64 protein-coding genes (1 of these 64 running past the window's edge) are annotated in these 57,671 nt (G+C 44.2%); 8 read left to right on the top strand and 56 right to left on the bottom strand.

The genetic code is table 11. The annotated features are described in order from the left end of the window. The 12 genes from AA84_RS0105075 to AA84_RS0105020 all read right to left on the bottom strand — a co-directional run. On the bottom strand, nucleotides 1–761 hold the 5' portion of the coding sequence (locus AA84_RS0105075) for an NAD(P)H-dependent glycerol-3-phosphate dehydrogenase (protein ID WP_028976309.1). It extends 292 nt beyond the left edge of the window; the window shows 761 of its 1,053 coding nt (coding positions 1–761); its start codon is at nucleotides 759–761; the stop codon falls past the left edge of the window. Between the two features lie 41 nt (nucleotides 762–802). Next, on the bottom strand, nucleotides 803–1,405 hold the full coding sequence (plsY, locus tag AA84_RS0105070) for a glycerol-3-phosphate 1-O-acyltransferase PlsY (RefSeq protein WP_028976308.1): 603 nt from the start codon (nucleotides 1,403–1,405) through the stop codon (nucleotides 803–805). Between the two features lie 17 nt (nucleotides 1,406–1,422). Beyond that, nucleotides 1,423–2,739: a ribosome biogenesis GTPase Der gene (gene der / locus AA84_RS0105065; protein WP_028976307.1), complete on the bottom strand. Its 1,317-nt coding sequence runs from the start codon at nucleotides 2,737–2,739 to the stop codon at nucleotides 1,423–1,425. Nucleotides 2,740–3,133: 394 nt separating this feature from the next. Next, a complete protein-coding gene (rpsA, locus tag AA84_RS0105060; RefSeq protein WP_028976306.1) occupies nucleotides 3,134–4,291 on the bottom strand; it encodes a 30S ribosomal protein S1 in 1,158 nt (385 codons plus the stop codon). A 73-nt stretch (nucleotides 4,292–4,364) separates the two neighbouring features. Next, nucleotides 4,365–4,961 (bottom strand): lysophospholipid acyltransferase family protein, encoded by a 597-nt coding sequence (locus AA84_RS0105055; RefSeq protein WP_028976305.1) that lies wholly within the window; start codon nucleotides 4,959–4,961, stop codon nucleotides 4,365–4,367. Next, nucleotides 4,958–5,635 (bottom strand): (d)CMP kinase, encoded by a 678-nt coding sequence (cmk, locus tag AA84_RS0105050; protein ID WP_028976304.1) that lies wholly within the window; start codon nucleotides 5,633–5,635, stop codon nucleotides 4,958–4,960. Before cmk ends, AA84_RS0105055 begins: the two co-directional genes overlap by 4 nt. Before the next feature lie 52 nt (nucleotides 5,636–5,687). Then, nucleotides 5,688–6,371 (bottom strand): flagellar brake protein, encoded by a 684-nt coding sequence (locus AA84_RS0105045; RefSeq protein WP_028976303.1) that lies wholly within the window; start codon nucleotides 6,369–6,371, stop codon nucleotides 5,688–5,690. 148 nt (nucleotides 6,372–6,519) lie between these two features. Continuing rightward, the gene (gene ypeB / locus AA84_RS0105040; protein WP_197021233.1) at nucleotides 6,520–7,848 is read right to left on the bottom strand and encodes a germination protein YpeB; all 1,329 of its coding nucleotides are present in this window, start codon (nucleotides 7,846–7,848) and stop codon (nucleotides 6,520–6,522) included. 12 nt (nucleotides 7,849–7,860) lie between these two features. After that, on the bottom strand, nucleotides 7,861–8,652 hold the full coding sequence (sleB, locus tag AA84_RS0105035) for a spore cortex-lytic enzyme (protein WP_051575338.1): 792 nt from the start codon (nucleotides 8,650–8,652) through the stop codon (nucleotides 7,861–7,863). 356 nt (nucleotides 8,653–9,008) lie between these two features. Further along, nucleotides 9,009–10,319 (bottom strand): Glu/Leu/Phe/Val family dehydrogenase, encoded by a 1,311-nt coding sequence (locus tag AA84_RS0105030; protein WP_414625733.1) that lies wholly within the window; start codon nucleotides 10,317–10,319, stop codon nucleotides 9,009–9,011. Nucleotides 10,320–10,572: 253 nt separating this feature from the next. After that, the gene (locus AA84_RS0105025) at nucleotides 10,573–11,196 is read right to left on the bottom strand and encodes a genetic competence negative regulator (RefSeq protein WP_028976299.1); all 624 of its coding nucleotides are present in this window, start codon (nucleotides 11,194–11,196) and stop codon (nucleotides 10,573–10,575) included. A gap of 209 nt (nucleotides 11,197–11,405) precedes the next feature. After that, complete coding sequence (locus AA84_RS0105020; RefSeq protein WP_028976298.1) at nucleotides 11,406–12,179, bottom strand: metallophosphoesterase; 774 nt, start codon at nucleotides 12,177–12,179, stop codon at nucleotides 11,406–11,408. 174 nt (nucleotides 12,180–12,353) lie between these two features. Between AA84_RS0105020 and AA84_RS0105015 the strand changes: the two genes are divergently transcribed. From AA84_RS0105015 to AA84_RS0105005, 3 genes are read left to right on the top strand one after another with little or no spacing between them, the layout of a single operon-like run. After that, nucleotides 12,354–12,575: a spore coat associated protein CotJA gene (locus AA84_RS0105015; protein ID WP_028976297.1), complete on the top strand. Its 222-nt coding sequence runs from the start codon at nucleotides 12,354–12,356 to the stop codon at nucleotides 12,573–12,575. Between the two features lie 4 nt (nucleotides 12,576–12,579). Next, nucleotides 12,580–12,849, top strand: coding sequence for a spore coat protein CotJB (locus AA84_RS0105010; RefSeq protein ID WP_028976296.1), 270 nt, complete (start codon nucleotides 12,580–12,582; stop codon nucleotides 12,847–12,849). 24 nt (nucleotides 12,850–12,873) lie between these two features. After that, nucleotides 12,874–13,440: a manganese catalase family protein gene (locus tag AA84_RS0105005; protein WP_028976295.1), complete on the top strand. Its 567-nt coding sequence runs from the start codon at nucleotides 12,874–12,876 to the stop codon at nucleotides 13,438–13,440. A gap of 54 nt (nucleotides 13,441–13,494) precedes the next feature. Here AA84_RS0105005 and AA84_RS0105000 read toward each other — a convergent pair whose 3' ends face one another. The 4 genes from AA84_RS0105000 to AA84_RS0104985 all read right to left on the bottom strand — a co-directional run bounded on the left by AA84_RS0105000 (nucleotide 13,495) and on the right by AA84_RS0104985 (nucleotide 17,190). Next, on the bottom strand, nucleotides 13,495–13,953 hold the full coding sequence (locus AA84_RS0105000; protein WP_028976294.1) for a DUF2663 family protein: 459 nt from the start codon (nucleotides 13,951–13,953) through the stop codon (nucleotides 13,495–13,497). Nucleotides 13,954–14,022: 69 nt separating this feature from the next. After that, nucleotides 14,023–14,640, bottom strand: coding sequence for a CPBP family intramembrane glutamic endopeptidase (locus AA84_RS18290; protein ID WP_128166742.1), 618 nt, complete (start codon nucleotides 14,638–14,640; stop codon nucleotides 14,023–14,025). Further along, nucleotides 14,586–16,121, bottom strand: a complete 1,536-nt coding sequence (locus AA84_RS0104990) for a RecQ family ATP-dependent DNA helicase (RefSeq protein WP_028976293.1) — start codon at nucleotides 16,119–16,121, stop codon at nucleotides 14,586–14,588. Before AA84_RS0104990 ends, AA84_RS18290 begins: the two co-directional genes overlap by 55 nt. Beyond that, nucleotides 16,111–17,190 (bottom strand): YpbB family protein, encoded by a 1,080-nt coding sequence (locus tag AA84_RS0104985; RefSeq protein ID WP_028976292.1) that lies wholly within the window; start codon nucleotides 17,188–17,190, stop codon nucleotides 16,111–16,113. The genes AA84_RS0104990 and AA84_RS0104985 overlap by 11 nt, the downstream gene beginning before the upstream one ends. Before the next feature lie 274 nt (nucleotides 17,191–17,464). On the opposite strand from AA84_RS0104985, the gene AA84_RS0104980 reads away from it, so the two are divergent. Continuing rightward, complete coding sequence (locus tag AA84_RS0104980; RefSeq protein ID WP_028976291.1) at nucleotides 17,465–17,722, top strand: ferredoxin; 258 nt, start codon at nucleotides 17,465–17,467, stop codon at nucleotides 17,720–17,722. Nucleotides 17,723–18,107: 385 nt separating this feature from the next. On the opposite strand, the gene AA84_RS0104975 is transcribed toward AA84_RS0104980, so the two are convergent. The 28 genes from AA84_RS0104975 to AA84_RS0104835 form a co-directional block, all read right to left on the bottom strand. Further along, a complete protein-coding gene (locus tag AA84_RS0104975) occupies nucleotides 18,108–19,898 on the bottom strand; it encodes an ATP-binding protein (RefSeq protein WP_028976290.1) in 1,791 nt (596 codons plus the stop codon). Beyond that, the gene (locus AA84_RS0104970) at nucleotides 19,895–20,617 is read right to left on the bottom strand and encodes a response regulator transcription factor (protein ID WP_028976289.1); all 723 of its coding nucleotides are present in this window, start codon (nucleotides 20,615–20,617) and stop codon (nucleotides 19,895–19,897) included. The genes AA84_RS0104975 and AA84_RS0104970 overlap by 4 nt, the downstream gene beginning before the upstream one ends. A 177-nt stretch (nucleotides 20,618–20,794) precedes the next feature. Beyond that, nucleotides 20,795–21,520 carry a pseudouridine synthase gene (locus tag AA84_RS0104965; protein ID WP_028976288.1) on the bottom strand — a complete coding sequence of 242 codons (726 nt, stop codon included), beginning with the start codon at nucleotides 21,518–21,520 and terminating at the stop codon, nucleotides 20,795–20,797. 123 nt (nucleotides 21,521–21,643) lie between these two features. Further along, on the bottom strand, nucleotides 21,644–22,174 hold the full coding sequence (locus AA84_RS0104960; protein ID WP_028976287.1) for a spore maturation protein: 531 nt from the start codon (nucleotides 22,172–22,174) through the stop codon (nucleotides 21,644–21,646). After that, complete coding sequence (locus tag AA84_RS0104955) at nucleotides 22,171–22,758, bottom strand: nucleoside recognition domain-containing protein (RefSeq protein ID WP_028976286.1); 588 nt, start codon at nucleotides 22,756–22,758, stop codon at nucleotides 22,171–22,173. The genes AA84_RS0104960 and AA84_RS0104955 overlap by 4 nt, the downstream gene beginning before the upstream one ends. Next, nucleotides 22,755–23,885, bottom strand: a complete 1,131-nt coding sequence (locus AA84_RS0104950) for a serine hydrolase (RefSeq protein WP_028976285.1) — start codon at nucleotides 23,883–23,885, stop codon at nucleotides 22,755–22,757. The genes AA84_RS0104955 and AA84_RS0104950 overlap by 4 nt, the downstream gene beginning before the upstream one ends. A 463-nt stretch (nucleotides 23,886–24,348) precedes the next feature. Further along, nucleotides 24,349–24,672 carry a hypothetical protein gene (locus AA84_RS0104945; RefSeq protein WP_028976284.1) on the bottom strand — a complete coding sequence of 108 codons (324 nt, stop codon included), beginning with the start codon at nucleotides 24,670–24,672 and terminating at the stop codon, nucleotides 24,349–24,351. An 88-nt stretch (nucleotides 24,673–24,760) separates the two neighbouring features. Then, a complete protein-coding gene (scpB, locus tag AA84_RS0104940) occupies nucleotides 24,761–25,363 on the bottom strand; it encodes an SMC-Scp complex subunit ScpB (RefSeq protein WP_037563011.1) in 603 nt (200 codons plus the stop codon). Next, a complete protein-coding gene (locus AA84_RS0104935; protein ID WP_028976282.1) occupies nucleotides 25,326–26,114 on the bottom strand; it encodes a segregation/condensation protein A in 789 nt (262 codons plus the stop codon). The genes scpB and AA84_RS0104935 overlap by 38 nt, the downstream gene beginning before the upstream one ends. 96 nt (nucleotides 26,115–26,210) lie before the next feature. Continuing rightward, nucleotides 26,211–26,588: a GNAT family N-acetyltransferase gene (locus AA84_RS0104930; RefSeq protein ID WP_028976281.1), complete on the bottom strand. Its 378-nt coding sequence runs from the start codon at nucleotides 26,586–26,588 to the stop codon at nucleotides 26,211–26,213. A 172-nt stretch (nucleotides 26,589–26,760) separates the two neighbouring features. After that, on the bottom strand, nucleotides 26,761–28,089 hold the full coding sequence (gene lysA, locus AA84_RS0104925) for a diaminopimelate decarboxylase (RefSeq protein ID WP_028976280.1): 1,329 nt from the start codon (nucleotides 28,087–28,089) through the stop codon (nucleotides 26,761–26,763). A 129-nt stretch (nucleotides 28,090–28,218) separates the two neighbouring features. Then, nucleotides 28,219–29,706, bottom strand: coding sequence for a spore germination protein (locus AA84_RS0104920; protein WP_037563009.1), 1,488 nt, complete (start codon nucleotides 29,704–29,706; stop codon nucleotides 28,219–28,221). Between the two features lie 28 nt (nucleotides 29,707–29,734). Beyond that, a complete protein-coding gene (gene spoVAE, locus AA84_RS0104915; RefSeq protein WP_028976278.1) occupies nucleotides 29,735–30,085 on the bottom strand; it encodes a stage V sporulation protein AE in 351 nt (116 codons plus the stop codon). A 2-nt stretch (nucleotides 30,086–30,087) separates the two neighbouring features. Beyond that, the gene (gene spoVAD / locus AA84_RS0104910; RefSeq protein WP_028976277.1) at nucleotides 30,088–31,101 is read right to left on the bottom strand and encodes a stage V sporulation protein AD; all 1,014 of its coding nucleotides are present in this window, start codon (nucleotides 31,099–31,101) and stop codon (nucleotides 30,088–30,090) included. Between the two features lie 14 nt (nucleotides 31,102–31,115). Then, a complete protein-coding gene (gene spoVAC / locus AA84_RS0104905; protein WP_028976276.1) occupies nucleotides 31,116–31,565 on the bottom strand; it encodes a stage V sporulation protein AC in 450 nt (149 codons plus the stop codon). 138 nt (nucleotides 31,566–31,703) lie between these two features. Next, on the bottom strand, nucleotides 31,704–32,462 hold the full coding sequence (gene sigF, locus AA84_RS0104900) for an RNA polymerase sporulation sigma factor SigF (protein WP_028976275.1): 759 nt from the start codon (nucleotides 32,460–32,462) through the stop codon (nucleotides 31,704–31,706). A 12-nt stretch (nucleotides 32,463–32,474) separates the two neighbouring features. Further along, entirely contained in the window at nucleotides 32,475–32,915 is a 441-nt protein-coding gene (gene spoIIAB, locus AA84_RS0104895) for an anti-sigma F factor (protein ID WP_010027230.1), read from the bottom strand. Continuing rightward, nucleotides 32,916–33,266: an anti-sigma F factor antagonist gene (gene spoIIAA, locus AA84_RS0104890; protein ID WP_010027231.1), complete on the bottom strand. Its 351-nt coding sequence runs from the start codon at nucleotides 33,264–33,266 to the stop codon at nucleotides 32,916–32,918. Between the two features lie 163 nt (nucleotides 33,267–33,429). Then, nucleotides 33,430–34,605 (bottom strand): D-alanyl-D-alanine carboxypeptidase family protein, encoded by a 1,176-nt coding sequence (locus AA84_RS0104880; protein WP_028976274.1) that lies wholly within the window; start codon nucleotides 34,603–34,605, stop codon nucleotides 33,430–33,432. 446 nt (nucleotides 34,606–35,051) lie between these two features. Continuing rightward, the gene (locus AA84_RS0104875; protein WP_028976273.1) at nucleotides 35,052–35,861 is read right to left on the bottom strand and encodes a purine-nucleoside phosphorylase; all 810 of its coding nucleotides are present in this window, start codon (nucleotides 35,859–35,861) and stop codon (nucleotides 35,052–35,054) included. Nucleotides 35,862–35,890: 29 nt separating this feature from the next. Continuing rightward, on the bottom strand, nucleotides 35,891–36,790 hold the full coding sequence (locus tag AA84_RS0104870) for a tyrosine-type recombinase/integrase (RefSeq protein WP_028976272.1): 900 nt from the start codon (nucleotides 36,788–36,790) through the stop codon (nucleotides 35,891–35,893). Nucleotides 36,791–36,795: 5 nt separating this feature from the next. Continuing rightward, on the bottom strand, nucleotides 36,796–37,062 hold the full coding sequence (locus tag AA84_RS17115) for a DUF4227 family protein (RefSeq protein ID WP_037563004.1): 267 nt from the start codon (nucleotides 37,060–37,062) through the stop codon (nucleotides 36,796–36,798). 170 nt (nucleotides 37,063–37,232) lie between these two features. Next, complete coding sequence (gene fur / locus AA84_RS0104860; protein ID WP_028976271.1) at nucleotides 37,233–37,733, bottom strand: ferric iron uptake transcriptional regulator; 501 nt, start codon at nucleotides 37,731–37,733, stop codon at nucleotides 37,233–37,235. A gap of 226 nt (nucleotides 37,734–37,959) precedes the next feature. Then, nucleotides 37,960–38,592 (bottom strand): stage II sporulation protein M, encoded by a 633-nt coding sequence (spoIIM, locus tag AA84_RS0104855; RefSeq protein ID WP_028976270.1) that lies wholly within the window; start codon nucleotides 38,590–38,592, stop codon nucleotides 37,960–37,962. A gap of 101 nt (nucleotides 38,593–38,693) precedes the next feature. Continuing rightward, nucleotides 38,694–39,242, bottom strand: coding sequence for an NUDIX hydrolase (locus AA84_RS0104850; protein WP_028976269.1), 549 nt, complete (start codon nucleotides 39,240–39,242; stop codon nucleotides 38,694–38,696). Between the two features lie 251 nt (nucleotides 39,243–39,493). Further along, a complete protein-coding gene (locus tag AA84_RS0104845) occupies nucleotides 39,494–40,096 on the bottom strand; it encodes a DNA-3-methyladenine glycosylase I (protein WP_028976268.1) in 603 nt (200 codons plus the stop codon). A 16-nt stretch (nucleotides 40,097–40,112) separates the two neighbouring features. After that, nucleotides 40,113–40,655, bottom strand: a complete 543-nt coding sequence (locus AA84_RS0104840) for a cysteine hydrolase family protein (protein WP_028976267.1) — start codon at nucleotides 40,653–40,655, stop codon at nucleotides 40,113–40,115. 267 nt (nucleotides 40,656–40,922) lie between these two features. Beyond that, nucleotides 40,923–41,855, bottom strand: a complete 933-nt coding sequence (locus AA84_RS0104835) for a cation diffusion facilitator family transporter (protein WP_223362498.1) — start codon at nucleotides 41,853–41,855, stop codon at nucleotides 40,923–40,925. Between the two features lie 184 nt (nucleotides 41,856–42,039). Between AA84_RS0104835 and gloA2 the strand changes: the two genes are divergently transcribed. Continuing rightward, nucleotides 42,040–42,429, top strand: coding sequence for an SMU1112c/YaeR family gloxylase I-like metalloprotein (gene gloA2 / locus AA84_RS0104830; protein ID WP_010024835.1), 390 nt, complete (start codon nucleotides 42,040–42,042; stop codon nucleotides 42,427–42,429). A 72-nt stretch (nucleotides 42,430–42,501) separates the two neighbouring features. Next, nucleotides 42,502–43,212: a purine-nucleoside phosphorylase gene (gene deoD / locus AA84_RS0104825; protein WP_028976265.1), complete on the top strand. Its 711-nt coding sequence runs from the start codon at nucleotides 42,502–42,504 to the stop codon at nucleotides 43,210–43,212. Between the two features lie 57 nt (nucleotides 43,213–43,269). On the opposite strand, the gene AA84_RS0104820 is transcribed toward deoD, so the two are convergent. The 6 genes from AA84_RS0104820 to AA84_RS0104795 form a co-directional block, all read right to left on the bottom strand. Further along, a complete protein-coding gene (locus tag AA84_RS0104820) occupies nucleotides 43,270–43,731 on the bottom strand; it encodes an NUDIX hydrolase (RefSeq protein ID WP_028976264.1) in 462 nt (153 codons plus the stop codon). A 71-nt stretch (nucleotides 43,732–43,802) separates the two neighbouring features. Continuing rightward, entirely contained in the window at nucleotides 43,803–44,879 is a 1,077-nt protein-coding gene (locus AA84_RS0104815; RefSeq protein WP_028976263.1) for an AI-2E family transporter, read from the bottom strand. Between the two features lie 307 nt (nucleotides 44,880–45,186). Then, entirely contained in the window at nucleotides 45,187–46,431 is a 1,245-nt protein-coding gene (locus AA84_RS0104810) for a dihydrolipoamide acetyltransferase family protein (protein ID WP_028976262.1), read from the bottom strand. An 81-nt stretch (nucleotides 46,432–46,512) separates the two neighbouring features. Continuing rightward, nucleotides 46,513–47,547: an alpha-ketoacid dehydrogenase subunit beta gene (locus AA84_RS0104805; RefSeq protein ID WP_028976261.1), complete on the bottom strand. Its 1,035-nt coding sequence runs from the start codon at nucleotides 47,545–47,547 to the stop codon at nucleotides 46,513–46,515. Between the two features lie 30 nt (nucleotides 47,548–47,577). Continuing rightward, complete coding sequence (locus tag AA84_RS0104800) at nucleotides 47,578–48,567, bottom strand: thiamine pyrophosphate-dependent dehydrogenase E1 component subunit alpha (RefSeq protein ID WP_028976260.1); 990 nt, start codon at nucleotides 48,565–48,567, stop codon at nucleotides 47,578–47,580. A 119-nt stretch (nucleotides 48,568–48,686) separates the two neighbouring features. Next, a complete protein-coding gene (locus AA84_RS0104795; protein ID WP_028976259.1) occupies nucleotides 48,687–49,472 on the bottom strand; it encodes an SDR family NAD(P)-dependent oxidoreductase in 786 nt (261 codons plus the stop codon). 276 nt (nucleotides 49,473–49,748) lie between these two features. Between AA84_RS0104795 and AA84_RS0104790 the strand changes: the two genes are divergently transcribed. Beyond that, nucleotides 49,749–51,011: an ammonium transporter gene (locus AA84_RS0104790; protein ID WP_028976258.1), complete on the top strand. Its 1,263-nt coding sequence runs from the start codon at nucleotides 49,749–49,751 to the stop codon at nucleotides 51,009–51,011. 128 nt (nucleotides 51,012–51,139) lie between these two features. On the opposite strand, the gene rnz is transcribed toward AA84_RS0104790, so the two are convergent. The 3 genes from rnz to AA84_RS0104775 are packed head-to-tail and all read right to left on the bottom strand — an operon-like array spanning nucleotide 51,140 to nucleotide 54,476. Next, entirely contained in the window at nucleotides 51,140–52,075 is a 936-nt protein-coding gene (gene rnz, locus AA84_RS0104785) for a ribonuclease Z (RefSeq protein WP_028976257.1), read from the bottom strand. 41 nt (nucleotides 52,076–52,116) lie between these two features. Next, on the bottom strand, nucleotides 52,117–53,328 hold the full coding sequence (locus AA84_RS17110) for a DNA polymerase IV (RefSeq protein ID WP_037563001.1): 1,212 nt from the start codon (nucleotides 53,326–53,328) through the stop codon (nucleotides 52,117–52,119). Nucleotides 53,329–53,354: 26 nt separating this feature from the next. Next, on the bottom strand, nucleotides 53,355–54,476 hold the full coding sequence (locus AA84_RS0104775; RefSeq protein WP_028976256.1) for a M20/M25/M40 family metallo-hydrolase: 1,122 nt from the start codon (nucleotides 54,474–54,476) through the stop codon (nucleotides 53,355–53,357). 173 nt (nucleotides 54,477–54,649) lie between these two features. On the opposite strand from AA84_RS0104775, the gene prli42 reads away from it, so the two are divergent. Then, nucleotides 54,650–54,748: a stressosome-associated protein Prli42 gene (prli42, locus tag AA84_RS18810; protein WP_152080501.1), complete on the top strand. Its 99-nt coding sequence runs from the start codon at nucleotides 54,650–54,652 to the stop codon at nucleotides 54,746–54,748. Between the two features lie 3 nt (nucleotides 54,749–54,751). Here prli42 and AA84_RS0104765 read toward each other — a convergent pair whose 3' ends face one another. The 3 genes from AA84_RS0104765 to AA84_RS17105 form a co-directional block, all read right to left on the bottom strand. Continuing rightward, nucleotides 54,752–55,822, bottom strand: a complete 1,071-nt coding sequence (locus AA84_RS0104765) for a sensor histidine kinase (RefSeq protein ID WP_051575333.1) — start codon at nucleotides 55,820–55,822, stop codon at nucleotides 54,752–54,754. After that, the gene (locus AA84_RS0104760) at nucleotides 55,819–56,493 is read right to left on the bottom strand and encodes a response regulator transcription factor (RefSeq protein ID WP_010026391.1); all 675 of its coding nucleotides are present in this window, start codon (nucleotides 56,491–56,493) and stop codon (nucleotides 55,819–55,821) included. The genes AA84_RS0104765 and AA84_RS0104760 overlap by 4 nt, the downstream gene beginning before the upstream one ends. A gap of 104 nt (nucleotides 56,494–56,597) precedes the next feature. Continuing rightward, nucleotides 56,598–57,527, bottom strand: a complete 930-nt coding sequence (locus AA84_RS17105; protein ID WP_037562999.1) for a DMT family transporter — start codon at nucleotides 57,525–57,527, stop codon at nucleotides 56,598–56,600. Nucleotides 57,528–57,671 lie beyond the last annotated feature (144 nt).

The raw sequence follows: 57,671 nt of genomic DNA, 5'->3' as shown, positions 1-57,671 counted from the left end.
CTCGTACAAGTGACGATCAAATCACCCATTCCGGTTAAACCGATAAACGTCAATGGATAGGCGCCCAGTTTGGTTCCTAAACGGGAAATTTCCGCCAAACCCCGTGTAATTAGGGCTGCTTTGGCGTTATCCCCATAGCCGAGACCGTCAAGCATACCCGCACCCAGTGCTATAATATTTTTTAATGCACCGCCAATCTCAACACCAATCATGTCTTCGTTTGTGTACACTCGGAAATAATGGTTAAAAAATAAATCCTGTGCTGTTTTTGCTGCTTGGGAATTTGGTGAAGCAACGGCAACGGTTGTCGGGTGTCTAAGTGAGACCTCTTCGGCATGGCTGGGCCCGGAAAGTACAACAACCCCTGAGCGCAAGGATTCAGGAATCTCTTCCATGATCACTTCAGACATACGTTTGAATGAGCCCGGTTCAATTCCTTTAACGCCATGAATAAATAAGAGCGGGTGATTCAGTTTCGTACGAATTTGTTTAAGAACGTCGCGCATCGCTTTTGCAGGAACAACAAGCAACAATGCAGATGCATCTTTTAGTGCTTCATCTAAACGGTCGGTACCTTTGATCAAGTTGGATAGAACAACACCCGGGAGATACTTCTCGTTTGTATGCTGATTTTGAATTTCTTCCGCCTGCAGTTTCCTGTGGCTCCATAGTGAGACATTATATCCATTATCGCTAAGCACCATGGACAGCGCGGTACCCCAGCTGCCTGCACCAATTACAGCTATTTTCTTATCCATCATTTTTCCTCCTCGCTTCAGCAGTTAGATTGAACAAGAAATCGTTATGCCTGTACTTTCTTGTGTCCGAGCTTATTTTCTTTGCCATGGATCAATCGATTAATATTTGCGCGATGCTGATAGAATGCAAGAATGGTGATGAGAAAAGCCACGACCAGAACACCTGCTGAATAATTATGAAAGATCCAGCCTAAGACCGGGACCGCCAAGAGAAAAAATAAGGAACCAAGCGATACAAACCGTGTTGCAAAAATAATCAGGAGCGTGATCACTCCGGCAATCAGTGCGTAAAGCGGCATAATCATAAAGAATACACCAATGGTTGTAGCAACGCCTTTGCCGCCCTTAAAACCATAATAGATTGGAAAATCATGGCCGATTATTGAAGCCAATCCCGAAAGTGCAACGGCCCATTCTGGAAGTCCAAACGCTTGAGCAATCAAAATGCTGATCACGCCTTTCAAAACGTCCAGAAGCAAAACGCCGACAGCAGGACCAGTGCCAAGAACCCGCAAAGTATTCGTAGCTCCTGCATTCCCACTTCCGGTTTTTCGAATGTCGATCTTTTTTATTTTTTTCGTGATAAGATAACTAAAGCTTATTGATCCAATCAGGTATGAAATAATTGTTGATAGCGCAATCCACATGATTTAATGATCCCCTCTTATTTCTCATTTTTCTTGCGGGACAAGAGTTTAATTGGTGTGCCGATAAAACCGAACGTTTCACGAAATCGGTTCTCAATATGTCGTAAATAAGAGAAATGCAGCAGTTCCGGATCGTTGACAAACAGCACAAAGGTAGGCGGCCGAACGGCAACCTCCGTTACATAATAAATTTTGAGTCGTCTTCCCTTGTCGGATGGCGGCGGTGTCATTGCAACAGTATCCATGATGCAATCATTAAGCAAGCTTGTCTGAATACGCAAGCTGTGATTTTCTGCAACCTGTTGAATGACCGGCAAAATTTGATCCACTCGGCTGCCGGTAAGCGCGGAAAGAAAAACAATCGGTGCATAATCAATAAATTGAAATTGTTCACGAATCTTCTTTTCAAACTGATGCATTGTTTTGCCATCTTTTTTTACTGCATCCCATTTATTAACGACAATGATAATTGCTCGACCAGCATCATGCGCATATCCGGCAATTTTCTTATCCTGTTCAATAATGCCTTCCTCACCGTTAATTAACACAAGCACGACGTCGGCTTCTTCAATCGACCGCTGCGCACGAAGGACACTGTACTTCTCTGTCTTTTCGTAGACCCGTCCGCGGCGGCGAATCCCCGCTGTATCAATGATCACGTAGCCTTGCCCGTCTCTAGTGAACGGTGTGTCTATCGCATCACGGGTTGTCCCTGCAAGATCGCTGACGATGACTCGCTGTTTGCCCAAAATGGTGTTTACAAGAGAGGACTTCCCGACATTTGGGCGGCCGATTAGTGCGAATCGGATCGCGCCGTCATCATCTGATGCCTGTTCTGCGGCAGGAAATTTAGTAACTGCTGCATCAAGCAAATCGCCGATTCCTTGACCGTGAGCGCAAGAAATAGCGTAAGGGTCGCCAAGCCCCAGTGAATAGAACTCATACATCTGATTTCTTTGTTTATAATGATCCAGCTTATTTACGCCAAGAACAACAGGCTTACTTGAACGCCTCAGCAGCTGCGCAACCGCTTCATCCGCATCGGTCAGTCCCGTTTTTCCATCAACAATAAATAAAATGACATCAGATTCATCTACAGCAATTTCTGCTTGTGCACGCATCTGTTGCAGCAAGGGCTCATCGCCAAGCTCAATTCCGCCGGTGTCAATCACATGGAATTCGTGCGTCAGCCATGTACCGTTTCCGTACAACCGGTCCCGAGTTACTCCGGGTTTGTCCTCGACGATGGCCAGACGCCCGCCGACAATCCGATTAAATAGAGTCGATTTACCAACGTTTGGACGTCCAACGATGGCGATCGTGGGTTTAGACATAATCTTCCTCCTAGAAAGCAGTTGCGAATCACTCATCCTGTGAACCCCTACTTATCGGGCTGCTTTGGTTCACGTTTATGAAACATTGAGCCTAATTCGTGTTCTCTTTTTTTGATAGGTTTCCTTACTTAAATTAATACAGAAACAACTTTTGATTTTAACACATTTAAACGGAAAACTCTTTTATCATTTTAATCACAATAAAGGAACCTTTCCTTTTGCAGGAGAGGTTCTTCATCAAGACTCCTTGGTCATACTATATCCTTTGATCGGTCATTTAAACCGCTTTAATTCTGGTTCACATCCACTAAGATACAGAAAAAGCGAAAAAACGAAGGAAACAGGTACATGCTCCCAACAATTTCCGCTTGTTTGCTGCAATCATAGAGCTTGTTTATTTTAGCTTCTTTAATTGGTCGCCAATCATGTCGCCAAGAGAGAATCCTGTCGATGCTTCTTCGATTTCAGGATTTTCTTCCGGTTGCACTTCTTGTTTTGCTTCCTGTTGAGGTTCTTCAAGCGCCTTAATGCTTAACGATACCCGTTGTTCATCAAAATTCACATCAAGAACCTTGACCTTGATTTTCTGATTTTCGGTGAGTACCTCTTCCGGAGTTCCAATATGTTCGTGAGAAATCTCAGAAATATGAACAAGCCCTTCAACACCTGGCAGCAATTCAACAAATGCCCCAAATGGAACCAGCCTCTTTACCGTGCCTTCAAGCACGTCGCCAACGTTGATTTTTGATTTTGCAGTTTCCCATGGACCAGGCTGTGTTGCTTTAATCGACAGAGAAATTCGTTCATTTTCCGGATCTACAGCCAGCACTTTAACCTTCACATGGTCGCCTTCAGCGACTACTTCTGAAGGGATTTCGACATGATAATGGGCGAGCTGAGAGATATGAACAAGACCGTCAACGCCGCCAATATCAACGAATGCGCCAAAATCAGTCAAACGTTGAACAGTTCCCTCAAGAACAGACCCTTCCTGGATTGATTCGAGAGTTGCTGTTTTCTTTTTATCGGCTGCTTCGTCAAGGACGGCACGATGTGACAGAATGACTTTCCGTTTTTCACGGTCAAGTTCAACAATTTTCACATCAAGTGGTTTGCCCTTATAGTCGCTGAAATCTTCAACAAAATGACGTTCAACAAGTGACGCAGGAATAAAGCCGCGTACGCCCAAGTCGACAACTAATCCGCCTTTTACAACATCCGCAATTTCAACTGAGAATGTTGTTTTGTTATTGAATTTGTCTTCAAGGTCGTCCCATGCCAAATCTGCATCTACTTCACGCTTCGATAAGACGAGTTCATCGTCTTCAAGTTTTGTCACTTTGACGCTGATTTCATCGCCTTCTTTGAGCAAATCAGCAACCTTTTCAACATGGAGACTGGAAAGCTCGCTGATCGGAAGAATGCCGTCCACTTTATATCCAACATCAACTAGTGCATGTTTTTCTTCCACTTTTGTTACTTTGCCGTTTACAACTGTTCCAACATTCAAGGCATCGAATTGTGCCATATCATGATTCACTTCTTCAACCATTCTCCGGGACCTCCTTTAATTAACCAAACGAGAAAATATCCTAGTTCTAACTTCTTACAATTAACCGGTTTTGTCAAGCCGTAGAACCTGTATGAGTAGCAATCAATTGTTCGATATGCTTCATAATAATTGCGGTTACTTCGGAAGCTTTCAGTTTCCGATCTTTTAATTCTTTCATGTTTAATGGTTTGCCAAACACAACTTTCATTTTTCCGCGAAATTTAAAATTCCCGATAATGGCGCAGGGAACGACAAGCGCATTCGTTTTCAAGGCGAAAAAACCAGCGCCTGAGTAGGCATGCTGCATCTTCGTATGTTTCAAATTCCGATGCCCTTCAGGAAAAATCAACAACGCATGTCCTTCGCGAAGCAGCTTCATCGCTAAACGGATCGCCCCGCGGTCGCCTGTCCCTCTTCGAATCGGGAAGGCATTCAAGCGGTGAAGCACCGCTCCGAATAAAGGGATTTTGAACAGTTCCTCTTTAGCAACAAAGCTTAGTGGCCGTGAAAGCGATGTGCCGACTAAAGGCGGATCAAAATTAGAAAGATGATTACAACAAATCAGTGTACTGCCTTGATCCGGTACGTTCTCCTGTCCAATCACTTGGATTTTAAATCTGAAACGAAAGAACAGCGCAACTAATGGCTTCCCAATTGAATAAAGGTTCAAGATAGCTGTTTCTCCTTTACATAATGCAGAATCTGTGACACAACGTCTTCAATACTCATTGACGTTGTATCGACTGCGATTGCATCTTCTGCTTTAACCAGCGGAGAGATTTCTCGTTCCATATCTTTTTTGTCCCGCAGTGCAATCGCCGCCTTTAACGATTCCATCGATGGATGCCTGCCTTTAAGTTCCTCTTCTCGATACCTGCGAACGGCCCGCTCATCAACGGAAGCAATTAAGAAAATCTTGACCTGAGCATTGGGAAGCACATGTGTACCGATATCCCGTCCATCCATGACCACACTGCAGGATTCAGCAAGTTTTCTCTGGCGTGCAACCATTTCCGTCCGTACTTCTTCATAAGAAGATACAAGTGAAACCTGTTTGGTAACATCAGGATAGCGAATGCGTTCGGTAACATCTTCGCCATCAACATAGACTTTTTGCCCCGACTCGTCATGTACGAGTTGAATCTCTGTTCGGTCAAGCAATTGCTTTAACTGATGACCATCGTTTAAATTCGCATTTTCGCTTAGCGCTTTAAAAGTCAGTGATCGATACATTGCGCCTGTATCGATATAAACAAACCCCAATTTTTTGGCAGCAATCTTTGCAACGGTGCTTTTTCCTGCCGCTGCCGGTCCATCGATTGCCACTTGAAATAAATTCTCCATGTTCCTTGCTTGCTCCCATCCGTCTTGTCTCTTACATAGTCCTGTCACCATATCACGATCTGCGCATTTCCAGATCCATTTGTTTCTTCCTTGCTTCCAGTTGCTTTTCAAAGCAATAGCGAATGATCGGCTGCCTTTCTTTTTCCGAATCAGGGAGAAATTGAATGCTCGCCCTTTGTCCATTCGTCCTCTTATCTGTGAAAATACGTGTCACTTGTGCACGAAGTACAAGGTAATGATAGCTTCCGGATGCCGTTGGCAAAGAAAGCCATGCATGAATCATCATGTCTTCATGAAGCCCGTCGCATTTATCCGGCAGCAGAACCAACGCGCCGCCGCCGCCAAGATCACTTGTCAATGATGTAAAAGGACTGAACATACCTTCCGTCGAGTGAATCGCTATGTCGACGTTGCAAGCAACGCGAACATAGTCTCTCCGCTGAATGCTTTGCATTTGATTCTCTCCGCCAAAGCTTATTGCCAGCAACGGTACTTTACCCGCTGATCGGTGCAGCAGAGTTGTTGGGAAACGGAACACATGATCGTCAACTAAATAAACAGCCATGAAGTTCGTTCCGTTTAACAGCAAAGGCGTCCGACCTGTCTTCTCATCTATAGGATAATCGATAAGAAGCAGTTGATCCCGAATTTCTGCAAGTTTGCATCGGTAGCGCTTGATTTCGTTCTGGTTATTTCGGTGTTCTAATATGAGTGTGCTGCCGACCTTCATTTGCATCGTTGTTTCCCCCAACGCTTAATCAAACACGAGTTGCTTGATTTGCCAAGTCATGCCAATGGTTCACATCTAGCACCTATTATACATTAGATGGCTAAGTTCAGCCAAGTCATTGAGCAATACTCATCTGCGCATGATGCATGGTCAATCATTCTTTAAGCAATTCGACCTTTTCTTGATTGCCATTCGCCGCATTCAGCAATACACGATATGTGTCATTGCCCCGTGTTGCAAAGAACTCGTAACACAATACGTTCTTAAGCATTGCATTCTGGAAAACGGCAAGATCAGTTTCCTGTACTTTCAAATTCTGGTTCAATTGTTTTCGTGCTTCCGCTTCAGACAGTCCCGGTTTCAACGGCACATTGTCGCATTTATTAAACAGATAATCCGTTTGATCAAATGCAAGGATTTCACCATTATCGAGTGCCACTTTGATCCGAATTGATGCCGGGTACACACGAATGTTGTTTTTCCGCAGAACATAGGTGAGTACAGCAACATGATTATACTTGTTCCGTTTTGTCAGCTCCATATTTTTAAACGCGTGCTGGTTTAAATAGTTTCCTGATCGCTGAGACGCTTCATAAAGCGAAAGCGTTTCCTTCCTAACCGGGCGCTCAAAAAGATACCAGATCACATGCCCACCTTTTTTGGTCACCGATGCACTCAGCGAACGTTTTTTTGCTTTCATGCTGATCTCATAGGCGGGCACATTCGAACCTTTTCCCGCTTTAGCCACTTTAACAACTTGAGCATTCGAAAGTCCGGTCCATTTTTTTAAGTGGGAAACCGCCTGACTGCCGGAGACCTCTGTCCCTTTTATCGGATTTAGGTTTTTCTTCTGTAACACCACATTTTTGGGATTTTCAGGACTGAAGCTGTTTGTATATTCAGTCGCTTGGTTATCAATCCGTTTCATCCCGTCAATGACTTGATTATCTTGATTCTGGTTTTTATCTTGAAGCACATACTCAACGTCCATCCAACGCAAATGCTCTTTCATCACTTTTGCCTGGACATCCCTTAATCCGTCACGAATCGTTCGTGACTCGGAATAGAGTTGTTGAAGATTCTTATATTCTTTGTCACTTAACTTTCGATCGTTGGTCGATTTTACACCGGTGTTATAGGTGAATTCGCCGACATGTGACAAGAATTCATTGGTGCGATTAAAGGGCATCAAGGTGAGCGGAAGTTCATTCGCTGCCGCATGAGCAAGCGCACTTAAGCGCCACGTTTCAACGAGTTGCGGACGCATCGTATCGCGCGTTTGCATTGCGAGTGCTGTTCCTAATGATTCTTCCAATGAATCGACATAGTAGTTCAGTTCATGAAAAGCTTGTTGATAATGATTCTCTGCATGGATCATCACGTTCTTTTTCATTTGCCGTTCCTGAAAACCCCAAACAGCTAAACCGATAATGAGCATGACGCATGCTGCTGACAATATGATAATCCAATACCGGCGTCTCAATAAAATTACCTCCTATTTACAAAAAATGTGTTTTCCAATTTTTCCAATTTGCGGTCTTGTCCAAATCCAAGCTGAGGTTGCCGTGTCCGGATTAAAGTAATAGATCGCACCGTTTGAAGGATCCCAACCGTTAATCGCATCCATGACTGCTTTTTTTGCCGATTCATTCGGTGTCAGCCATATTTGACCATCTGAAACGGCTGTGAATGCACCCGGCTGAAAAATTACGTCAGAGATATTGTTTGGAAATCGGGGATCTGCGACACGATTGACGATGACTGCTCCGACAGCCACTTGACCTATATAAGGTTCCCCCCTTGATTCCCCATAGACCGCGTTAGCCATCAAGTTAATGTCTGATTTTGAATAGCCTTGCGGCAAATTATCAATCGTATATTTTCCCTGGTTTTGTTTTCCTGTAGTTGCAGACCCGCTTGGCGATTGAGCTTTCTTTTGAACTTGCTGACTGAGCGGAATCCCCCCATAGTAGGTAAATGTATTGCCTGCATTGAGATTGCTTATCACAAAATTACGATCGTATTGGGAAGCTTTCACCAGTTTCTGTTTTGTCTGAGCGCCTCCCATTCCATCGATCTTTAAACCAAATTGAGATTGAAAATTTCGAAGCGCCCAATAGGTTCCGTATCCGAAAGCACCATCAATTTTTCCCTTATAGAAACTGATATATTGAAGACGCGCCTGCAGTTCAATAACATCATCACCCGTATCTCCCCGCATAATGACACGATCTGAAAATGCCGCTGCCTCATTCGTGTGAACAAACAGCAGTACAGATGCGAGCATCGCAGCATAAAAAACTCGAATCAGTCGTTTTTTCAATGATTTGATCCTCCCCGAGTGTATCGAACACTCCTTGATTATTCTTCTGATTTCCAGCAACTCAGAAATCACATTTATGGTTCCAACTATGAGCCAAATTATGTATTTCATAAAAAGAGAAACGGTCGCAAAAGTGCTCGAATCACCTGCATGCGTTACTGCCTGCTTCAGCAAATGTTTCGTGTAATGAAACAAAAAAAGAGATCGTCTCATCGTTATAGGATGTTGAGACAACCTCTTCAATTCATTTATTCAGTTTATCGACGGTCATTTTTATTATTTAATGAAGCATGACATGAAAAATGTGTGGCAGAGATAAACTATAACCAGCCGCGTGTTCGTGCAGATTCAGCAATTTTATATACTCCGGCAAGAAATGCAGCCGAACGCATGGATATGCTGCGCTCCTCAGCAATATGATGAATGCGTTCAAAAGCATCGGCTAAGATCTGTCGAACACGCATTTCACCTTCTTGTTTACTCCAAATAAGCCCCTGTCTGTTCTGTGCCCATTCAATGTATGAAGCAGTCATATCTCCCGAACTGGTTAAAATTTCCGGAAGAAACAAAATGCCATTTTGGGTCATCCATTCCGCAGCATCATCAGAAACCGCATCTTCGGCCGCTTCGACGACGAGCGAGCTGTTAATCTTTTGTGACGCCCTGCCCGTAATCTGATTGGCTACTGCTGCCAAGACCATAATATCACAGGGTTTCCCCAGAAGTTGCTGACTGGTCAGCGAATGTTCATGCAGCTTCGTGATTGTTCCAAAGCTGTCTCTGCAGGCAATCAAATGCGTTAAATCAAGACCATCAGGATCATATACGGCGCCATAAGCATCGGATAAACCGGTAATCGTAACCCCTGAATCAGCGAGTGATTGAGCGACATAACCTCCGAGTTCACCAAATCCTTGAATAATCGCTGTAGCGCGACTGAGATTTATACCCTTTTTACGTGCCGCTTCTGAAATAAATAAGACGATACCACGTCCAGAAGCATGTTCCCGACTTTTCAAACCACCAAGTACAATCGGTTTGCCGGTAATAAATCCGGCCGACTGGTCGGGACACATTTTACTATACTCATCCATCATCCAAGCCATCACTTGGGAATTTGTAAAAATATCAGGCGCAGGAATGTCAAGATATGGGCCAATTACAGAACGAATGGCCTGTATGTAGCCGCGGCTCAGCAATTCAAGCTCTCGAACGGAGAGCTCTCTTGGCTCACAGAGTACGCCGCCTTTTGCTCCGCCAAACGGTATATTAAGTAAACCGTTTTTTAAACTGTTCATTAAAGACAGTCCATGCAATAAAGGTTCCGAAACTTCCGTATGAAACAAAACGCCACCTTTTGTAGGCCCAACTGAGAAGCTGTGCTGCACGCGGTAACCGGTGAACACACGAACTTGTCCATTATCCATTTTAACTGGAATTCTGACGGTAAGGGTTCTTTGAGGCGCTTTGAGCAGCTCAAAAACTTCTTCAGAATAGCCTAGTTCAGCGAGTGCTTCTTGGATCATTCCGTGTACTGAAGCAAGAAAGCAAACCTGCTTTTTTGTAAAGTCTTGTTGAAATACCGACACCAAAATCTTCCTTTCTGCGCCGGCAGCAATGAATGGCTGCATAAAGCTTATTCATGCGAATTTCACTCATGAAGCAGCCTGCTTGCGCATAAAGTCTACTATAATTATAATACCTGACACAAACAGATGGAGCGAATGAACCATTCGCTTTCTGCCCATTGCTTGTGCAAAATAAAGTAAGAAAAACGATTCCGCCGCTGACCTCCGCTTTGATTCTTGGCCAAGGCACGGATCTATTGGCTTAAGGACGGGAAAAAATCATAAACTTTCTTTATCTGCCATGAAAAACTCCGCATTACTTCGTATGCGGAGTCTTAACAAAATAGCGGTATAGATCGGCAACTGCCTGATCCTTCATCAGGCATTTCCCGTACTCTTCCAGTCGAAAGATTGTAATGGTTGATGTATTGCCGTACTCCGCAAGAATTGCAACCAACGTATCAACGTCAAACGAATCATCTAAATGGTGTTCATCGAAGTGCAGATAATATTTATGCTCAAATAGAAATAGGCTTCCTGTACGAATACCTGAATCATATAGTGTCTTCGCTAGTGCAATGACATCATCCAGCTGCTCAAACTGATAAAGAACATCTTGGCTTTCATCCATCGTTACCTGCATTTGGATAAAGTCGTCGTCATCACTGAAATCATCATCTGTTTGATCATGACTACTCTTCATCCCTTTAGACACAATCACAACCATTCCCTGTGCCGGAAGGGAAAATATTTCAACATCGATCGGTCCCGATGCTTCAAAGCCCAGCTCATCACCTGCTTCAAGCATCATGTCCCGAAAGAGTTTCTCAACGCTTGGCAAGTCGTGCCACATATCTTCTTTTGTAATGCCTCGTTCTTTAAGGTCGTCAAAAGTCAGGAAAATCTTAATCCTGTTTGCATTTAAACGTTCCAATCGCATCGCAAATGTCCCCCTTGCCGTCCAGCCTGATCTCAATTGCGCATCACTGTAGACCTTTACTGTATGTATATGATCTCAGCATATTTCGGTGTCTCCTGTCTGAAATACAGGCCGAACACGACGCAAACTGCTGCGCTCCGAAAGTGTGCACGATGAACTTGAGTGTAGTATACAACGCCAGACTGAAAATGTACAAGCATTTCTTCTCTTCAAAGTCGATTGCGTTGCAGCGTGAGCAGTAATACATCAGGCTTCGCTCCAAGTCTTAGCGGAATTTTAGTCGTCCCGTAACCGCTGCTAATGATTAGTGTCCCAAACGGCAGTTTTTTTACACCTGCCTTCTCCTTTAAAGTGAACCCGAAAAAATTTATTTGCCCGCTGTGTGTATGCCCTGAAATAACATAATCAATCTTCATTTTCCCGTTCAATTCATGCTTAATATCCGGATTATGACTGAACAGTACGGTTGGTGCATTGCTTCGACGGCTGTTGAGCACCTGTTCAAGATCAGGTTGACCGGCAAGCAAGTCATCAATCCCGCAAAAGTTGAGCGAATACCCCTGCTCATCAATGATGTAGGTTGCATTTTCGATTACGGTGACGGCGTATTGATCCAGCAGCGTCTTTATTTGTTGTGTCTTTGCTTCACGATCATGGTTCCCCCAAACAAAAAATACTGGTGCGCAAGAAGTCAACAGACGAAGGTTAGCTTCGACTCGTTTAAGCGGAACTCCTTTTTCCGTCAGGTCGCCTCCGATTACCACATAGTCCATGGATTTCTTTAATGCATTCAGCCAAGATTCAGAGATGCGGCGCCGATGAATGTCGGAGATAAAAAACAGATGCTTGCCAATAAAAGGATCCGGCAAATCAGCAAATTCCAGATCGAGCGTTAAAACGCGATTTAAGTGTCCCTCAAGAAACATCCAACCTAATAAAAGTACGGCAGCCCCAATCAGTAAAGCCGCTAAAAAAGTAACCATCATTTCTCACTCCATCCGCGTACGATTAAACCGGTATTTTATTTATTCGCATCAGAAAGCAGATCTGTGTCAGGGCGAATAGAAAAGATAAATGAAATCCGGTCTATGTACGAGCCGTTCACGCATATACAATGATGTCGAAGTAATTTCAAGGTTTAGAAGGGAGGTAATAACGTGGCATCCTCACGAAAATGGTATGCACCGTACATCAGTCCGCATGATCCCTGTCCTCCTTTAACCCCCGTCTCTTATGAAACCCCGGTGCAGCTCTATCTTGGCTTTCAACCAAAAGGGATGGAACAATTTTCTCCCTTTGACGCGCTTGCACACGGCACGTTATGGCCAGGACTCTATACACCGTATACCAATCCATACAAAACAAAGGAAAGGGGCTGAGGATGTGGCTGATTCAACACCAGTACCGGAGAGTTATTATCCCGATCTTAAAGCACTTCAAGCCATCGATTTCACACTCGTGGAACTTAATTTGTATTTAGACACACATCCTAATGATTTGGAAGCACTGAAACAATTCAATTCGGCGGCCAAGAAAAGTGCTGAACTCCGCGAAAACTTTGAGGCGCGTTATGGTCCGCTGCAGAATTTTGGACATAGTCTCTCCGCTTATCCATGGAAATGGAAAGACACGCCTTGGCCATGGCAAGTGTGAAAACGTCCTAAGGAGGCGGAATTTGTGTGGTATTATGAGAAGAAATTGCAGTATCCGGTTCGTGTCGGCATCTGCAACCCTGGCGTTGCCAAGTTTCTTATCGAGCAATACGGTGGAACAGACGGCGAATTGGCCGCCGCACTGCGCTATCTGAATCAACGGTACACGATACCGAGCCGTGTTATTGGTTTGTTGAACGATATCGGTACAGAAGAATTTGCCCATTTGGAAATGATTGCCACAATGGTCTACAAACTGACAAAGGATGCGACACCGGAACAACTAAAAGAAGCGGGTCTCGGCGATCACTACGTCGATCATGGGAAATCGGTTTATTATCATAATGCAGCCGGTCAAAAATATGATCTCGGCGTTCAGTCAAAAGGCGACCCAATCGCTGACTTGTATGAAGATATTGCTGCAGAAGAAAAAGCGCGATCGACGTATCAATGGATTATTAATATAACTGATGATCCGTTGATTAACGACTCTCTGGGTTACCTGCGTGAGCGTGAAATCGTTCATTCGCAACGTTTCCGAGAGGCAGTAGAAATACTTAAAGAAGAGCAAAGCAAAAAAAGGATCTTCTGATCATTGAACAATTCGATCAAACAGGCTGCTTTCCAACTTTGGTTCGGCAGCCTTTTATTTATAGAAAAGATTAATATCAAACTCTTTCTTTAAGAAAGTCAGTACATGAAAGCGAATCGTATCGTTTTGTACATCAGCCTCCTCAGACGTCCACAATTCGTCTGTACGTTCAATGATTTCATCTTTAAGGTCGTCGTAGTCATCATCCGCATCTTCTCTTTCACTGTGCGTGTAACTAAAAACGAGTAAAAGAAGCAAAGACAAGAACAGAAAACTTGCGCTAAATGGCTGAGTAACGCGCATATAAAAGTCATGAATTGAACGAATGGCGCGATCATTTAATAAAAATGCATAGACAACTACGATACCGGCACAAAGCATAAGGCTAAATCCGGCGGCAGCTTCTCTGCGCGCCCACCGTTCTTTGGCCTTCTTTCTTTTGATCATTTCAGTTAGTATCGTGAATAAAACGCCGGATATCTGACCATTATCTCGATATTCTTTTAGAGACATCGCCCCATCACCTCATTTCAATACTATGAAGGATGTGGTGAAAATAGGACGCGTTCATGTTCGATCTCTTTATGTACTCCTGTTGTTGTTCATTTTCTCAAGCAATACCGGCAAGCTGTTGATAAAAAAATGTGCGAGGATTGGGGCAATCAATCCACCGGATACTTCGCGAAGTCCGCCCAAAATGAAACTAGCGCCAATAATAAAGACTAATAAAACCGGTCGTTTAAGGTAACGAAAATGAATCAATGCAAAAATTGTATTGGCTGCCCAAAATCCGATGAGCGATTGCAAGATTCCGCGAAATAACGTTTCTTCAATCCATGCAACACCCAGCATGACGACGATCAGTTCCGGCAGTCGAAATGCTTGTATAAGCTGTTTATTTATCCCTCCGTCATTAATCCAGTGATTGGGCAGCCACTGCTCAGCTGCAGCTTGTAGCAGAACAAAGAGCAGTCCAGTACCCGCGCCTTGAAGCATATGAATGATGTGAAAGTGATACCATTTGCTTAGAGAGCTTGTGCCATCGAGCACGAGAATTAACACTGCCGAAATGAGAATCAACGTGCCTTGCGATGCAAAGAGCGCTTTTCTTATTTCTGGATTTCCCAGTGTACGATTTGATTTATTCAAAGTGGCGATCGCTCGCTTTCTTGAAACAGCGCCGCTAATTTCTGCTTCCAATCCATTAACCGCAACGGTTCTGTGCGTTTCTTCTTTGGTATCTTTTGCATCAGCTCACTAAGAGGGATCCTGCAACGGTCACAACAATAGGCCGGTTTTTCTTGCAACTTTTCATGGTATACCTGTAAATAAAACCTTCGCCTGCAGGAAGAGGTCTCCAAATAGTTTTTCATAATCGAGAGATCATTGACCTGTACGGCCACACGTTCTTTAATCCGCATACGGCACGGGTCAAGCAGCGAAGAATAGGTTTGCTGCATCGGCTTTTCGGAAGCGTGTTCAAACAGAAAACGTGCGGCTGTTTCTGAAACCCCCTCCTCCATCAGAACATTCATGAATTCATTTTTATCCGCAAGGGATCGAGTGCCTTGATCCAGCTGAAGGAGTACGCGGCGGAGCGTTTCATCGCTCGGAAAGTTTCCGTCAATAAACCCCTCCGGCAATTGTTCATCACTTTTTGTGTAAAAGAGAACAGCAAGCCCTTGCTTGCCGTCGCGCGATGCACGGCCAATTTCCTGCAAGTAGGCATTCATGGAGGATGGAAAATGAAAATGAACGATTAAGCGAATGTCCGGCTTATTTATCCCCATTCCAAATGCATTCGTGCAGCACAGGAGATCAATCTGATTATCGAGAAACTGATTTTGTATTTTTCGTCGGTCAATGGAAGCCATTCCACCGTGATAGAAAGCTGTTCGAAGCCCTAGTTTCTGCTTCGCCTGTTCTGCCAGACGTTCTGTCCAGTCACGACTGGCACAATAAATAATGCCCGGATAGGGCGCCTTTTCCAGCAAATGAAAGAGCCGTTCTGTTTTTTCCTCCTGATTTGCAGTCTTCTGGACGATTATTGCAATATTCTTTCGGTCAACACTCATGATTATTTGAGCGGGATGAGTTAAATTGAGCGAGCGAACCACATCATGTCTGACGTGTTCATCTGCTGTTGCGGTAACTGCGAGACAAGGGGGCTGACCGAGTTGTGCTCTAATGTCGGCCAAATGCATATAATCCGGACGAAAGTCATGCCCCCACTGAGAGACGCAGTGCGCCTCATCGACAACAAACAAAGCAATTGTTATTTTTGACAGTGCTTTCATTACCGCTGGAGCGCGCAGCATCTCTGGCGAAAGATACAAGAATCGCAGCGAACGCAGATTCCGAAGCACGCGTGACCGTTCAAGCGGATGCATCAATCCATTCAAAGTGCGGACATTTTTTTCCCCCGTTAATCGTAACGCATGCACTTGATCTTCCATTAGCGACAAAAGTGGCGAGATGATCAGCACGGTTCCCTGTAAAAGATAACCGGGAATCTGATAGCAAAGCGATTTTCCGCTTCCGGTCGGCATCATTGCAAAAACATCTTTTCCATTCAGTACATTGAGAATAATTTCCTCCTGGCCGGGACGAAACTGTTCATGACCGAATTGCTTCTTCAGGATTGTTTGCGCTTGCTTTAAAAACCGTTGGTTACTGTTCATTGGTACGCACCACTTTTCTTCCTGATACTGCATTTTTGGCTAATGCTAAGCGGATTTGAAAATACGACACATGCTCGCCGAGATGATTTTTGATCGGTTTCAATTGACGCGTTTTTAGAAGACCGGCCACGTTCATAATTCGCTGCTCACACGCTGCGGAAAGATAATCGGGCAACCAGTGATTAACCTTCTTCAAGGTCAATTCAACGAGATGATCTTCGATTGTACTCACTGCCAAATGACGTTCATTTGCGATGTCGTGCAGCGTTAATCCGGTTTGAAGCAGCTTTCGCGTTGTTTCAGCGGTTTTTGAAAGGCTGCTTTGTCTGCCGATAAGCAGTCGTGAAAGGAAAGGAAACTGATCGGGGGATTCTACGAACAGGTGCATCATACGCCTCAACGCCGATTTAAAAAGTATACTGCATTCTAGCGTATCTTTCCCACTCACTTCTGCCATTTGGTCCAGTGTAAGACCAGACGCCTTCCATCCACTCAAAAGCGCAGACAAACTGTTTGCTTCGCCATCGGGCATTGTTAAAAAAAGCTGATATAATTCATTAAAAACAATACGACCGAGCTGATCGCGCGTTGGCAGACCGGATAGAATAAGCTTGCGTACATGCTCGCTGATTTCCGGCTGGCGGACAACAGGTAAGAAGGTTGACTGGCCTTGGCACAATGCAGATACCGTCTGCACAAGCAATTGTAGTTTCAGCCAAAAGCGACCTTCTTCATTGATTTGATCGATAATTTGTAGCCCATCAGGAATCAACCTGCTTTTCGGAAAAACATCGAGCTGCTTTACGCCATTTTCCGTAAGCACAAATCGCGTGCAATTAGCATCGATAGACCTAATCAACTGTGCGCGCTGCAGATGTCCGATCCGTGTATCAAAGTAGCTGCGACTCAGTTCAGAACATGAATGAAAGAAAGGTGCAACATGAAATAAATAGCTGTCCTGAACACTCTGTGAAGACTTTTTCCCTTTTAGCAGGTGGTAGATTCCTGAACATGTGCGTTCACCGCAGAACTTTTGGATTAAATAGAGCAAGAGCACATCCTGATACAATTAGCATCCCCCTCTCATACACAGTTAAGGAAACAATCGTTCTGTGGATCGTCCAGCCGCATGAGCGAGCGGCCGTACGTCCCTACGGTTTGATGACCTTCATGCTCATCGATTACGTTCTGTATCCTGCTCCTTTTATTTTACCTTTTTTATGCGCTGATTTCGACAAATAGTCACGGTTGTGTCCATAACTCTATTGAAAAGATTAAGCCGCTTCTTTAAAATAAAAGTCAATGAACCGAATTAATCGACGAGTGACAGAAAGGAAATGACTATGGCTGAGAAATTTACAATTGTAGATAAAGAAACATGTATTGCGTGCGGTGCATGTGCAGCATCAGCACCTGATTTATATGATTACGATGAGGAAGGCATTGCTTTTTCAATGCTTGATCTCAATAAGGGAGACACCGCCGTTCCTGATGAGCTGATCGACGACTTGGTTGATGCCTATGAAGGCTGCCCAACCGAATCGATCTGTGTTTCAGATCAGCCGTTTCACGGCAAGCCAAATCATACGGTTGGCATCTGACCAGAAATAAAAGAGGTAACGTGAAGCTGAGGGCGTCCCAAAAGTCAATTGACTTTTGAGACACCCTCAGCTTTTTTCATTCACTGGTGACGTTGCTCTGCTCCACTTGTTCAGAATATCCCAATCTCTCTTAGGGTCAAACCGTGATAAAGTTAACGCCCCTGTACTCTGCTATGATTCTCTGCAGCTTTTATGACTAAAGAACTACCCGCTTGAGAGAGCGCGAGTGTTTCTAGTCTTATAAAATAGGCTTGCAGAGCAAACATGCTTTAAAGGAACGCATAAAAGACGCGCAACTGCGATTTTTCATCTTTAAACGCTGTCAAAAGAAAGTGTACCGATCGATAAATCCAAAACCGTGAAATAAGAGACAAGCTTTGTCGATTTATGATTGAACAGGCAACGTCTTTTTTAAGGTAAATTGAAAGGTTGTTCCTTCGCCCTTAATACTGTTAACCGTAATCTCGCCGCCATGCGCTTCGACGATATGTTTCGCAATGGCCAGGCCAAGACCCGTACCCGTTTTGCCGCGTGTTCTTGCCTTGTCTGCTTTATAAAAACGTTCAAAAACAAACGGAATATCCTCTTTGGCAATCCCGACGCCTGAGTCGGTAATCCATACATGAAGACGATCCATCTCAATCCGCGCTTTGACGGTGACTGCTCCGCCTTCTCGTGTATGTCGGATCGCATTATCAATCAAATTGGTCATGACCTGTTCCACACGATCCGGATCCATAAAGAACTTGGTTTTATCGATACCCTCTAGGTCCGATTGAATCCTAATTTTTGTATCAGCAGCTAATTTACTGAATTTTGTAATGTTATGTTTAAAAAAGTCGTCTAGTGCAACCTCGCGACGATCCAATTGAAAGTGGCCGGCCTCTAGTTTAGCGAGATCTAATAGTTCATTGACAAGACGCCCCATTCGTTTTGATTCATCAACAATAATTTGCGCCATGTCCTTTTTGTCTTGAACACTCTCTGCAATATCATCAATGATTGCTTCACTATAGCCCTGCATCATCGCAATCGGCGTTCTTAACTCATGACTAACATTCGCGACAAAGCTGCGAATCATCTGATCGTTATGGCGCTCCTCTGTCATATCGCGCAGCACAGCCACAGACCCGCGCACTTTTTCCTGATCATACAACGGACGCAAGATTACGACCCAGATCCGTCCCTGCACCTCGAGTTCGAGTGTCTGCTGCTCATTTTTTTCAGCGCCTTTATGAAACAGCCTTTTCAACGGATCCGGCGTCTCTGCATGCGATCGAATACTTTTGTGCTCATAGTTCCATGAGTAGATAAAGTGCGCAGCAGGCGGATTGGCGGCAACAATCTGAGCTTTTGTATCCATAAGAAGTACGCCGTCGGCCATGTTCTGAAGAATACCGGCGAGCTGCTCCTTTTCCTGACGTAAAGCATTCATATTTTCCTTCAATTTTTCGCGCATATGATTAAAAGCTACCGCTAAATCGCCAACTTCATCACGCGTTACGACCGGGACTTTAATATCAAAGTTGCCAAGAGCAACTTGACGTGCAGCTTTCCTCATTTTTCTCAGCGGGGAACCGATTCGCGTTGATAAAAAGAATGCGAAAAACGTTGTTAATAAAATTGAAAAGCCCGCTGCAATAAAAATAAGCTTCTTTGACTGATCAATCGCATTTTGCGCAATCTGTATGGACTGCACCATATAAACCGCGCCGTATGTTCCCGATTCATTGCGCACCGGAACGCCTACAACAAGCAGTCGTTTGCTTGAATGCCTCTCAGATACCTGGAACATCCCGATTTTTTTGACCGGTTTTCGCCCGGTAAGTGCTTGTTTTAACGTTGCATCCTGTTCGAAGAATGCGCGATGCAATCCGAAAGTAACGGATTTAGAGGCGCTGCGCCACTCCTGATCCCGCAAAATCAGAACATACCCCGCATTATATACGTCCGCCAAATCATTTACTGTTCTCAAGGTCTCATTCATTGTTCGTCCTTGAGGATGTACAACTAATTCAGCGGATTTCCAGCCAATTTTCTCCATTTGCTGTTCCGCTTGCTGAATATTATTATTCTGAAAAAATTGAAGCAGAAACAACGTAAGAAACAACAAAACAATCGTAACAATAGCAATGATGGTTGCCCATAGCTTGCCAATCATACTCCGCCAAATCATGTTGCAGAGTCTGCTTCAATCTTATAGCCGACGCCCCAAACGGTAACAATCATCTCTGCTGCTTCTTCCGAAACCTTGTTAAGTTTTTCGCGCAGTCGTTTGACATGTGTATCCACAGTTCGCAAATCACCGAAGAATTCATAGTTCCATACGTCCTTCAAAAGCTGTTCTCTTGAGAAAACTTTATCCGGATTTTGCGCTAAGTAATAGAGCAGTTCATATTCTTTTGGCGTCAGGCTAACCTCATGCTGATCAACTTTGACACGGTGCGCATCATGATCAATAGTCAGATGCGGAAAGACAATAACATTTTTTGTTGTTGTTTCCGTTTCTAAAAACTTCGTTTTAGAAGAACGCCGCAACAATGCCTTAACGCGAAGAACAACTTCGCGTGGACTAAACGGCTTAACGATGTAGTCATCCGTACCGACTTCAAAACCTTGGACACGATTTGCTTCTTCACCTTTCGCTGTCAGCATGATTACAGGCGTTGCCTTTGACTCACGAAGTTTCTCACAAACGGTCTCGCCATCCATTCCTGGAAGCATCAAATCAAGCAAGATTAAATCATAATCTTTCTCCAATGCCATTTGTAAAGCAATCGAACCGTCTTCAGCCTCATCAATCCTATATTGCTCACGTTCCAAATACATTTTCAACAGCTTACGTATTCTTTCTTCATCATCAACAACCAAAATAGATGCCGTTTTCTCTTTCATCCAGATCCTCCCTTTTCCAAGCAGCGCCTCTATCTCTCTGTATTCGATTTTTTTAGCTTTAACGCGATCCCTGATTTTCCAGCATGGTTAAGCAAAAAATCTGTCATACATCGACATTTCCTGCAATTGTGTCAAACCTATGTCTTATTTTAAACAATTTCTTTAAAAAATACAGTATTATTTCTGAGTGTCGGTTTCACGCGCGAGTGTTTTGACCTCAGAAACGGTCAGTTCACGAGCCTCGCCCGGATGCAATCCTTTCAAGTCGAGAAATCCGTAGCGTTCTCTTTTCAGTTTGCACACATGTAAATGAAGTGCTGAGAACATCCTTCTGATTTGACGATTTCTGCCTTCATGAATCGTTAGCTGGACAGAAGCTGTTCGTTTTTCTTGGTTCGAGGAAAGCAGCCTCACGCGTGCCTTTGCTGTCATTCCATCCTCCAAACGAATGCCATTAGCCAGTTGGCTCAGTTGCTCGGCTGTTGGGGCCGGACGAACTTCAGCTATGTATGTTTTATTAAATTTGTAACTGGGGTGCATTAACCGATTCGCAAGTGCCCCGTCATTGGTCAAGAGCAGTGCCCCCGACGTGTCGTAGTCGAGCCGGCCGACCGGGAAGATGCGTTCCGGAACTTGCTTAAAGAAATCAACAACCGTTCGACGTCCACGATCATCTTTCACACTTGAAATCACACCAACCGGTTTATAAAAAAGGTAGTACACAAGTTTTTCTTTATCAAGCGGGACACCGTCAACAGTTACTCGATCAGTTGCAGAGACCTTTGAGCCTAACGTATCCGTCACTTTACCGTTAACCGCTACTTTGCCATCAAGGATTAATTGTTCCGCTTTGCGTCTCGAAGCAATGCCGGCACGCGCGATCACTTTTTGTAAACGTTCCATTCTTCCACCTCAACAGATATCATAACGCGGCAACTCTGTTTTCTCAAGTTTCATTTTTTATTCATGGTTTTGACACACTCCGCTCACTTTCGTTCTTCATCGTAGATAGCGCATGCAAATGGGTCACCCAAAAGCCCAAGTAACGATGCAAACGGCACTGATTACACCGACAAGATCAGCAAGCAGTCCAACCTTTAATGCGTCCCCGATTCGATGGATCCCTACGGCACCAAAGTAGACCGTAACAACATAGAAAGTCGTATCGGTGCTGCCTTGCATGACGGAGGCAAGGCGTCCAACAAAGGAATCGGGACCGTAAGTCTTGACCAGATCAGTCATCAATCCGAGAGCGCCGGTTCCGGATAATGGACGCATTAAAGCAAGCGGCAGCACTTGAGACGGCATGCCGATTGCCGACATCAGCGGACGAATGAAGTGGATTAGCGCATCCATTGCGCCAGACGCGCGAAAGACACTGATCGCAACCAGCATGCCGACCAAAAAGGGCATCACAGAGATGGCCAGTGAAAATCCCTCTTTTCCGCCTTCAACAAATGCATCATAAGAAGGTACTTTTTTGAGCGTCCCATAAAGCAAAACAACAGCGATCAGACATGGAACCAGCCATGTTGAGAATGTTGTAATCAGACTCATTTTTTTCGCCTCCTGCGATGATAGAAGTAACGGTCAATAAGAAGTGCTGCAGCAGTTGTACAAAGTGTTGCCAGCAAGGTTGGACCGACAATGTCCGTCGGTGAATGGGCACCGCTCTGCATCCTGATTGCAATGACCGTCGTCGGTACCAGCGTCAGTCCTGAAGTATTCAGGGCAAGCAATGTGATCATTGATCGGCTCGGCGTTGCTTTGCCTCCGCTAAGTTTTTTCAATTCTTCCATCGCTTTAATACCCATTGGGGTTGCCGCATTACCCAATCCGAACATATTGGCGATTGTATTCGATAAAATATAGCCCATTGCCGGATGATCCGGAGGAACCTCAGGAAAGATTCTTTTCATCACCGGTTTAAACAGATTGCTTAGTTTGTCCAGCAAGCCGGATTTCTCTGCAATTTTCATCAAGCCCAGCCAAAAGATGAGAATGCTGACAAGTCCAAAACAAATCTGCACGGCGTCACTCGCTGAAGAGAACAATACCTTGTTGACGTCATCCATCGTACCGTTTACCGCAGCGTAACCCATGCCGATTAAAAAAAGCGCAACCCAAATTAAATTAATCATCGGTTTGTCCCCGTCAAGATCGATTGAAACAAGCCGCTAAAACGTGACCAAAAATGAGTTTCTTTTTTCTTTGCCTGCTTATAGTAAATTGGAAGCGATGCGAGCTCTGTCCGTCCCAGAAATAAGCTTAACCGGCCGGCAGGCGAATCTGGCTCCCAATTTTTCACATTTCTCGGTTTAATGAGTACGAGCCGTTTTTGAATCTTTCTTTTTTCATCATTGGTAAGCGGCAGCACCAGAGAGCGCTCCGCATAGATATGATGCTTATAAAATTTATGAACCTTTGCCCTTATTTTGCCTTTTTTAACCACTTCAATCGGTGTAAAACGATCAAATGCCCAGTCAAACATTGTTTGATGATCCTTCCAGTCATCGCCGTCATTGAGCGTTACAGCAACGAGATTCAGATCATTCTTCGAGGCAGTTGAAATAAGCGTTCGGTGTGCTACTTTAGTAAATCCGGTTTTTCCGCCAGTCGCGTATTTATATAAAGACAACATTTTATTTTTATTCTTCCAAACGCGCGCTGCTTCTTTATTGGTTTCAGGTACCCGGTGCAGTTTTGTTCCCGTCACTTCGCGAAACGTTGCATTCCCCATCGCGTAACGCATCATCAACGCCATATCATAAGCCGTTGAGTAATGCTTCGGATGCTCAAGTCCATTAGGATTGGTAAAGTGTGAATCGGTCATACCAAGTTCGCGTGCTTTTTCGTTCATCAACAGTACAAAACCGTGCTCACTGCCGGCCACTGCTTCAGCGATTGCCCGTGAAGCATCATTTCCCGAACGCAGCATCAACCCGTATACGAGATCTCGAAGCTTCATTCTTTCGCCCACTTTTAAGTAAATCGACGATCCTTCGGTGCGCAACGCTTCCTGACTGGTAGTAAAAGTTCTGTTCATTTTACCTGACTCAATCGCTAGAATGGCAGTCATGACCTTCGTAATGCTGGCAATGGGCAATTTCTCCTTACTATTTTGTTGAAATAATACGCGTCCGGACGACTGATCCATCAGTACAGCGGATTGCGCAGAAACATGCATTGCCGAAGCCTTTGAAGTTCGTGGAAAAATTGAAAAAACTATGCTGAAACACAGAAAAAACAGGAACGCTCTTTTTAGCATGACTCCCACAGATTCCATCCCCTGTCCTAATCTTTAGCAGACACGTTTAGGGTAAAGTATATCCGGGATCATCATTTTCATAGGAGCTGATAAGATGATTCACGACATGTGAGGTACTTGTACCCGGACTGTTTGGACACCCTTTATAAGAACGGTATGCGAGGACAAGCAGAATATGAATGGATTTCCAAAAGAAATACCGGGCAAAATACGCCCGGTCCTTAATTTCCAACCATGTGTGATGGACTCGTGTCTTATCCGTGCTGAATCACCGCTCCGGTTGCTCGCTTGACGCGGGCGCACCGCGAGCCTCCTCAGACAAACAGAAATCTGCGGGGTCTCGTTGGCACGCATCAACTAAGCGCGATCCCGCAGGCGCCAGAGTACCTCCGGTTTGATTCTCGATCAAGACATTCGTCTATTGGTTTGAAGACGGGGCAAAATCCTACACTTTCTTATCCTGTCAGAAATAGAAATGAGCGATTTGAAACAGAATGATCCAAAAGACGAAAAAGACTGTTTGAACGATGATCCAATAAAGTTGAAATCGCTTTGACCCAAAGGATGCACTCATAAGGAGTATGATTGGGATTAGGACAAAAACAGCAAAAAAAGCCAGTAAAATCAAAAAAAGAAACACTTTGGTGAGGAAAGCGCCATGCACCATCAATACGGTAAGCAGTGCCGGTATCGCGATAAAAAGGGGCATACTTAGACCGAAAGCAATCACCTGCTGACGATATTCTTCAGCAAAATTTTTCCAGTAGTTTTTTAGCTGTTCAAACACGGAAATCTCCTCCTGTTAGCTGCTGCTGCAGCTTATACGACAAGGTGCTGTACTTGGCTCAAGTTTGAATCAGTGAAAACAAGAATGATTACAGGTCTTTTACGGTTTCTTTGTACTGGTCATAGAATAGATCATAGGTATCAACTTGTTCATTCTGTTGCTTCATCATTTCGGCAAGCGGAGGAAGTTCACTTAAGTCATGGAGTCCAAAATAGTCGAGAAATAAAGGGGTAACACCATATAAGATTGCTCGACCGCTTCCTTCAGCGCGTCCAACTTCTTTAATGAGTCCCTTCACAACGAGCGTTTGAAGTGCTCGTTCAGACTTTACGCCACGAATTTCTTCTATATCGATACGCGAAACCGGTTGCTTGTATGCAATAATAGCTACCGTCTCCAAAGCTGCCTGAGACAGCGGCGCTGTTTTTGGAATAGCTGCAAATTGTTTCGCATAGTCTTTCATGAACGGTTTGGTTGTCAGACGGTAGCCATTAGGAAGATCCGTAATCATTAATCCGCTTGATTCATTTGTTTGATAATTTTCTTTCATCCGCTCTACAATGTCACTAATTTCATCTCTCGTACATTCTGGAAGCACCCTATGTATTTGTTCGACTTGTACGCCGTCTTCTCCTGTTATATAGAGTAGTCCCTCAATAATCGAATGAATTTTCTCCCGTTTCAAAATCATCTGCTCCTTCTCCAAGATTGATCATGATATCATCAAAATTTTCATTCTGCATGCAGTGAATCGCATTCAGTTTCATTAGTTCCAGCAGGGCAAGAAACGTCACAATGAGATGTGTCCGATCCGGATAGGAGAAAAGTGACTGAAAAGATAAGGGATGCTTGGCGGACACTAACTTGTTCATCACCAAATTCATCTGCTGTCCAATCGGTAAAACTTGACGATCAATTTTTGTATTTAATGGTTTTTCCAATTTATTCTTTAACATAAGCCGCCTGAATGCATGCAACATGTCATGAACCGTTGCTCTTCCGGAAACTGGAATAGACGTCAGATCATTGTTCTCGTACGCAGTCAAATCCGACGGCGGTTTTGAGTAAAGCTGCATTCGACCCTGCTCATTTTCCTTTAGCGCTTCAGCCGCTTCTTTATATTGACGGTAATCAAGCAGCTGCTGCATCAATGCTTCACGCGTCATCTCTGGATCTTCATAGCTGTCATCATCATTCACGGATTGAAGCTCTGTTTTTGGTAAGAGCATTTTGCTCTTCATCGCAATAAGTGTTGCTGCCATAAGCAGATATTCGCTGGCAATATTCAATTCAAGCTTTTGCATATGGTGAATAAAATCTAAATATTGGTCGGTGATTTCAGCAACCGGTATATCATAAATATCAATTTCCAGTTTTTTTATCAGATGCAGAAGTAAATCAAGAGGACCTTCAAAAGCATCGATTTTCACTTTGTATTCCAAGCTTTATCCCCCTGATTTCATCTTTTTTTCCAGCATTTCCTGATCTTAAGTGATGAATCGTTTGATCCTACGGACGAGCAAAAAAAAGAAACCATATCAGGAATTGGTTTCTTTTTCCTCACCTTCTTGAAAACATTTGTTGAAGTAGGACTTAATGGCTTGAGACGGAGCCAGATGAACATGCTCGCCAATAAACTGCCTCAATGCCAAAATCATCTGCTTGCCGACCCCTTCCGCTCGGTAGGAAGGATTGACACTAATATGCTCGATTACCGCTTCGTGCTCCGAAGTCAAGTGAACCCCGACCACACCCAGTATATCTTCATCATCTTTCCATAAAAACAGCTGCCAGCTTTCGTCCTCTTCGTACTTTTGTACGGTTTGCAAAAGCAGCTTTATCTCTTTTTCAGACGGGATAAAAGACAGCAGACCCATGGCTATCTTCTCGTAACTCTTTTTATAGCGAATCAGCATGTTGAACCCCTCATAACTATGAGATAACATAATCTTTTCATTGCTAAGAAACCAAGCACACGATTTATATTATACCCAAAACAATCAGGCTGTGCATCTTTTCACCTGATGTAACGATAAAATGGACGTTTGAACCTTCCGAGTTTAACTCGTGATAAAGCGCATCTGTTCATTAAATATTTGGAGAAAGGTTCTTTAACGGTACATCGTAACGAATCAAATCTTCGTAGCTTTCACGTCTGACTACGAGTGCTGCTTCACCGTTTTCAACAAACACAACGGCAGGATTAGCAATGCGATTGTAGTGACTGGCCATTGAATAGCCATATGCGCCTGTTGAAAACACGGCAAGTAAGTCACCGGTGCTGCAAGTTTCAGGAAGCATGAGTTCTTTAATTAGAATATCGCCGGACTCACAACACTTTCCGGCAATCGCAACCTTGTTTGTTTTCGGTTCAAGCGCCCGATTTGCGCAAATCGCTTGATACTCTGCTTGATAAAGCGACGGACGAATATTATCGGCCATCCCGCCGTCAACAGACAAATAATTGCGTATACCCGGGATCGTTTTCGCAGCCCCGACGGTATACAGCGATGTTCCTGCTTCTCCGACAATCGAACGTCCCGGTTCAATCCAAAGTGCAGGCAGTGGTAATCGATAACGCGCACACTCCTCTTCTGCTGTTTCAACAATGGCATCAATGTAGGAAGTAATGGGCAGCGGACGATCCTTTTCTGTGTAGCAAATTCCGAAGCCGCCACCGACATTTAGCACGTTAAGTGCAAAACCCAATTCTCGTGTCCACTTATTCACGTGCTTGAGCATGACACGAATGGCACCAGTGAAGCCATCCGTTTCGAAAATCTGAGAACCGATATGGGCATGGATACCGATTAATTGAAGATGTGCTGCTTGCAGCGCTTGCTGCACAGCCTGCTGCGCCATTCCATTGGCCAAGTTGAATCCAAATTTCGAATCGTCTTGGCCGGTCATGATAAATTCATGAGTATGCGCCTCAATGCCCGGCGTCACACGAAGCAAAATAGCTATTTGTTGATCGCGCTCGGCGCACATGCGTTCAAGTAGCTCCAGCTCATCGCGATTATCGACAATAACGGCTCCGATTCGTGCATCCAAGGCCATCGCAAGTTCTGACTCAGACTTATTGTTCCCATGAAAATGAATCCGTTTAGGATCCATTCCTGCTTTGAGAGCCGTAAACAATTCGCCTCCGGAGACAACGTCAAGCGACAAGCCCTGTTCATTCACCAATTGGATCATAGCAAGAGTGGAAAAAGCCTTGCTTGCATAAGCAATTTGCCAGGTAATCCCTTCGTGTTTATCAAACGCCTTTTTAAATTGATTAATTTTGTCTTTAATTAACGCTGTATCATAAACATACAGCGGCGTACCAAACTCTCTTGCCAAATCTTTCGTATCAATACCGCCAATGTAAAGGTGGCCGTCGCGATTAATTTCCTGTGTGCCGAACACGGCAATCCTCCCCATTCTAGACAAAGCGTCCGCTACCGTATGTAAAAAGCGCACCCTTTTCCCCGCCTGATCTCTTGAAAAATACGTACAAAATTTTAGTGATAGTTTATCATGATTAACTGCTCAAGACAAGGTTTACTTCGTCTTGCTTTTCGCAGGCTGGCGGTATTTATCCACAGGACGTACAATGCTCGGACGGATAACCGAAGTTGGCAAAGCACGGCGAATGACGATATTAAAGAGACCGGTTGGATTAAACGGGATGAACGGCCACAGATATGGGGTATTCATATTGCGAACCTGCGCCAAGTAAATGATGAATAAGGTTGAAGCAAACATAAATCCAGGGACATGAAATAAACCAACCGCCAAGATTAATAGGATTCTTACCATTTTGTTTGCTAACTGAAGCTCGTAACTTGGGGTCGCAAAACCGCCGATGGAGGCTGCCGACGTATACAAAATGACTTCGGGAACAAATATCCCTGCTTCAATTGCAATCTGCCCAATCAAAACCGCTGCAATAAGTCCGAGTGCTGTCGACAGTGCAGTAGGCGTGTGAATCGCGGCAAGTCGAAGCGTTTCAATCCCCACTTCTGCAATCAGAATCTGAAGGATCAAGGGAATATTATAATCCTTATCATTCGGCCCAATGAAATTAAGAAAATCCGGCAACAGATGATTCGTTACAAGAAGCAGCCATAATGGCACAAGAAAAATGGAAGCAAGAATCGCCATAAAACGAAACCAGCGCAGCAGCGCTCCTGAAGCGGTGACTTGTCGGTATTCCTCCGCGTGCTGAACATGGTGAAAAAGCGTTGTCGGCAAAATCATGACACTTGGCGATGTATCCGAAACAAGGACGACATGCCCTTCAAGAAGATGAGCAGCCGCGACATCCGGTCGTCCCGTATAGCGGACAAGCGGGAAAGGGTTCCATCCCTGCTTTAAGATAAATTCTTCAATAGCATTATCAGCCATCGGGATTCCATCAACATCAATCGCTTTTAATTCTTTGCGAATTGTTTTGATTAATCCTGGATTGGCCACATCCTTCAAGAAACAAATGCAGACATCCGTTTTTGAACGGACACCGATCTGTGAAATTTCACAACGAAAGCGAGGATCACGGATACGCCTTCGAATTAGACCTGAATTTTCAATAATATTTTCTGTAAATCCATCCTTAGAACCGCGCACAACTTTTTCTACATCCGGTTCTTGCGGCGTTCGTCCTGGATAGTGCCGAAGATCAATGCACAAGCCTGTTGATTCGCCATCAATAAAAATAACGATGCGCCCTGTCAGCATTTTATCGATCGAGTCATTAAGTGTTGTGACTTCTTCAACCTGCTGATGTACTAAATGCTGTTTGATCTCTTCAAATACATTTACATTTTTCTCATTTTTATTCGGAAAACGCATGAATTCCCGCATCATAACGACAAGGATGCTCGAGTCCACCAGACTGTTGGTATAGTATATTCGGCAATCTCTGCCAAGTATCCTGATTTCACGCATCCCTACATCAAAATTATGGGGACCGATGTCAAGAATCTGCTGCATTTGATCCGCATTATCTGTGATTGCTTTGCTTATTGGTTTGGCTGCTTGTTTTTCCATTCTCCTGAATCCTCCATCCAGCACAGACTCATCCCTTCGGTTTAAAAATCAGAGCAACAATAAATCCGAAGAGAATTGCAGAAGTAATCCCTGCTGAAGTCAATTTAAAAATGCCCATTGCAATACCTAGATAACCGTGCTCATGGCCTTCCGCCATCGCGCCGTGAAGCAAAGAATGACCGAAACTTGTTATTGGAACGGTCGCACCGGCCCCAGCGAACTCAATAAGATGATCGTAGATACCAAAGACATCCAAAGCCGCACCTAAAACCACAAAGCTGGCAACAACATGTGCAGGCGTCAATTTGAACACATCCATAAGCAATTGTCCGACAACACAAATTCCCCCACCGACGAGAAAAGCATAGATAAAGATCATTTTTAACCCTCCTTAGCTGATTCCAAAAGCACGGCATGTGCGATACACGGGATGGTATCTTTCTCCTTCGGGGTCGAACTATTAAGCAGCGCCCCGGTCGCGACCACTAAAACGCGCTTCAATGAACCCTCCGCCAATCTGTTGAATAAATAACCATAGGTCACGACTGCGGAACAGGCGCAGCCGCTTCCTCCTGCACTTACCGGTTGATCAGACGTATAAATCATCGTTCCACAATCCTGGTGAACGGAACTGATATCTAGACCCTTTTCTAAAAGAATCTCATCTAAAATCGGCGAACCAACAGCTGATAGGTCACCGGTAACAACGAGATCATAATCGTCAGGTGTTCTGCCTGTATCCTGAAAATGGGTCCATATTGTATCCGCTGCAGCAGGAGCCATCGCCGTTCCCAAATTAGCCGCATCATTAATTCCCCAGTCGATGACTCTTCCAATCGTTGCTTCCTTAACTTTCACTTTTCCAGGTTCTTTGGTTAGCAGCGCAGCGCCCGCTCCCGTCACTGTAAACGTTTGGGTCAGTTTTGTCGGGCCACCGTATTCCGTTGGATAGCGAAATTGCCTTTCGGCGGTTGCATTATGGCTGCTGACGGCACAGAGCACGTTGTCCGCAAAGCCACTGTCAACCAGCATTGCTCCGGTTGCCAATGTTTCCATTGAGGTTGAACAGGCACCAAACATGCCGAGAAACGGAATTCGGCTCTCTCGGGCAATGAAATTTGACGTCACGGTTTGATCCATTAAGTCGCCTGCGAGAAAAAGATCGATGTCTCCCTCTGCTTTTCCGGCTTTTGCCAAACAAAACGAGATCGATCGTCGGAGTAAAGCACGTTCGGCTTCTGTCCACGATTTTTGGCCGCAATTAAGATGTTCATAACATTTATCAAAACTTGCGGATAATGGCCCCCTCGCTTCTAGAGGCCCTACGACCGTACCCGTCGCTCCCAAATAAATCGGTTGATCGAATCGCCAAGTTTGCTTTCTAACTTTACTCAAGCGCTCACGCCTCCTCAGAATAAATGTTCAATAAACAGACGAATTATGCCTAATACTGCTGCAGACACAACCCCGAACACAATGACTTCACCGGCCAGTTGAAACAAGTTCGTTGCTATTCCAAGAACGATACCCTCATTTTTATGTTCCAGCGCACTGCTTGTAATCGAATTTGCAAATCCAGTCACCGGAACAATGGTTCCCGCTCCAGCAAAATTAGCAATCTTGTCGTATATACCAAAGCCAGTCAGCAGTGCTGAAGCCAGAATCAGCGTGGCTACCGTAGGATTTCCTGCAGCTTGTTTTGAAAAATGAAAGACATGCATATAAAATGTTTGCACACCTTGACCAATCAAACAGATGAAGCCGCCAACCAAAAATGCTTTGAAACAATTCATAAAGTAAGGCACCTTCGGCTGATACGCTTTGACGTTTTCTTTATAATTTTTGGGATCATTAAGCATAAGCAGATACTCCCTTCCGAATCGTACTGATTCTTAGTATCTGCCAAGTGGTTTAAATTATGCTCAAGTGTGAGAATTCGTGGATTGGAGAAGTTAAACGGCGTGGCAAAGTGAAAAACGAAAAAAGCCGGATAACCGTTATTCGGCCATCTGGCTTTTGATTTCTTCGAGTATTTTTTTTTCAAGACGTGAGACTTGAACCTGCGAGATACCAAGTCGCTGCGCAACCTCTGTTTGTGTCTGATCTTTAAAATAACGAAGATACACGATCAGTTTCTCACGCTCATTCAATTGTTCGACAGCTTCCCGGACGATCATTTGATCAAACCATTTTCCGCTCTCCGTGTCTGAAATCTGATCCAGAATGGTAATTGGATCTCCATCGTTTTCGAAAACCGTTTCATGGATTGATGACGGAGCACGGATTGCTTCTTGAGAAAGCACCACATCTTCGGGAGACAGTTCCAATGCCTCAGCTAATTCGCTAATTGTTGGATTTCTCCCGAATCGTTTCGATAACTCGTCCTTCTTTTTTCGCACCTTGATTCCGGTTTCCTTTAAAGACCGGCTGACTTTAACGGCCCCATCATCACGAATAAAACGCTGAATTTCTCCGATGATCATCGGTACCGCGTAAGTAGAAAAACGAACGTCATAAGAAAGATCGAATTTATCAACCGACTTCAGCAAACCAATACAGCCGATCTGAAACAGATCATCTGGCTCATAACCGCGGTTGATAAAACGCTGAACAACCGACCAGACCAGCCTCATATTCTTCTGAACCAGCCGGTCGCGTGCATCATGATCTCCCGCCTGACTTTGTTTAATCAGCTTCTTCACTTCACCATCATCAAGCAACGGTTCCTTAGATGCCGTTTTTCGATCAAGCTCCATTTGCATGTCTCCCTATTTGCATACCGCTCGATTTTGGGCAATTTCCTTGGTCATGATGATCGTGGTTCCTTTGCCTTCCTCAGTCTCAACCGTGACATGATCCATAAAGTTTTCCATAATTGTAAAGCCCATTCCTGAGCGTTCCAATTCAGGCTTTGTCGTGTAGAGCGGCTGTTTCGCCTTCTCTACATCGTTAATCCCAACACCGTCATCATGCACCGATACCGTCACATTGCCGTCCTCAAGAACGGCTTTTATCGTAACATCACCAACACCGCTGTTTCCATAACCATGAATGATACAATTCGTAACTGCTTCAGAGATCACGGTTTTAATCTCCGTTAGTTCATCAAGCGTTGGATCGAGCTGCGCGACGAATGCCGCAACGGTGACACGTGCAAAAGACTCATTCTCACTGACAGCCGAAAAGGTTAGCGACATCTTGTTTCTCATTCAGGCCACCCCCAGAGTGTGAAGTGCATAGTCTTCATCAGTTTCAAGTCGGAGAATTTTAAACATACCGCTTAGTTCGAAAAGCCGGCGCACGGCTGGTGAAATCGAGCAGACAACCATTTCTCCGCCAAGTCCTGAAATACGTTTGTATCGTCCAAGAATAACGCCTAGACCTGAACTATCCATAAATGTGAGATTTCCTAGATTTAACAAGATATGCTGCACCATTTGCTCATCCATAACACGGTTGACCTTTTCCCTCAATTCATCAGCAGTATGATGATCAAGCTCACCTTCAAGCCGGATACACAGCACCCCATACTTCACTTCTAACTCGGTTTTCAGACTCAATGCTGCTCCTCCCTCCATGAACCGTCCAACGAACGGACGACCCATTTATTTATATATTCAGTTCTCTCTTCTTCTCGCATACTCCTGCCTGCCGACAGAACTAGTGCCTTTTCGTCAAAACCATCATGAACATGCCAAAATAGCACGTTCCTTTCCTAGAACCTTAGTGGGTTAAAATAGATCCAGCACTCCGCTTAAATAACTGCCACCATGTCGCGCGCTTGACCTGATGCTTAACAATAAGCGGTGTTTTTGATAGGACTTTTCCCTTTTTCATCACAATGTATTGACCGACAACCGTCCCTGACTTTATTGGCGCCTTAAGCGCCTTGTTCATCTTGATGGTTTTTTTGATTCCTTTCGTACGCTCACCTTTTTTTAGGAGCAGTACGGTGGGCTGCTGTGTGACAATTGGAACTTGGGCTTGATCCCCTTTATTCACTTTTGCCATCGCTACTGGTTTATGTTTTTTTAGAAGCAGTTTCGTTGAATAGTTTGCAAAAGCATTATCCATGAGAGCGGCAATCTCCTTGTTGCGCTCTTTAGGGGACGGCGCTCCCATTACGACCGCCACAACGCGCATCCCATTTCTTTGCGCGGTTGCCGTTAAACAATATTTTGCATTGTTTGTAAAGCCGGTCTTTAATCCATCTGCGCCTGGATAGGTTTTAATCAATTTATTTGTATTGACCAACCAAAATTTCTTATCCGTATTCTCACGCAAGTAATCTTCATATTTTGAAGTATAGTGAAGAACTTCTGGGAACTTTATAAGCGCGCGCGCCATAATCGCCATATCATGCGCTGTCGTATAATGATTGGCTACCGGAAGACCTGTTGGATTGACAAAATGGGTGTTATTCATCCCCAAGCGTTTTGCTTCATGATTCATTTTTTCAACAAATGCCTTTTCTGACCCGGCAATATGCTCTGCCATCGCGACAGAAGCATCGTTTGCCGAAGCGATACAAATTGCTTTGAGCATTTCATCTACCGTCATCGATTCACCGGGTTCAAGGAACACCTGAGAACCGCCCATTGATGCCGCGTGCTCACTCACATTGACTTTATCTTTCAAGGTAAGCTGGTGACTTTTCAGTGCTTTAAAAATGAGCAGCAGTGTCATCACCTTGGTCATACTCGCCGGTGGAAGCTTTTTATTTTCATTGTTTGCAAAGAATACCTTCCCTGTTTCCTGCTCCATAACAATTGCTGATTTCAGTTTACCATTCTCCTGATCGGCCTTATTCTTTTGTTCGGCAAAAGCCGATCCTGCAGGAACAAAAGAGGCAAAAAGAAGTGAGGCACAGATTATCCAAACAGAAAATACCTTCATCAAAAAACCCCCTCAATATGCTCCATAACATTTTGTCCATACCCACTGCTTTTATACCGGATATGGAGAGAAAAAATATGAGATTTCTTCAATGATTTCTTTAGAATCACGCAACCGTTGTCAGGTTGATAGACACTGGTGGTGAGGAACGGCAGTTGGATGCGCCGACCACCTTAGGAAAATGCTCATCTCTGCGTTTTTAAGTAAGAAAAACCGGGCAAAAAGCGCCAGGTCCCTAATCTCCAACCATGTTTGATGGGCTCGTGTCTTTTCGGTGCTGAATCGTCGCTTCGGTTACTCGCTTGCCGCGGGCGCCAGAGCACCTCCGCTTGATTCTCTGCCAAGACATGGGTCTATGGGTTTGAAGACGGGGCAAAATCTTAGCTTAATAAAAAGGGCATCTCAACGGCGCAAGCGAACGTTGAAATGCCCTATAAAAAATGAAAAGGTTATATTGAACGGATGAGCGACTGAATCAGTGCAGTAAAGTCATTTCTTACGCGATCTGCCGTCTCAATAACTTCTTTATGAGACAGTGGCTGATCCAAAATTCCGCAAGCCATATTGGTAATACAAGAGATACCGAGAACCTCCAGGCCAAGATGACTGGCAGCAATCACCTCAGGAACCGTAGACATGCCGACCGCATCCGCCCCCATAACGCGCATCATGCGAATTTCTGCAGGCGTTTCATATTGAGGCCCATGAGTAGCCAGATATACGCCCTCCCTAACCTCGATGTTGCGCTGTTCTGCCAGTTCCTTGGCTGTTTGGATCAACCGCGGACTATAGGCATGGGACATGTCCGGAAAGCGAGGCCCCAACGCTTCATCATTTGCGCCTATGAGCGGGCTGTCACCAAGCATGTTAATATGATCGGTAATCAACATCAGATCTCCTGGATTAAATTCAGTGTTGATGCCGCCGCATGCATTGGTAACAATTAATTGTTTCACGCCCATTGCCTTCATGACGTATACAGGGAAAGCCACTTGTGCCAGGGAATAGCCTTCATAGTGATGATAACGCCCTTGCATCGCTACGACAATTTTGTCCTCAAGTTCGCCAATGACAAATTGTCCTTTATGCCCTTTTACCGTTGATTCCGGAAAATGAGGCAGAGAACGGTAGGGAATGCGTACCGCCTGATGCAATTGATCAGCCAAATCACCAAGCCCTGATCCAAGAATTAACCCGATCGTGGGTTTGTAAGCGGTTGCTTCTCTAACCTTCATTATCACTTCTTCGATTGTTTTCATAAAATCGCTCCTGTCTTGAATCATTCATTTTATTTTTTTGCACGTGGATGGTACGCCATGTAGATTTTTTTTAGCGGCTGCCGACGCGAGCGCGGAAACCGCAGTGCCGCTGCATGTGGTGCTCGTCCCATCAATTCATCGACAAATTCGATCGGTGCTCCATTTGCGAATAAATGTGCGGTGAGAGACTGGCGGATCGTTTCCGGCGAAAATTTATCTTTAATCCCTGCTTGTACGGCATAATATTTCATGATCTTCCAAACCCCTTGCCGAGACAGCCTTTTATTCAATCGATTTAGAAAAAGTGGCCGATCCGGTGCTTCTTTAGCCGGATCTTGGTCTCGGTCATCTATGTATTCCCGCAATGCCTGCACAGACTGCGCATTAAGCGGAAGCACTCGTTCATGATTGCGACTTCCGCTGCAACGGACAAATTCCATCTCTAGATTGACATGCTCGCGATTTAACTTAATACATTCGGAAACACGCATCCCTGTTGCATAGAGCACTTCAAGCATGGCATGATCACGTTTTCCTGTTGGCGATGTTTGATCCGGTGCGGAAAGAAGCTGTTCGATTTGATCCAGTGACAACACAGCCGGAGGCAACTTTTCAGAGCCTTTCGTCAAATGATTGAGCGTATAGGCAGGATCATTTTCCGTTTGCTGGCTTCTGAGCAGGTAACGGTGCAGTCCACGTACTGCTGCGGCCTTTCGAGCAAGCGTCGCTGGAGCCAGTCCCCGATCTTTTAAAGCATAAAGGTAGTTCATCACCATCACACGGGTTACATCGCGCCATTGCCTGCAGTTCGATCGCTCTAAGAATTCGAGATACTGAGACAAGTCGCCTCGATAAGCATCAATTGTATTTTCTGATAAACCGCGTTCATCAGCAAGTTGTATCAAGAAATTATCCAAACTGTTTTTCAATTCGCTTATTCTCCATCTCTTATAAATTCAAAAAAGCGTGAAAGTGGACGTGGTCCGCCTTGATCGTTCCTGTTTGCTTTGTGAAGCCCGACGTCTATTGTCCGTGTCACTTTAACAGCCTCTGAATCCGGTTCATCATAACGGTGCAGGTAGTCTTGAACGTTGTCCATTCCGGAAAGTCCATAATAAAAAAGTGCTGTAAAAAGTATAAAGAGAAAAATAACCTTAATCAGTTCAGCACTGATACGAAAGAATAGCTTCAATTCATTCATCTCCGCTCCATCAAATGGATTTTAGTTCATCCTATGAAACAGAGCGGAGAATATTGCGAAAAAGGCATACCTTTTCTGTTGAGGTTGACGCTCTCCTATCGATTGGTTGTCGAAAGGAAAGATATGAAAAAACAGTCTGATTCACTCAGGCTGCTTGAAAACAGGAACAGTTATACTTTCTCTGTCTCCTGAAGATACGGTTTTTCTTTATTTAATCGACTTTCTTCTTCGTGCTTTTCCAAGCATCGATGACAGATGCCGTGAAAGGTCAGACGATGATCCTTCACTTTAAAATGCCACTTACGTTCAACAACCTTTTCGACTTCACTCAGTAAATCTTCCTGAATTTCATCAACTGAACCACATTCAACGCAGACCAAATGGTGGTGAAAGTGGCTTGCCCCCTCGCGGCGAAGGTCGTATCGTGCCACTCCGTCGCCGAAGTTAATTTTGTCTACAATTTTAAGTTCTGTTAACAATTCAAGGGTTCGATAAACGGTCGCCAGTCCGATTTCTGGTGCTTTCTCTTTAACGAGCAGGTAGACATCTTCAGCACTCAGGTGATCTTGCTCGTTCTCCAGCAAGACTCTAACAGTCGCTTCTCGTTGTGGCGTCAGCTTATACTTCTGTCCATGGAGCTGTTTTTTAATCCGGTTAATCCTGCCTTCCACAAAAGCGCCCCCTTTACGCACCAATGACCCACAAACAATTGAGCTGCTTCTCCGAACCAAACCATCCTTTTCTCAATCATTAGGATTGTTCAAAAAAGGCTTCTATTATCAATAAGATCATTTGTTTTCACAAAAAATTATAATCCTTATTGATAACAGTGTCAATTAGAGATAATTATTTTCAAGTTATAATTATTTTATTTTAAAAAAAGAAGCGGTTCTCTGCTCATGAGATGAAAATACGGATCAGCGCAGGAGACAGATAAGATTCATACCCTGAAGCGATTACCGCAACGAAGCATACAGCTGCTAATACGATTGCATAATTGATAAATTGCGGTAAAAGCGGGTGCTTTCGTGTCCTCATTAATAATTGTCGGATCATTTTCAATGAAAAGGCAACGGAAAGTACGGCGATAAATAAAAAATTCGGCAGAATGATCAAGTTCTGAGGGAAAATGCTGACGAGAACAGCCATCAATCCTTTTGATCCCATCTGGCTGATCAAAAAGCCGACCGTAAAGCCAAGAAACATCCCTTTAATGAAAACCAGTAAGAATATAATCGGAAGACCGATTATAGAAAGACCAAGCACCCAGATTAATAGGATCAATTGAAAATGATGCAGAAAGCTCTCTTTAAATAAAGCTTGAGGTCCAGCGATCTGATGCTGTGCCAATTCACCGAAAAATTGTTGTAAATAATGCAGCAAATTGCTTTTTGATTCATAGGACAGACAGTTTACAACGATTGCACCGAAAATAATTCCCATGAGGATAAGTCCGGTGACAAAAGTATAAAGAGAAAGATAATCGCTGATGTGCTGCTTCAACGCAATTTTGATCCGCTGTGAGAACATGTGCGTAACCTCCCGACAGGATTCGAACATCTAAAATCTATAATCCTATTCTATGAGATAGAAAGAAATCTATGCTCACTGCGAGAGATTCACGCATTCTTTCATTTTTTTGCTTGTAACGCACGCAATTTCAAGAATTGCACTGCATATACCGACTTTGCATCATAGATTTGATGCTCGGCAACCATTTTTTCTGCTTCCGCAACCGTTGCGGAGCTTAACTCAAGAAATTCATCGGGATCCAAATGTTGTTTGCCTTCGATCAGTGTATCGGTGAAGTAAACATGAAGCAGTTCATCAGAAAAACCGGGTGATGAATAAAACGAAGCAACCTTTTCCATCTTTTTACAGCGATAGCCGGTTTCTTCTTCCAACTCGCGCATTGCGGAGTCATCGGGATCTTCATGAGGTTCCAGTTTGCCTGCTGGTATTTCATAGATCACTTGATCCAGCGGATAGCGGTATTGGCGAACAAGAAGCAGTTTGCCTTCCTTATTCACTGCGATAATCGCTACGGCCCCCGGGTGCTTCACAACTTCACGCGTGGACGATTTGCCATTAGGCAGCTCCACCTCATCCAAAAATAAATGCACAATTCGTCCCTTGAAAATTTCCTTTGAACGCTTCTTTGTCTCAGTTAAGCCATCCATAACAACACATCCTTATTCTCATTCAGCGCTTGACCGCCCAGCTTAATGTCATGCTAATTTTACCACAATCCGCAAAATACTTAATACAAATTTATGGTCACAAACCATTCCCTCTGGTTATTCCTGTCGGCTATTTATTTACTGGCTAGTTCTCTGAAGCTGTTGCGGTATCTCAGCAATGATGACACTCAGCGTCGTATCGTTTCTGCTCATTGCAAGCGTGCTTTGCGTCCTAAAATCCAAAATTTTAATTAATTCGCTTTATCTTGCGTGGTAAGACATTGGCTGTAGCAGAAGCAGCCGGTTTCATGATCATTCACCATACCTGATGCTTGCATGAATGCATAACAAATGGTTTCACCCACAAATTTAAATCCTCGCTGTTTCAGCGCTTTGCTCATCAGAAGTGATGCCTTGCTCGATGCCGGGATCGCTTCTGCTTCTTTGTAATGATGTATGATCGGTGTACCTCCGGTGAAGGACCATAGAAAATCACTGAATGACTGTTGTTTTTCAAGTGCTAGATACATTTGCGCATTCGTAATCATTGCTTTAATTTTCAAGCGGTTGCGAATGATGCCCTTATTCTTCATCAAATGTTCGATTTTTTGCTCCGAATACGCGGACATCCGTTTCGGATCGAAGTGGTCAAAGGCCTCTCTGAAACTGCTGCGTCGTTTCAATATCGTAATCCAGCTTAATCCTGCCTGCATGCCTTCAAGACAAAGCAGTTCAAACAATTCCTGAGAATCATACTTGGGACGCCCCCATTCAAAATCATGGTAGGCAACATAATCGGGATCTGCGCTTACCCATGCACAGCGCTGTTTAACGTCCTCACATCTTTTTGTCACGTGATGAGCCTCCGTTTTAGTCAATGATTGTCGTTTTAAAAATTGCATGCATGTGCTCAAGAAATCGTTCATGCTGATCTGTAAACGTTGCCATACCTTTATTGTATGCAATTGTCGCATAACCTCTTGAATAAGCACCGTACGCAGTCAGAAAATCACAAATATCCGTGCAGACACCAACCAATTGAACGGTATCAACTTCATATTGCTTCAGCAGTTGATCGAGATTGGTGCGGATGAAGGCGTCATATTCAGGCTTCGGTATAAAGTGAACCTTTTGTTGCTGCTTATGAGTGACATACCATTCGCCAAGAGAGCCATAGAGATGTGCCCCCCACGTTCCTTTCACATTGTGGACCGGCCAGAGATTAAAATGAGCATCGTTGGCTTCATGCGCATCCATGCAAAAGAAAATCGGCTTTCCCGTTTCGTTGAATTGATCGGCAAGTTTGACGATAAAAGGGACAATTTTTTGAGCCGGTTTTCCAGCACTCAGCCCTCCTTGATCATGGACAAAATCATTACTCATATCAATGATAAGCAATGCATCTCTACTCATCAGCAATACCTCCCTTTTTTTATGGATAACTCTACTTTATCATGAGCCGCCGAGGAGAAAAAAGTGCTCAGCTCCTTTATTGCCGCCCTGCAAACGGCTTTTTTCCATCAACCTTGTGCTAGAACGGCATTCAGCTCCCCGCCGTCAGCCAGTCCCAAATCATAAACTTTCTTTGCTTACAAACCATGCGAACGACTTTACGCCGTCCGCATGGTTTATGCCTGCTCTATTAGTATATTCTGACTTTGAGCCGAATGCCGACATGGGTCAATGATGCCCGTGATGGGCACAATCCGATCGGCAGGTATTGAAATGAACACTCTCAATCTGAATGGTTGAATGATCCAGTCGATAATGTGAAAGAAGCGTTTCCACGTGTCGCAGTAATTCATCGCGATCCACACCATCCTTTGCTGTCAAATGACAGCTGAGCGACAAAAATTCGGAAGTGATCGTCCAAATATGCAGATCATGAATTCCATCAACGCCATCGATTGCTGTGATTTCTTGGCGTATCTTTTCGATATCAAGATGATCCGGCTTTGCCTCCATCAGGATATTAATCGAATCCCTTAAAATGCTCCAGCTGCTTTTAATAATGATCAGTGAAACAACAATACTTGCAATCGGATCTGCAAGATTCCACCCAAAAAGAAAAATCAGCACCGCTGCAGCAATCGCGCCGAGCGACCCAAGCAGGTCGCCAAGCACATGTAAGAATGCGCTATGCACATTAAGATTATCCTCCGAGCCGCCATGCAAGATACGTGCAACAACAAGATTGACCAAAAGCCCGATACAAGCGATCACCATCATTTCAAAGCTTGCGACCTCGACAGGCGCGTTAATCCGTGAGATTGCCTCAACGACGATCCAAACCGAGATCAACAATAATAAAGCACCATTAAATAAAGCTGCAAGAATTTCAAACCGTTTATAACCAAACGTTTTACGATTATTAACCGAAGCTCGATTGCCAACTAAGATGGCTGTATAGCTTAAACCGAGTGAAATTGCGTCACTGAGCATATGTCCCGCATCAGAAAGCAGTGCCAAACTACCGCTCACATAGCCGCCAATCGCCTCGACGATCATAAACCCGCTTATGATGATAAAACTGATCAATAGCGCCCTTTGATTTGCCGCGTGGTGATGAACATGATGATCCTTTTTTTCGTGATGCACTATGTCTTTCCCCAAGTCTGACTCACCTCTTCTTTCCCAAGAAAACTGCCTGAAATCAGTGAATACAGGTAACATCGTTTCTATGTTCAGTATCATCATTTTCCGATGTACTGTCAATCGTATCTTATCTTATTCACTACACATGGAACACTTTTTGCTATACTAATAGCAAAATAATTTATGAAACGAGTTGATTGTCATGTCTGTTCATTCGATTCATCATTGTGCCGTCATTTGTACGAATTACGAACGATCCAAGCAATTTTATGTTTCTGTTTTAGGACTGAAGGTGATCCACGAAACCTATCGGCAGGAACGCGATTCGTATAAATTGGATCTTGCTGTCGGCGACAGCGGCGCTCAAATCGAGCTGTTCTCCTTTCCAAACCCTCCCAAACGTCCCACCCATCCGGAAGCATCCGGACTCAGACATTTAGCATTTGCCGTTCAAGACATCGAGGCGTCGGTTCACATGCTGAGCGCAAAAGGTGTGGCAACCGAAGCGATTCGTGTGGATCCCTTTACAAAGAAACGTTTTACGTTTTTTAGAGACCCCGATGATTTGCCGCTTGAACTCTATGAGTTATGAATTTTCCTTCTTTTGACGTGACATGTTAGAATAAGATGAATTTGATATGATCCAGTTAAGGAGGACTACATTTTGAGCATACATATTGAAGCAAAGTCCGGTGAGATTGCTGATCGCATTCTGCTTCCCGGTGATCCTTTACGTGCAAAATATATTGCGGAAACCTATCTTAAGGACGCAAAGCAATACAATAACGTCCGCGGCATGCTCGGTTTTACAGGGAGCTATAAGGGAAAACGTATCTCTGTTCAAGGGACAGGAATGGGTATTCCGTCTATTTCTATTTATGTTAACGAGCTGATTCGTGATTATGGCGTTAAAAAACTAATCCGCGTCGGTACCTGCGGCGGTGTCCAGAAAGGGATTCATGTTCGGGACGTTATTCTCGCAATGTCGGCAACGACAGATTCAGCGGTTAATCGCGGCATCTTTCCAGAAATCAACTTTGCGCCAACTGCAGACTTTTCGCTGCTCCATAAGGCGTATACGGTTGGGAAAAAACTTGGTGTACCGCTGCGCGCCGGTAATGTACTTTCTGCTGATGTCTTCTACCGCGATAGTATGGAACTCGTCAAGAAATTAGGGGAATACGGCGTCCTTGCTGTTGAGATGGAAACATCAGCGCTTTACACATTAGCAGCAAAATACGGTGTTCAAGCGCTGACCGTTCTCACCGTCAGCGATCATATATTCTCAGATGAACCGGACACTACAGCGGCAGAACGACAGACGACCTTTAACGAGATGATCCACATCGCTCTTGAAACGGCTGTCACTGACTAACAGAAAAGGATTAGAAAAAAGCAATGATCCGTAACCAACGTACAGATCATTGCTTTTTTACTGTTTTTCGTCAGCACTGAAATAATCCTCAATAATTTTCAACTGGTTTTTTAATAAGGTACTTGGCAGCTCGTCTTTGCTGCGGAATTCGAACGTTTCCGATTCATTCGGATCGATCAGCCACTTTCCTTCAAAGGACTGCGCCTTGTATGCAATCGTTACCGGATAATATTGATCGCCGTTTTCGGCAACCGCAGGCGTGCGTACCCCTGAATAAATATTGAAAAGTTTAAGGCCGCTCACGGTCAAGCCGGTTTCTTCCTTAACCTCACGAACTGCCGTCTCTTCCGCAGATTCCCCCAACTCCATAAGTCCGCCAGGCAGCCCCCAGCTTTCTTTCGGATAGTTCCGTTTTTGCAATAATAATCGATTCTGATGATCAGCAATTAAAACGACGGAACCAACCAAGATTAACGGTTGATGCCCAATCATTTCGCGCAATTTCTGAATATAGCCCATGCGTCCGCCTCCTTAGTTTAGTGTATCATAGAGGTTCACTCAAAGTGCATCGCGTTCTGCACAATCAAAGCTCATTGTTTGCGCAACTGAAACAGCTTATAAAGCCGCGTGATAATCACTTTGCAGACTGCGTATACAGGAATAGCAAGCAACATGCCAACAATTCCCGCTAAATTTCCGGCAACGAGCAGCAAACAAATGATCGTCAGCGGATGTATGTCCAGCTTCCTTCCCATCACAAGCGGTGAAATCACATCTCCTTCAATCTGCTGAACAACGGTCACTCCAACAATAACGTAGATTGCTAAAACAGGGGACTGAATAAAAGCAACGATAACAGCAGGTATTGTCGCAATGAATGAACCGATAAACGGAATAACATTCGTAAATAAAATAACAAGCGCAAGGACAAGCGAATAATGCAGTCCGATAATCAAGTACCATATATAAATAAATACAAAATCGAAGAGCAGCACAATCATCTGTCCCTGTATGTATCCGCTCAACGTTGCATCCATATCGGTCAAAATTTCACGCGCTTTTTCTTGATGCTCGTCAGGAATAAATTTCATCAATCCCCGGAACATTCGGTCGCTGTCTTTTAAAAAGTAAAACAAAATAAATGGTATGGTCGCAATGATCAATACCGTGCCCGTAATCGATTGAATAATCGTTAATACATTATTACCAATTGAAGTCGCAATGGTGGATAATGAACGAGAAAACCGGTTGGCAAAATCAAGGTATGGAATTTGATCTAAGTGCAATTTAAAAAATGTATCGCTCTTCTGAAAGTTTACCAGTTGTTCACTCAGTTGCTGGACCAATGCCGGCATACTTGTTATCAATGACAAAAATTGATTATATAAGAGCGGTCCAAAATAGAGAACAAGAAGTGTAATCAATCCAATACCGGCTAAATAAATGATTAGGATGGCGATAACTTTCGGTATTTTTAGACGAACCAATCCACGTACAAGTGGACGGAGCAGATAATAAAGAAGTCCCGAAATAATCAGCGGTGTAGCAAGTGAAGTAAACAGCACCCCTAACGGTTGTAAAATAAAGGTTAACTTTGAACCAACCATTAAGATTACTAGAGTGATCAGAACCCATACGGCAAAACGAAAGTATTTTGAGTTTGGCATTAAAATTCCCCTATCTTCTCTTCCAAAAAATATAGATGCTACGCTCACATTGTACCCTACTTTTCACATTATTATCCAATATAAATCGATTTCATAGGGATAATTACTTTGATGCGGGGTTTCCCATTAACCTGCTCCGTTTCCTTTATGCTGGCATTCACCGCGGCACAGACCATGACACATCCCGTCGCTGATCCCCCAGGAGTCTTGCACCTCGTACTTGGTTCATCATTTATACCTGTAAGAGGGTGTCTCAAAGTCCGTTTCAACTTTGAGACACCCTCTTGATTGATTAATCTTAAGTTTCTCATAAAACGAGTTTAAAAGGCGCTTGCAAATTTGCTTTTACCGTTGCAAGGAATGCTGCTGCTGGCGCACCGTCAACGGCACGGTGGTCAAAGGTGAGGCTGAGCGGCATGACCCTGCGCTTTTGCAGTTCATCATCAACATAGACCGGCTGCTGAGTGATCGTTCCGACTCCGAGAATCCCTACTTCCGGAGGATTAATCACCGGAGTAAAGAAACCGACACCGTAAGTGCCCAACGAAGTTATCGTAAAGGTTGAACCGCTCAACTGGAGTTGATTCAATTCGCTGCCGCGTGCAGCCTTACTTGCTTTTCTAATCTCTCGTGAAATCGTACTCAATGATTTTTGATCAGCCCCATGAATCACCGGAACGACAAGACCTTCATCGAGTGCAACCGCAATACCAAGATGTACATGATCAAAGGTTGTAATCGTATCGCCTTCATAGAGACTATTCATGTATTTGTGTTCAAGCAACGCATTGATCGCTGCTTTTGCAATAAAATCGGTGATCGTTAACCGTACCTCATCATTGATTGGATAAGCTTCTCGCGCTTTCTTTTGGAAAGCAATCAAATCAGTGACATCAACAGTGGCCTGTAAGGTGAGCTGCGCGGTCTGTTGAAGACTATTAAACATCCGATCCGAAATGACTTTCCTCATACCCGTCACTTTTTTGGCTGTCCCTGCGGATTGCGCTGCCGGTGGTGTCGGGGTATTTACTGGGGCAGCCTCCGTTTGTACACCAGGTTCTTGTTCTTTCTTAATTTGAGCCGCTGCAACATCCGCTTTTGTGATTCTTCCCATCGGGCCAGTGCCTTGAACGGTTGCCAAATCAACCCCTGCTGATTTCGCTAATCGACGGGCAGCTGGCGATACGCGCAGCCGCGGTTCTGTTGCGCCATCCGGCACTTGTGGGGACGGCACAGGGGTTGCGACAGCTGGAACGTCCTTTTCTTGTTCAGCAGGCTGAGGCGCGTTTGCTTGACTTGTTTGAACGGTTTCGCCCGGGGCACCAATATAGCCCACAGGATGTCCGATAGGTACAATATCATCCGCCTCGGCCTCAATATCAATGAGCACACCGTCTTCGGGTGCTTCAAGATCTTTTTCAATTTTATCTGAACTAATTGAAACGACAGGCTCTCCTTTTTTGACTGAATCGCCTTTTTGTTTCAGCCATTCAACCACTGTTCCTTCTTCCATACCCATGCCCATTTTAGGCATGATGATTTCTACCGCCATTTTCACTCGCTCCTTTCAGATGAAAGTCAGGATATGTGACACTTTTGCAGCACATGCTCCCAATCCTATCGTTCGAAAATTTTACAAAGCTGAGAATACATGTTCACCGACCATTTCTCGGAATGCTTCGATGATCTTCTCAGGTGTCGGCATATACAGCTTTTCGAGTGGTGGCGAAAATGGAACCGGAGCATGAGGCGCGGTTACCCGTTTAATCGGTGCATCCAGATAATCGAATGCTTTGTCACCAACAATTGCCGCGATATCGGTAGCCGCACTGCAGCGCGGATAGGCTTCATCGACAATAATTAGACGGCCCGTCTTCTGCACCGATTTAATAATGGTGTCTTCATCAAGCGGAGACAACGTTCTTGGATCAATCACTTCCGTTTCAAAACCTTTTTTCGCCAATTGATCGGCTGCCTTCAAGGCGGTATAAACCTGCTTTCCAAGTCCGACAATGGTTAAATCCTTACCGGAACGTTTGATTTCCGCCTTTCCAAATGGAAGGGTATAGAAGCCTTCGCCAACTTCTCCTTTCATTCCATAAAGTGTTTTATCTTCAAAAACAATAACCGGATCATCATCAAAAATCGCACTGAGGAGCAGGCCTTTCATGTCGTAAGGGTTTGAAGGGATCACAACTTTCAACCCCGGAATATGAGTGAAAAGTGCATAAAGGCTTTGTGAGTGCTGCGCTGCAGCGTTGAATCCAGCGCCGTCGATTGTTCGGATCGTCAGCGGAACCTTTGCTTTGCCGCCAAACATGTAGTGGAACTTGGCTGCCTGATTCATCACTTCATCCAAACAGCTACCGATAAAGTCGTTAAACATTAATTCCGAAATCGGACGCAAACCGGTTACCGCAGCCGAAACGGCAGCACCCATATAACCGGATTCAGCAATCGGTGTATCGATCACACGGTCACGACCAAATTCTTCAACAATTCCCTTTGTTACACCAAAAACGCCGCCCCAGGCCCCTTCATCCTGAAGATGATCAACCTCGGCTCCGCCGGCAACGTCTTCACCAATCAAGACAACGCTTTCATCTTTTCGCATCGCAAAGCGAATCGCATCATTAATTGCATCTGAATAACTCATCTTTACTGCCATTGCAAGCACCTCCAGATTGATCCAATTAGATTAGTATGAGACATAAACATCGGTGGTCACTTCGTGATCATCAGGAAACGGACTTTCTTCACTGAATTTTATCGCGTGTTCCACCGCTTTTTTTACGGAGTTATCGATCGTTTTTATCTCTCCCTCAGTCAACAGATCATTTTCCTTTGCAAAGGTTTGAAATCGAACAATGGCATCATCTTCAGTCATCGCTTTTTTTTGCTGGTCGGCATCTTTATACGTTTGCGTATCGCCTTCGAAATGTCCGAAATCGCGATAGGTCATGCATTCAAGAATTGTCGGCCCTTCCCCATTACGTGCACGTTCCACTGCTTTGCCTGCGGCTTCATATACAGCCGACAAATCTTTTCCATCCACAGTTTCGCCCGCAATTCGATAGACGTTCGCAAAGTCCGAAATCCGTTCCGCTGCTGCCGCATAGTCGAAGGTCGACGCCTCTCCAAACCCGTTATTTTCACAAACGAAGAGTACTGGAAGCTTCCAAATAGCAGCCATATTCACAGCCTCATGGAATGTACCGTGATTGCTGGCGCCATCACCAAAAAAGCACACCGCAACATTCTTCGTTTTTTTCACTTTAGCAGTAAGTCCAGCACCAATCGCTAAAGGCAGTCCGGCACCAACAATGCCGTTTGCCCCAAGCATTCCTTTAGAAACGTCGGCAATGTGCATGGAACCGCCTTTCCCTTTGCACAGACCTGTCGATCGTCCATAGATTTCTGCCATCATTCCATCTAAGTCACAGCCTTTTGCAATACAATGCCCGTGACCGCGGTGTGTGCTTGTAATACTGTCGCTATCCGTTAGATGCGCACACACGCCGACCGCTACCGCTTCTTCGCCGGCGTACAAATGAACGAAACCAGGAATTTCACCTTTCGCAAAAATATCATGTACTGCTGTTTCAAATTGACGGATCTCTTGCATTTTCGTATAAATCCATTTCGCCTTTTCAACGGTCATGTCTTTTGCGGATGCCTCAGTTTGCATTCTGACTCCTCCCGTCATATAGCACTTACAGCAATGATGTAAGCGTTTTCTTACTATATAATCATACTCTATTTTTGCTTCCGATGCAAAATATTTATATGCGACTGCTTGCCGCTTTTTCACTTCATTCGTAAAAAAGGGCCGCACACCTTTTCGAAAACTGCAGGAACGCATTGATATACCTTTGAGCCAATCCCCATATACCACGGAAGATTTAATGTCCGTTTATTTTTGCCTACAGCATGCAAAATACGTTCGGCTGTGTGGCGCGGATCAAGCATGAATCGGTCGACGCGCTTCCGATAATTACCCGTTGGATCCGCATTGTTCATGAACGGTGTACGGATTGGTCCAGGATTTACAACCGTTACATGAACACCCGCTTCTTCAAGTTCCATACGTACGCCGTTCGCAAAACCGATCACGGCGTGCTTCGTTGCACCATAAACAACAGACTTCGGTGTCGTTATAATCCCCGCCTGAGAAGCAATCATAACGATGGAGCCGCATTTTTGCGCTTCCATCGCTTGAGCAGCCTCATGTGTGCAATAAATAAGCCCGCGTACATTGACTGCAATCATTTGATCAATTTCCTCCGTATTCATTTCAGTAAGCGGCTGAAAATAGCCGACGCCCGCACAATTGATCAGCAGATCGATGCGCTTAAATTTTTCCATGATTGCCTGAAACGTTAAATGAACCTGTTTTGCATCAGTAATGTCTAATGATTCATAAACCGCACGGCCGCCTGATTGTTCGATTTTATCTTTTAAGGTTTTCAATTTTGCTGTGCTGCGGGCAAGCATAATGATATGCGCACCATTGGCGGCACACAGAATGGACAGTTCCCTGCCAAGTCCGCTGGATGCCCCGGTGATGACAACCATTTTATTCGTTAATTTCATAAAGTTCCACCTCAGAGTAAGTACGCATTGTACCGTTTTACCATTTCTATTATTATAGAGAGTTTATAACAATGCAAAACAATTTAGCAATGAGCAGTGTCCGAAAAAGAAATCTTCTGATTTGGACAGATCCAAGGCAGACTTTTTAATCGTGACAAAATTGTAGCTTATGTAAGGGCTTTCAAAAATAATGGAATATTTTTAATATTTTGTTGTAACATTTACTGACACCGTATGTTATAATTACTACATCATAAAGAAGGGGGCATTCATTTAATGAAAGCAACAGATGCAATTACATTTAGTTTGGATTCATTATGGGTAATGGTTGCAGCAATCTTAGTTCTCCTTATGCAAGCTGGTTTTGCATTTCTTGAAGCAGGATCACTGCAAAGCAAAAATGCGGGCCATATTACCGGTAAGCAAATTATTACGCTTGCACTTTCTTCAATTGTTTATTGGGCGGTTGGTTACGGCATCGCTTTCGGTGATGGTAATGCATTCATTGGAACTTCTAAATTTTTCTTAAGCGGTGTTCCAAGCGGCTATGATTCTATTTTCTTCTTGTTCCAACTCGCATTTGCCGCTGTATCTCTTGCGATTGCATGGGGCGGCTTTGCAGAACGTGCAAAACTGGCTGTTTACTTTGTCTTTGGCACAGTCTTTGTTGCCATTATTTATCCAGTCGTCGGACACTGGGTATGGGGCGGCGGCTGGTTGAGCACGCTCGGCATGCAGGATTTTGCTGGATCAACAGTCGTTCACCTTCAAGGTGCGACTGCTGCGCTAATCGGTACACTTCTCCTTGGACCGAGAATCGGAAAATTTGTTGATGGAAAAGCAAAAACAATCCCGGCTCACAACATTCCTTTTGTTTTCCTTGGTACATTCATCCTTTGGATCGGCTGGTTTGGATTTAATGCCGGAAGCACGGTATCCACGGGTGTCGCAACTTCTGGATACGGTCAGTTCTTCGGCTATGTTGCTTTAACAACGAACTTGGCAGCAGCAGCCGGTGCACTTGGTGCTTTGTTTGCAGCAATGATCCTATCGAAGAAAGCAGATATCGGTGCAATGTGTAACGGCGTGCTTGCAGCGCTCGTAGCGATCACTGCTTCCTGTGCGTTCGTTGAACCATGGGCAGCAATCGTAATCGGAGCTGTTGCCGGTGCCTTTACTTACTGGACTTCAATCTTCCTTGAAAGCAAAGGACTCGATGATCCGATTTACGCATTCTCTGTTCATGGTATTTCGGGTGTTATCGGTACACTTTCTACCGGATTCTTTGCAGCACCGAAGCTTGTTGAACTGGCCGGAGTCGGCAAACCGGGTCTCTTCTACGGCGGCGGTCTCTATCAATTAGGCGTTCAAGCACTTGGTGTAATCGCAGCATTCGCTTTCGTAGCTGTCGCTTCCTTGATTGTGCTCTCAATCATCAAAGCAACCATCGGTCTTCGTGTATCCGCGGAAGCTGAAAAAGCGGGTCTTGATATCAGCGAACACGGTGCTTACGGCTATGGCGAAACTGAAGGAAAATAACTAAAAATACTTAATAAATTATTAGATACACAAAAAAAGATTCCCTTATGTGGGAATCTTTTTTTGTGTATCATCAATTGAAAGCTAAGGTTCGGCGATTATTTCCGATCCTAATCTCGTTCTATTGATTAAGATCGTTGCTGATAAGGCAACTCAAAAGTCCAGAAATCATGCGCTAAATAGGTCTGCTTAAAAACAGATTTAGCTTCTTTTAATAGTGCATGCTGTTCTTTTTTCTGGTATCTGGAACTTAAATGAGCCAAAATCAGCTGCTTCACCTCAGCTTTTTGCGCCATTTCCGCTGCTTGAATTGATGTTGAATGATGATAATCATGCGCCAAACGAGCACTTTGACCATTAAAGGTTGCTTCATGAACGAGCACATCCGCATGTTCGGCGAGATTAAGTGCAGCTTGACATGGCCGCGTATCGCCTAAAACCACCACATGGCGTCCCTTCTTTTTTTTGCCGATAAAAGGAGCGGTCTCTAGTGTTCGTCCATCAGGCAAGATCACTTGACTCTGTTCCTTAATTTTTTTGTAGATAGGACCCGGTCGAATACCAAGATCCATCAACTTATCAACAAGCAGTTCTCCAGGTTGGTCCTTCTCGGTAATCCTGTAACCAAGACTTTGAATCCCATGATCCAGTTCACATGCATGAACAATGAAATGTTCATTTTCATAAACCTTTCCCTTTGACTCAATCTCGTGAATCGCCAAGGGATAATGCAGATGTGTCCCTGAAACCTGAAGCGAAGTCTCAACAAAAGCTTTTAATCCCTTTGGTCCAATAAGTTCCAATGGATGTTCAGCACCTTGAAACGACCGGCTGCCTAGTATGCCTGGAAGGCCAAATAAATGATCTCCATGCAGATGCGTTACAAAAACAGCCGTTAATTTCGTTAATTTCACTGCCGTGTAGAGAATTTGCCGTTGCGTTCCCTCACCACAATCAAAGAGCCAGAGGTCACCATCGTATTCCGGGAAACTGAGTGCCATAGAAGTTACGTTTCTTTCCTTCGCCGGCATTCCCGCTCCGGTGCCTAAAAAAGTAAATTTCATTCTATCCATCCTTTGTCACGCGAACCTTCTTTATGTAGAGATCAACAACCGGAATCCGGAGACTCGGAACGTTTTTTATTCAGAAGACGTGTAGCAGGAAGCAGCGTATTTTCACCAAATTGATCATTGATTCGATCAATTAAGTCAACCAGCTCCTCGGTCTGAATGTCATTCTGATAAGAAAAAAGATCGAGCTGTTTTGTTGATTCACTAATCGCTTGAAACGATGCGAGCGTGATCCCAAGAAGCCGCACAGCCTCACCGCTCCAGTTGGCTTGGAAGACAGAAAAAGCCAGATTCAAGATCTCCTGCCTAGAACGCAAAGGCTGCATGGTGGACTTGTGCCGCGTAATTGTCTTCCAATCATGATAACGGATCATGACAACCAATTCGTAGCTTGCCACATGCTCCCGTTTTAATTTCATCTCAAGCTTGCCCGCTAATTGCTGCATTGTCTCATAAATCATTTTAAGATCAACGGTGTCATGAGATAAAGTCATTGAATGACCAATACTTTTATAACGGTCCCATGAATCCGGGTCAACCGGACGCACGTCCCATCCATTTGCAAAGTCATGCAGACGCCTGCCGTTTATTCCATATTTTCTTTCAATAGCATCAGGATTTCTTGCAGCCAGATCGCCGATCGTCTTGATTCCCGCTAAACTGAATTTCTCTTCAGTCTTTGGACCAACGCCATGCATTTTTCCAATAGGCAACGGCCATAGCGTTTGTGGGAGATCACGCTTACGTATCACGGTGATCCCCATTGGCTTTTTCCGATTAGATGCCATTTTTGCAAGAAATTTATTGGGGGCAATCCCTATGCTGCATGGCAAATGAAGTTCCTCTCGAATGCGGCTCTGGATCTCATTTGCCAAGTTCAGAGGATGCCTGCGATGAATCCAGTGGCTGACGTCAAGATACCCTTCATCAATGGAGGCTTTCTCTACAAGGTTCGTATAGTCTTTCAACATTGTAAATAGTTGCTCCGATGTCCTTCTATAGAGCGAGAAATCAGGATGACGAACAATGAGCTGCGGGCATTTTTGCTTCGCTTCGCGAACCGTCATGGTCGTTCGCACACCCATTTTTCTTGCTTCGTAACTGCTGGTTACGACGATCCCGTGCCGTTCCTCCGCTTTTCCGGCAATCGCCAACGGCTTGCCTCTCAATTCAGGATGATTTGCAATTTCCACTGATGCATAGAAGCTGTTCATATCAACATGAAAAATGACTCGTGCATTCGCCATCATCATTCTCCGTCCTTAGATATGATTTACCCTTCGTTCGTTGCCTGATCGATCAACGCAAGAACTAACTCACCTGTTTTCACAAGTTCTTCAATTGCAATTTTTTCCTTAACCGTATGAATTTCTTCATAGCCAACACCAAGGTTTACGGTTGGAAGTCCCTGACCGGAAATAACATTTGCATCACTGCCACCGCCGCTCTGAAGCAGTCTCGGCGTTCTTCCGATTGCATTGATTGCTCTTGTTGCGAGTTGAACAACACGGTCCTCACGGCCAAATCGGTAGCCCGGATACATGTATTCAGTATGCACGTCTGCCTTCCCGCCGTATTCGTTTGCAGCATCTTCAAAAGCGCGAGTCATGATCTCCGCTTGTTTTTCCATTTTTGACTGATTTAGTGAACGCGTTTCTGCGAGGACTTTTACATAATCACAGACAATATTAGTGGCTTGTCCACCTTCAAAACGACCAATGTTTGCAGTCGTTTCTCGGTCGATACGCCCGAGCGGCATGCGTGCAATCGCTTTTGCAGCAATGGAAATAGCCGAGATTCCTTTTTCAGGTTCAATGCCGGCATGTGCCGTCTTTCCATAGACTTCTGCCAACAGCTTCGTCTGAAAAGGAGCGGCGACAACAATATCGCCAACAGGTCCGTCACTGTCTAAAGCAAAACCATACTGCGCATGGACGAGCGATCGATCAAGCGCTTTTGCCCCGCGTAACCCGGACTCCTCGCCGACTGTAATAATGATTTGAACCTCGGCGTGATCTTTTTGATTTTCTTTAATGACTTGAATCGCTTCCAGAATCGCGGATACTCCTGCTTTATCGTCTGAACCAAGAATTGTCGTTCCATCAGAAGCAATGAACCCGTCTGCAATGACGGGCTTAATCCCTTTTCCGGGAACAACCGTATCCATATGTGTACTCAGTGCGATCGGTGTTCCTTTTATCGTACCGGGGAGTGTCGCGATTAAGTTGCTGGCACCATGTCCGGTTTTCTGTTGTGCCTGGTCTTCTTTTACATCTAAGCCCAAAGCCAACAATTTGTTTTTAAGGACTTTAAAAATCTGTCCTTCATTTCCTGTTTCCGAATCGACTTGAACGAGTTCACAAAAATTAGTAACCAAACGTTCTTGATTGATCAATCCATTCACCCACCTAGAAAACTTTTAAGAACCGATACGAGGTGCATCGGTTCGATCTCAATAGCCACTCTTATCATACCATACCTTTTTTAACCAAACGCGTTTAACTATTGAAAGCTTGGCGGATTATCTACTATAATAGTTAGGAAAAAGCAATGAAGGGAATTTAGGACATGCATAAGAAACTGTTTAAATTTATTGTTTACCTGATGATTGCTGCACTTGTACTTTCCTCAATATCCGCCTTCATTATTGCGATTGTCAGCAATTAAGCTTTATCCACTCTTATTGAGCAGTATTGTAAAACGCGTCCCCTTCTGATATTCACTTTGTACATGAATTTCTCCGTGATGCACATCGATAATTTTTTTCACAATGGACAAACCAAGTCCATTGCCTTCTTGACGCTTTGTCCGCGAGCGGTCCGCTTTATAGAATCGTTCAAATAAATGAACGAAATCTTCTTTTTTAATCCCAATCCCTGTGTCGGATAGACAGAACATAATTCGCCCATCGCGAATGCTCAATTCTACCTGTAGCTTCCCATGTTCCGGTGTAAATTTAATACTGTTGTGGATTAAGTTCATCCATACCTGGTTCATTAAATCAATATCCGCATCAATCGTAATCGGATCGAGCTCGATAGTCATATCTAGTGCTTTCTTTGTCCACTGCGGCTCAAGCGCAAGCAGGCAAGAACGAATTTGACGATCCAGTCGGTAGTTGGATAAACGAATCGGATGTTTAGTGTTTTCAAGTGCCGTTAATTTCATTAAGTTATCACTTAACTTCGATAAGCGATCCGCCTCTTTTTGAATGATATTTAAATAGTGCATCCGCTTATTCTCTGGCAAGCGATCATTCTCTAATGCACGGGCGAATCCTTTAATTGACGTCAACGGCGATTGAATTTCGTGAGAGACGTTTGAAATAAACTCCTGGCGCACTCGCTCCAATTGGCCAAGTTCCTTCGCCATATAATGCACGCTGTCAACCAACTGTACAAATGGATTATGCCGGCTTTTCTGATCCGTCGGCAGAGGAATGTCGAGATTGATTTCAAAATTTCCCTTTGCCATCTGCCTTATCGCTTGAATGATCGTTTGAAAGTAGCTGATTCGTTTCGGCTTCATATATTTTCCGACCTGAGCCATCACAAAAGCAAAAAGGGCCAATCCAAGCAATGCACTTGCAACATGCAAAAGGATTGGGTGAATGGCAACCCTAAGCCAAGAAAAAAACAGTTCAAGCAAGAAGTAAAACAAAACCCAGTAGACAACGATCGAAAGTAATAAAAGAATTGCCAGACTGTGTACCTTCAGTTTCGATGAGCATTGATTTTTCATTTACTTTCTTCCAATCGATAGCCCAAACCGCGGACTGTTTTAATTTCGAACCCGCTGGAAGCTGTACTGAATCGCTCGCGAAGTCGCTTAACATGCACATCAACCGTACGTTCATCGCCTTCATAATCGTAGCCCCAAATATTCTCGATCAAGTCATCACGGGTGAATGTGCGTCCGGGCGAACCGGCGAGCATAAAGAGAAGCTCGAATTCCTTTAAAGGGATCATAATGGATGCATCACCTTTGAAAATCGTGTAGGATTTTCGGTCTAAGATCAGACGCCCGACTTCAACGGTTTGCGATACGGAAACCTGATACCGTTTCAATAATGCTTTGACACGCATGACAAGTTCGATTGGTTCAAACGGTTTTACGAGATAATCATCTGCCCCCAGTTCAAAACCTTTCACTTTCTGCATTGTCTCTCCCTTTGCTGTCAGCATTAGAATCGGAATCTGCCATCGTTTGCGAACGCGCCTGCAAAACGTCCAGCCATCCATCTCCGGCATCATAATATCTAAGATGATCAAGCCCGCATTTTCCTGCTCAAGACGTTCAAGTCCCTGTTCTCCGTTTTCTGCTTCAATGCATGAAAAGTCCTCATTTTCAAGGAACACCGTGACAAGTTCACGGATATGAGGATCATCATCAACGACCAGAATTTTTTTCAAGGTCAACTGCAACTCCTTTACAACAACGATGTTCTTATTTTGAAACAAGACTATGAACAGAACATGAATCTGAACGATTCAGGGGTGCGTTTCATCCAAATCCGTCAAATCTTCGCAACAAAACGAGAAAATTTCGTTTTTATCTGCATGATCCGTGCACGGAACCCCCTTTTAATATGTTGAAAAAATCGCGGCTTGAGTTCCATAATGACAAGGCTGGCCAACACAAGAACGGCACCGACGTATTCATGGAATGACATATGCTCACCGTCTGCAAGAAACGCAAAGAAAACAGCAAAGATCGGTTCCAGCGTGAAAATAAGTCCCGCATGAAGCGATGTTGTATATCTTTGTGCAGCCGCCTGAAGCAAATAGCCTGCTGCACTGCAAAGCAGTCCAAGACCAAGTACAGAAATCCATACCGATGCAGAATCCGGCAAATGCGGCCGCTCAAAAGCAGCAGAAAAGACAAATGCGACCGCCGCTACAAACCCCATCTGATACATACTAAAAGGAATAATCTTTACGCGATGAATGATTCGACCGGTAATTTCGATATAAATTGCATTTAACAGCGCAGCGATGATCAGGAACAGCGAACCTGCATTTAAGCCAATTGAAGCGGCGCCGGTCAGCACATAAATCCCTAAAAGCGCGATCAGTGTACCACATAGAGCGCGTATTCCCGGAAGCTTTTTCACAATGCATGCATGAACAAGCGGTACAAAAACAACGGTCAAACTGACAAGAAAACCCGCTTTTGATGTAGAAACAGTTTTCATTCCATACATAATAAAGCTAAATACCCCGAGTAAAAGCACACTCTGGATCATGCTGAACAACACGGTCACCCAATCGATTTTTCCCAACATGCGAAAAAATAGAATGGCGGTCACTACAAATGCTACAAGAAAACGAAGTGCGATCAGATTAAATACCGCTAAACTTTCCATTCCTATTTTCATAAAAATATAGGAAGAACCCCAAAACATCGTCACAAGTACCAGAATAAGATCTGCTTTATGCTGACTCATCGCCCATCCCTCAACCGTCACATTTATTTATAAATTTAGTATACAAAGCATATTGTCATTAATAAACCTGAATTATTCATAGCCTAATTTGCTAACTGGCCAAAACGCTTTCCCCACAAGGAGATAACCCTTTTCGTTTTTTCA

The sequence above is a fragment of the Sporolactobacillus terrae DSM 11697 genome (genome assembly GCF_000648615.1).
Lineage (GTDB): Bacteria > Bacillota > Bacilli > Bacillales > Sporolactobacillaceae > Sporolactobacillus > Sporolactobacillus terrae.
Note: the sequence above shows the minus strand (reverse complement) of the source record. Positions and strands in the feature narration are given on the sequence as shown.

Bases quoted from the DNA above. Each gene is read 5' to 3' on its own strand.
- AA84_RS0104765 (WP_051575333.1), bottom strand. From the start codon at position 55,822: ATGAAAAATCAATGCTCATCGAAACTGAAGGTACACAGTCTGGCAATT.
- AA84_RS0105045 (WP_028976303.1), bottom strand. From the start codon at position 6,371: ATGCAAATGAAGGTCGGCAGCACACTCATATTAGAACACCGAAATAAC.
- AA84_RS0104800 (WP_028976260.1), bottom strand. From the start codon at position 48,567: ATGCAAACTGAGGCATCCGCAAAAGACATGACCGTTGAAAAGGCGAAA.
- scpB (WP_037563011.1), bottom strand. From the start codon at position 25,363: ATGATTTTGAAACGGGAGAAAATTCATTCGATTATTGAGGGACTACTC.
- AA84_RS0104805 (WP_028976261.1), bottom strand. From the start codon at position 47,547: ATGGCAGTAAAGATGAGTTATTCAGATGCAATTAATGATGCGATTCGC.
- AA84_RS0104920 (WP_037563009.1), bottom strand. From the start codon at position 29,706: ATGGAAAAACAAGCAGCCAAACCAATAAGCAAAGCAATCACAGATAAT.
- spoVAC (WP_028976276.1), bottom strand. From the start codon at position 31,565: ATGCTTAATGATCCCAAAAATTATAAAGAAAACGTCAAAGCGTATCAG.
- AA84_RS0104955 (WP_028976286.1), bottom strand. From the start codon at position 22,758: ATGATTAATTTAATTTGGGTTGCGCTTTTTTTAATCGGCATGGGTTAC.
- AA84_RS0104840 (WP_028976267.1), bottom strand. From the start codon at position 40,655: ATGAGTAGAGATGCATTGCTTATCATTGATATGAGTAATGATTTTGTC.
- spoIIM (WP_028976270.1), bottom strand. From the start codon at position 38,592: ATGTTCTCACAGCGGATCAAAATTGCGTTGAAGCAGCACATCAGCGAT.
- der (WP_028976307.1), bottom strand. From the start codon at position 2,739: ATGTCTAAACCCACGATCGCCATCGTTGGACGTCCAAACGTTGGTAAA.
- AA84_RS0105000 (WP_028976294.1), bottom strand. From the start codon at position 13,953: ATGTCTCTAAAAGAATATCGAGATAATGGTCAGATATCCGGCGTTTTA.
- AA84_RS0104990 (WP_028976293.1), bottom strand. From the start codon at position 16,121: ATGAACAGTAACCAACGGTTTTTAAAGCAAGCGCAAACAATCCTGAAG.
- AA84_RS0104850 (WP_028976269.1), bottom strand. From the start codon at position 39,242: ATGGATGGCTTAACTGAGACAAAGAAGCGTTCAAAGGAAATTTTCAAG.
- cmk (WP_028976304.1), bottom strand. From the start codon at position 5,635: ATGGAGAATTTATTTCAAGTGGCAATCGATGGACCGGCAGCGGCAGGA.
- rpsA (WP_028976306.1), bottom strand. From the start codon at position 4,291: ATGGTTGAAGAAGTGAATCATGATATGGCACAATTCGATGCCTTGAAT.
- rnz (WP_028976257.1), bottom strand. From the start codon at position 52,075: ATGAAATTTACTTTTTTAGGCACCGGAGCGGGAATGCCGGCGAAGGAA.
- spoVAE (WP_028976278.1), bottom strand. From the start codon at position 30,085: ATGATCTTTATCTATGCTTTTCTCGTCGGTGGGGGAATTTGTGTTGTC.
- AA84_RS0104875 (WP_028976273.1), bottom strand. From the start codon at position 35,861: ATGAAAACAATCGAAGAAGTGATAATGAAGGTTAGAGAAGCAACCGCT.
- sigF (WP_028976275.1), bottom strand. From the start codon at position 32,462: ATGGAGCTTGATCGAAAAACGGCATCTAAGGAACCGTTGCTTGATGAT.
- AA84_RS0104790 (WP_028976258.1), top strand. From the start codon at position 49,749: ATGAAAGCAACAGATGCAATTACATTTAGTTTGGATTCATTATGGGTA.
- plsY (WP_028976308.1), bottom strand. From the start codon at position 1,405: ATGTGGATTGCGCTATCAACAATTATTTCATACCTGATTGGATCAATA.
- AA84_RS0104960 (WP_028976287.1), bottom strand. From the start codon at position 22,174: ATGAGTCTGATTACAACATTCTCAACATGGCTGGTTCCATGTCTGATC.
- AA84_RS0104980 (WP_028976291.1), top strand. From the start codon at position 17,465: ATGGCTGAGAAATTTACAATTGTAGATAAAGAAACATGTATTGCGTGC.
- AA84_RS17110 (WP_037563001.1), bottom strand. From the start codon at position 53,328: ATGGCGAATGCACGAGTCATTTTTCATGTTGATATGAACAGCTTCTAT.
- AA84_RS0104975 (WP_028976290.1), bottom strand. From the start codon at position 19,898: ATGATTTGGCGGAGTATGATTGGCAAGCTATGGGCAACCATCATTGCT.
- AA84_RS0104930 (WP_028976281.1), bottom strand. From the start codon at position 26,588: ATGCTGATTCGCTATAAAAAGAGTTACGAGAAGATAGCCATGGGTCTG.
- AA84_RS0104820 (WP_028976264.1), bottom strand. From the start codon at position 43,731: ATGGGCTATATTCAGAAATTGCGCGAAATGATTGGGCATCAACCGTTA.
- AA84_RS0104810 (WP_028976262.1), bottom strand. From the start codon at position 46,431: ATGGCGGTAGAAATCATCATGCCTAAAATGGGCATGGGTATGGAAGAA.
- AA84_RS0104950 (WP_028976285.1), bottom strand. From the start codon at position 23,885: ATGCTAAAAAGAGCGTTCCTGTTTTTTCTGTGTTTCAGCATAGTTTTT.
- prli42 (WP_152080501.1), top strand. From the start codon at position 54,650: ATGCATAAGAAACTGTTTAAATTTATTGTTTACCTGATGATTGCTGCA.
- gloA2 (WP_010024835.1), top strand. From the start codon at position 42,040: ATGTCTGTTCATTCGATTCATCATTGTGCCGTCATTTGTACGAATTAC.
- AA84_RS0105025 (WP_028976299.1), bottom strand. From the start codon at position 11,196: ATGCGATTGGAACGTTTAAATGCAAACAGGATTAAGATTTTCCTGACT.
- AA84_RS0104970 (WP_028976289.1), bottom strand. From the start codon at position 20,617: ATGAAAGAGAAAACGGCATCTATTTTGGTTGTTGATGATGAAGAAAGA.
- sleB (WP_051575338.1), bottom strand. From the start codon at position 8,652: ATGCTCGCATCTGTACTGCTGTTTGTTCACACGAATGAGGCAGCGGCA.
- AA84_RS0104965 (WP_028976288.1), bottom strand. From the start codon at position 21,520: ATGGAACGTTTACAAAAAGTGATCGCGCGTGCCGGCATTGCTTCGAGA.
- spoIIAB (WP_010027230.1), bottom strand. From the start codon at position 32,915: ATGAGAAACAAGATGTCGCTAACCTTTTCGGCTGTCAGTGAGAATGAG.
- AA84_RS17105 (WP_037562999.1), bottom strand. From the start codon at position 57,527: ATGAGTCAGCATAAAGCAGATCTTATTCTGGTACTTGTGACGATGTTT.
- AA84_RS17115 (WP_037563004.1), bottom strand. From the start codon at position 37,062: ATGAATGAATTGAAGCTATTCTTTCGTATCAGTGCTGAACTGATTAAG.
- AA84_RS0104815 (WP_028976263.1), bottom strand. From the start codon at position 44,879: ATGCCAAACTCAAAATACTTTCGTTTTGCCGTATGGGTTCTGATCACT.
- AA84_RS0105030 (WP_414625733.1), bottom strand. From the start codon at position 10,319: ATGCAGCCATTCATTGCTGCCGGCGCAGAAAGGAAGATTTTGGTGTCG.
- AA84_RS0105020 (WP_028976298.1), bottom strand. From the start codon at position 12,179: ATGGTTACTTTTTTAGCGGCTTTACTGATTGGGGCTGCCGTACTTTTA.
- AA84_RS0104795 (WP_028976259.1), bottom strand. From the start codon at position 49,472: ATGAAATTAACGAATAAAATGGTTGTCATCACCGGGGCATCCAGCGGA.